The 57,671-nt window shown below is 71.4% G+C and carries 49 protein-coding genes and 1 tRNA gene (2 of these 50 cut by a window edge); 31 read left to right on the top strand and 19 right to left on the bottom strand.

Going from position 1 to position 57,671, the window contains the following annotated elements; genetic code table 11:
- The 7 genes from O1W71_RS07140 to O1W71_RS07170 form a co-directional block, all read right to left on the bottom strand.
- Positions 1 to 672, bottom strand: the 5' portion of a protein-coding gene (locus tag O1W71_RS07140) for a serine hydrolase domain-containing protein (protein WP_269267161.1). Its footprint begins 300 nt before the window's first position; 672 of the gene's 972 nt are visible here — the first part of the coding sequence; its start codon is at positions 670 to 672; the stop codon falls past the left edge of the window.
- Positions 673 to 720: 48 nt separating this feature from the next.
- Positions 721 to 2,160, bottom strand: a complete 1,440-nt coding sequence (locus O1W71_RS07145; protein WP_269267162.1) for an aldehyde dehydrogenase (NADP(+)) — start codon at positions 2,158 to 2,160, stop codon at positions 721 to 723.
- Positions 2,157 to 3,278 carry a mandelate racemase/muconate lactonizing enzyme family protein gene (locus O1W71_RS07150; RefSeq protein WP_269267163.1) on the bottom strand — a complete coding sequence of 374 codons (1,122 nt, stop codon included), beginning with the start codon at positions 3,276 to 3,278 and terminating at the stop codon, positions 2,157 to 2,159. The genes O1W71_RS07145 and O1W71_RS07150 overlap by 4 nt, the downstream gene beginning before the upstream one ends.
- Positions 3,275 to 4,174 (bottom strand): 5-dehydro-4-deoxyglucarate dehydratase, encoded by a 900-nt coding sequence (locus O1W71_RS07155; RefSeq protein ID WP_269267164.1) that lies wholly within the window; start codon positions 4,172 to 4,174, stop codon positions 3,275 to 3,277. The genes O1W71_RS07150 and O1W71_RS07155 overlap by 4 nt, the downstream gene beginning before the upstream one ends.
- Positions 4,171 to 5,106, bottom strand: a complete 936-nt coding sequence (locus tag O1W71_RS07160; protein WP_269267165.1) for an NAD-dependent epimerase/dehydratase family protein — start codon at positions 5,104 to 5,106, stop codon at positions 4,171 to 4,173. Before O1W71_RS07160 ends, O1W71_RS07155 begins: the two co-directional genes overlap by 4 nt.
- Positions 5,103 to 6,437, bottom strand: coding sequence for a Gfo/Idh/MocA family protein (locus O1W71_RS07165; protein WP_269267166.1), 1,335 nt, complete (start codon positions 6,435 to 6,437; stop codon positions 5,103 to 5,105). Before O1W71_RS07165 ends, O1W71_RS07160 begins: the two co-directional genes overlap by 4 nt.
- A gap of 121 nt (positions 6,438 to 6,558) precedes the next feature.
- Positions 6,559 to 7,551, bottom strand: coding sequence for a LacI family DNA-binding transcriptional regulator (locus O1W71_RS07170; RefSeq protein WP_114589134.1), 993 nt, complete (start codon positions 7,549 to 7,551; stop codon positions 6,559 to 6,561).
- Between the two features lie 62 nt (positions 7,552 to 7,613).
- On the opposite strand from O1W71_RS07170, the gene O1W71_RS07175 reads away from it, so the two are divergent.
- Positions 7,614 to 8,699 carry a M24 family metallopeptidase gene (locus O1W71_RS07175; protein ID WP_269267167.1) on the top strand — a complete coding sequence of 362 codons (1,086 nt, stop codon included), beginning with the start codon at positions 7,614 to 7,616 and terminating at the stop codon, positions 8,697 to 8,699.
- Between the two features lie 135 nt (positions 8,700 to 8,834).
- Here the strand turns inward: O1W71_RS07175 and O1W71_RS07180 are convergent, their stop codons facing one another.
- Both O1W71_RS07180 and O1W71_RS07185 read right to left on the bottom strand, forming a co-directional pair.
- A complete protein-coding gene (locus O1W71_RS07180; RefSeq protein ID WP_269267168.1) occupies positions 8,835 to 10,340 on the bottom strand; it encodes an HNH endonuclease signature motif containing protein in 1,506 nt (501 codons plus the stop codon).
- Between the two features lie 216 nt (positions 10,341 to 10,556).
- On the bottom strand, positions 10,557 to 12,515 hold the full coding sequence (locus tag O1W71_RS07185) for a DUF6807 family protein (RefSeq protein WP_269267169.1): 1,959 nt from the start codon (positions 12,513 to 12,515) through the stop codon (positions 10,557 to 10,559).
- A 200-nt stretch (positions 12,516 to 12,715) separates the two neighbouring features.
- Here O1W71_RS07185 and O1W71_RS07190 point away from each other — a divergent pair, with 200 nt between their 5' ends.
- From O1W71_RS07190 to O1W71_RS07255, 14 genes are all read left to right on the top strand, one after another.
- Positions 12,716 to 13,459: a hypothetical protein gene (locus tag O1W71_RS07190; RefSeq protein ID WP_269267170.1), complete on the top strand. Its 744-nt coding sequence runs from the start codon at positions 12,716 to 12,718 to the stop codon at positions 13,457 to 13,459.
- 50 nt (positions 13,460 to 13,509) lie between these two features.
- Entirely contained in the window at positions 13,510 to 15,276 is a 1,767-nt protein-coding gene (locus O1W71_RS07195; RefSeq protein WP_269267171.1) for an ABC transporter ATP-binding protein, read from the top strand.
- 37 nt (positions 15,277 to 15,313) lie between these two features.
- A complete protein-coding gene (locus O1W71_RS07200; protein WP_269267172.1) occupies positions 15,314 to 16,267 on the top strand; it encodes a hypothetical protein in 954 nt (317 codons plus the stop codon).
- Between the two features lie 183 nt (positions 16,268 to 16,450).
- Positions 16,451 to 17,749, top strand: coding sequence for an ABC transporter substrate-binding protein (locus O1W71_RS07205; protein ID WP_269267173.1), 1,299 nt, complete (start codon positions 16,451 to 16,453; stop codon positions 17,747 to 17,749).
- A gap of 71 nt (positions 17,750 to 17,820) precedes the next feature.
- The gene (locus tag O1W71_RS07210) at positions 17,821 to 18,813 is read left to right on the top strand and encodes a carbohydrate ABC transporter permease (protein ID WP_269267174.1); all 993 of its coding nucleotides are present in this window, start codon (positions 17,821 to 17,823) and stop codon (positions 18,811 to 18,813) included.
- Entirely contained in the window at positions 18,810 to 19,736 is a 927-nt protein-coding gene (locus tag O1W71_RS07215; protein ID WP_269267175.1) for a carbohydrate ABC transporter permease, read from the top strand. The genes O1W71_RS07210 and O1W71_RS07215 overlap by 4 nt, the downstream gene beginning before the upstream one ends.
- A gap of 2 nt (positions 19,737 to 19,738) precedes the next feature.
- On the top strand, positions 19,739 to 20,407 hold the full coding sequence (locus tag O1W71_RS07220; protein WP_269267176.1) for a hypothetical protein: 669 nt from the start codon (positions 19,739 to 19,741) through the stop codon (positions 20,405 to 20,407).
- Between the two features lie 40 nt (positions 20,408 to 20,447).
- Positions 20,448 to 21,728 carry an ABC transporter substrate-binding protein gene (locus tag O1W71_RS07225; RefSeq protein ID WP_269267177.1) on the top strand — a complete coding sequence of 427 codons (1,281 nt, stop codon included), beginning with the start codon at positions 20,448 to 20,450 and terminating at the stop codon, positions 21,726 to 21,728.
- A gap of 66 nt (positions 21,729 to 21,794) precedes the next feature.
- The gene (arfA, locus tag O1W71_RS07230; protein WP_269267178.1) at positions 21,795 to 23,318 is read left to right on the top strand and encodes an arabinosylfuranosidase ArfA; all 1,524 of its coding nucleotides are present in this window, start codon (positions 21,795 to 21,797) and stop codon (positions 23,316 to 23,318) included.
- A gap of 186 nt (positions 23,319 to 23,504) precedes the next feature.
- On the top strand, positions 23,505 to 24,629 hold the full coding sequence (locus tag O1W71_RS07235) for a Gfo/Idh/MocA family protein (protein WP_269267530.1): 1,125 nt from the start codon (positions 23,505 to 23,507) through the stop codon (positions 24,627 to 24,629).
- Positions 24,630 to 24,639: 10 nt separating this feature from the next.
- Entirely contained in the window at positions 24,640 to 25,842 is a 1,203-nt protein-coding gene (locus O1W71_RS07240; RefSeq protein WP_269267179.1) for a dihydrodipicolinate synthase family protein, read from the top strand.
- Positions 25,839 to 26,726, top strand: a complete 888-nt coding sequence (locus tag O1W71_RS07245) for a sugar phosphate isomerase/epimerase family protein (RefSeq protein ID WP_269267180.1) — start codon at positions 25,839 to 25,841, stop codon at positions 26,724 to 26,726. The genes O1W71_RS07240 and O1W71_RS07245 overlap by 4 nt, the downstream gene beginning before the upstream one ends.
- A 9-nt stretch (positions 26,727 to 26,735) precedes the next feature.
- On the top strand, positions 26,736 to 27,773 hold the full coding sequence (locus tag O1W71_RS07250) for a LacI family DNA-binding transcriptional regulator (RefSeq protein ID WP_269267181.1): 1,038 nt from the start codon (positions 26,736 to 26,738) through the stop codon (positions 27,771 to 27,773).
- A gap of 1 nt (position 27,774) precedes the next feature.
- Complete coding sequence (locus O1W71_RS07255; protein ID WP_269267182.1) at positions 27,775 to 28,908, top strand: glycerate kinase; 1,134 nt, start codon at positions 27,775 to 27,777, stop codon at positions 28,906 to 28,908.
- Between the two features lie 74 nt (positions 28,909 to 28,982).
- On the opposite strand, the gene O1W71_RS07260 is transcribed toward O1W71_RS07255, so the two are convergent.
- The 3 genes from O1W71_RS07260 to O1W71_RS07270 are packed head-to-tail and all read right to left on the bottom strand — an operon-like array spanning position 28,983 to position 33,624.
- Positions 28,983 to 30,632 (bottom strand): acyltransferase, encoded by a 1,650-nt coding sequence (locus tag O1W71_RS07260; protein WP_269267183.1) that lies wholly within the window; start codon positions 30,630 to 30,632, stop codon positions 28,983 to 28,985.
- Positions 30,629 to 31,744 (bottom strand): substrate-binding domain-containing protein, encoded by a 1,116-nt coding sequence (locus O1W71_RS07265; protein ID WP_269267185.1) that lies wholly within the window; start codon positions 31,742 to 31,744, stop codon positions 30,629 to 30,631. The genes O1W71_RS07260 and O1W71_RS07265 overlap by 4 nt, the downstream gene beginning before the upstream one ends.
- On the bottom strand, positions 31,741 to 33,624 hold the full coding sequence (locus O1W71_RS07270; RefSeq protein WP_269267186.1) for a heparinase II/III domain-containing protein: 1,884 nt from the start codon (positions 33,622 to 33,624) through the stop codon (positions 31,741 to 31,743). Before O1W71_RS07270 ends, O1W71_RS07265 begins: the two co-directional genes overlap by 4 nt.
- Before the next feature lie 166 nt (positions 33,625 to 33,790).
- On the opposite strand from O1W71_RS07270, the gene O1W71_RS07275 reads away from it, so the two are divergent.
- The 10 genes from O1W71_RS07275 (at position 33,791) to O1W71_RS07320 (ending at position 45,031) form a co-directional block, all read left to right on the top strand.
- Positions 33,791 to 37,054, top strand: a complete 3,264-nt coding sequence (locus tag O1W71_RS07275; RefSeq protein WP_269267187.1) for an extracellular solute-binding protein — start codon at positions 33,791 to 33,793, stop codon at positions 37,052 to 37,054.
- A gap of 92 nt (positions 37,055 to 37,146) precedes the next feature.
- Positions 37,147 to 38,082, top strand: a complete 936-nt coding sequence (locus O1W71_RS07280) for a carbohydrate ABC transporter permease (RefSeq protein ID WP_269267188.1) — start codon at positions 37,147 to 37,149, stop codon at positions 38,080 to 38,082.
- Positions 38,082 to 39,002 carry a carbohydrate ABC transporter permease gene (locus O1W71_RS07285; RefSeq protein WP_269267189.1) on the top strand — a complete coding sequence of 307 codons (921 nt, stop codon included), beginning with the start codon at positions 38,082 to 38,084 and terminating at the stop codon, positions 39,000 to 39,002. Before O1W71_RS07280 ends, O1W71_RS07285 begins: the two co-directional genes overlap by 1 nt.
- Before the next feature lie 4 nt (positions 39,003 to 39,006).
- Positions 39,007 to 39,678, top strand: a complete 672-nt coding sequence (locus O1W71_RS07290; RefSeq protein WP_269267190.1) for a DUF624 domain-containing protein — start codon at positions 39,007 to 39,009, stop codon at positions 39,676 to 39,678.
- A 21-nt stretch (positions 39,679 to 39,699) separates the two neighbouring features.
- Entirely contained in the window at positions 39,700 to 40,926 is a 1,227-nt protein-coding gene (locus O1W71_RS07295) for a glycoside hydrolase family 88 protein (protein WP_269267191.1), read from the top strand.
- Complete coding sequence (locus tag O1W71_RS07300) at positions 40,923 to 41,795, top strand: fumarylacetoacetate hydrolase family protein (RefSeq protein WP_269267193.1); 873 nt, start codon at positions 40,923 to 40,925, stop codon at positions 41,793 to 41,795. The genes O1W71_RS07295 and O1W71_RS07300 overlap by 4 nt, the downstream gene beginning before the upstream one ends.
- Positions 41,792 to 42,556, top strand: a complete 765-nt coding sequence (kduD, locus tag O1W71_RS07305; protein ID WP_269267195.1) for a 2-dehydro-3-deoxy-D-gluconate 5-dehydrogenase KduD — start codon at positions 41,792 to 41,794, stop codon at positions 42,554 to 42,556. Before O1W71_RS07300 ends, kduD begins: the two co-directional genes overlap by 4 nt.
- Positions 42,557 to 42,621: 65 nt before the next feature.
- Positions 42,622 to 43,467 (top strand): 5-dehydro-4-deoxy-D-glucuronate isomerase, encoded by an 846-nt coding sequence (kduI, locus tag O1W71_RS07310; protein ID WP_269267197.1) that lies wholly within the window; start codon positions 42,622 to 42,624, stop codon positions 43,465 to 43,467.
- Positions 43,468 to 43,475: 8 nt separating this feature from the next.
- Positions 43,476 to 44,414: a sugar kinase gene (locus O1W71_RS07315; protein ID WP_269267199.1), complete on the top strand. Its 939-nt coding sequence runs from the start codon at positions 43,476 to 43,478 to the stop codon at positions 44,412 to 44,414.
- Entirely contained in the window at positions 44,411 to 45,031 is a 621-nt protein-coding gene (locus tag O1W71_RS07320; RefSeq protein ID WP_269267200.1) for a bifunctional 4-hydroxy-2-oxoglutarate aldolase/2-dehydro-3-deoxy-phosphogluconate aldolase, read from the top strand. The genes O1W71_RS07315 and O1W71_RS07320 overlap by 4 nt, the downstream gene beginning before the upstream one ends.
- Before the next feature lie 93 nt (positions 45,032 to 45,124).
- Here O1W71_RS07320 and O1W71_RS07325 read toward each other — a convergent pair whose 3' ends face one another.
- Positions 45,125 to 45,439, bottom strand: coding sequence for a zinc-binding dehydrogenase (locus O1W71_RS07325; RefSeq protein WP_269267202.1), 315 nt, complete (start codon positions 45,437 to 45,439; stop codon positions 45,125 to 45,127).
- A gap of 9 nt (positions 45,440 to 45,448) precedes the next feature.
- On the opposite strand from O1W71_RS07325, the gene O1W71_RS07330 reads away from it, so the two are divergent.
- Complete coding sequence (locus O1W71_RS07330) at positions 45,449 to 45,577, top strand: hypothetical protein (RefSeq protein ID WP_269267203.1); 129 nt, start codon at positions 45,449 to 45,451, stop codon at positions 45,575 to 45,577.
- A gap of 122 nt (positions 45,578 to 45,699) precedes the next feature.
- On the opposite strand, the gene pgm is transcribed toward O1W71_RS07330, so the two are convergent.
- Positions 45,700 to 47,340: a phosphoglucomutase (alpha-D-glucose-1,6-bisphosphate-dependent) gene (pgm, locus tag O1W71_RS07335; RefSeq protein WP_269267204.1), complete on the bottom strand. Its 1,641-nt coding sequence runs from the start codon at positions 47,338 to 47,340 to the stop codon at positions 45,700 to 45,702.
- 52 nt (positions 47,341 to 47,392) lie between these two features.
- Positions 47,393 to 48,319, bottom strand: coding sequence for a LysR family transcriptional regulator (locus tag O1W71_RS07340; RefSeq protein WP_269267205.1), 927 nt, complete (start codon positions 48,317 to 48,319; stop codon positions 47,393 to 47,395).
- A 73-nt stretch (positions 48,320 to 48,392) separates the two neighbouring features.
- Between O1W71_RS07340 and O1W71_RS07345 the strand changes: the two genes are divergently transcribed.
- Positions 48,393 to 49,289 (top strand): EamA family transporter, encoded by an 897-nt coding sequence (locus tag O1W71_RS07345; RefSeq protein WP_269267206.1) that lies wholly within the window; start codon positions 48,393 to 48,395, stop codon positions 49,287 to 49,289.
- Positions 49,286 to 50,248 (top strand): prephenate dehydratase, encoded by a 963-nt coding sequence (gene pheA / locus O1W71_RS07350; RefSeq protein ID WP_112616472.1) that lies wholly within the window; start codon positions 49,286 to 49,288, stop codon positions 50,246 to 50,248. The genes O1W71_RS07345 and pheA overlap by 4 nt, the downstream gene beginning before the upstream one ends.
- Before the next feature lie 93 nt (positions 50,249 to 50,341).
- Here the strand turns inward: pheA and O1W71_RS07355 are convergent, their stop codons facing one another.
- The 3 genes from O1W71_RS07355 to O1W71_RS07365 all read right to left on the bottom strand — a co-directional run bounded on the left by O1W71_RS07355 (position 50,342) and on the right by O1W71_RS07365 (position 54,082).
- The gene (locus tag O1W71_RS07355) at positions 50,342 to 51,388 is read right to left on the bottom strand and encodes an LLM class flavin-dependent oxidoreductase (RefSeq protein ID WP_269267208.1); all 1,047 of its coding nucleotides are present in this window, start codon (positions 51,386 to 51,388) and stop codon (positions 50,342 to 50,344) included.
- 76 nt (positions 51,389 to 51,464) lie between these two features.
- Entirely contained in the window at positions 51,465 to 52,829 is a 1,365-nt protein-coding gene (locus tag O1W71_RS07360; protein WP_269267209.1) for a cryptochrome/photolyase family protein, read from the bottom strand.
- Positions 52,830 to 52,891: 62 nt separating this feature from the next.
- Positions 52,892 to 54,082 carry a diacylglycerol/lipid kinase family protein gene (locus O1W71_RS07365; protein WP_331282648.1) on the bottom strand — a complete coding sequence of 397 codons (1,191 nt, stop codon included), beginning with the start codon at positions 54,080 to 54,082 and terminating at the stop codon, positions 52,892 to 52,894.
- A 114-nt stretch (positions 54,083 to 54,196) separates the two neighbouring features.
- On the opposite strand from O1W71_RS07365, the gene serS reads away from it, so the two are divergent.
- The 3 genes from serS to O1W71_RS07380 all read left to right on the top strand — a co-directional run bounded on the left by serS (position 54,197) and on the right by O1W71_RS07380 (position 56,536).
- Positions 54,197 to 55,462 carry a serine--tRNA ligase gene (gene serS / locus O1W71_RS07370; protein ID WP_269267210.1) on the top strand — a complete coding sequence of 422 codons (1,266 nt, stop codon included), beginning with the start codon at positions 54,197 to 54,199 and terminating at the stop codon, positions 55,460 to 55,462.
- Positions 55,459 to 56,400 (top strand): HAD family hydrolase, encoded by a 942-nt coding sequence (locus O1W71_RS07375; protein WP_269267211.1) that lies wholly within the window; start codon positions 55,459 to 55,461, stop codon positions 56,398 to 56,400. Before serS ends, O1W71_RS07375 begins: the two co-directional genes overlap by 4 nt.
- A 48-nt stretch (positions 56,401 to 56,448) precedes the next feature.
- Positions 56,449 to 56,536, top strand: a tRNA-Ser gene (locus O1W71_RS07380).
- Positions 56,537 to 56,573: 37 nt separating this feature from the next.
- Here O1W71_RS07380 and O1W71_RS07385 read toward each other — a convergent pair.
- Positions 56,574 to 57,671 carry the 3' portion of an acyltransferase family protein gene (locus tag O1W71_RS07385; RefSeq protein ID WP_269267212.1) on the bottom strand. Its footprint extends 1,344 nt past the window's final position, so only the last 1,098 of its 2,442 coding nucleotides appear in the window; its start codon lies beyond the right edge, outside the window — the gene reads right to left on this strand; its stop codon occupies positions 56,574 to 56,576.

Raw genomic sequence — 57,671 nt, forward strand, 5'->3', positions numbered from 1 at the left:
GGCGCCGGCGTGGATCCGCAGCAGTTCGGTCCCGAGCGCGAGCAGGTCGTGCGCCTTCCCGGCGAGGCCGGCCCCGGGGTTGCGCTGCGCGGCGAAGGCCGCCATGTCGGCGCCCGCGGCGGCGGCATCCGCGATGGGCGCCGTGCCGTCGAGGTCGACCGACAGGCCGCCGGCGCCGATGCCCGATGCCCAGTCGGCGATGTCGTCGTGCCAGGTGCGGCCGCTCACGCTCTCGACGAGTGCGGCGACGCCCTCGAAGGCGAGCGTGGAGTACCGCGAGGCCGTGCCGGCGACGAAGTCACGGCCGCGGGTGAGCAGCTCGGTACGGAGCGGGAGTCGGGTGTCGAGCGGCGGCTCGCTGATGCCGCTCGTGTGGCTCACGAGGTGCGAGAGCCGCACGATGTCGTCCCGGTCGCGGCCGAACTCGGGCAGGGCACGGGTCAGCGGAGTCTGCAGCGTGAGCTCGCCGCGCTGGATGGCGCGGGCAGCGGAGATGCCCAGCAGCGGCTTCGTGATCGAGAAGAGCGCGTACCGATCGTCGATATCCGCCGCGACGGCGTCGAGGGCGAGGACGCCGTTCGCATCGGCGACCCCGACGACCGCGGACGGCAGGCGGCCGTCCGCCACATGCCGGCGGGCCCAGTCGAACGCAGCGGTGAAGCTCGATGTCATCGCCCCAGCCTACGGGAAGCGTTTTCCGTTCGCGCCGGCATCCGGCCGTTACGGCAGCACGAGCACGCCGTTGCGTCGGTGCGGAGTTCTCTCCAGCGACTCGTCACGCAGTTCGCGCGGCAGCAGCGCGGCCGGCGCGTCCTGGAAGACGAGCGGCCGGAGAAATCGGCGGATGGCGGTGGCCCCGACGGAGGTGTGCAGCGAGGTCGTCGCAGGCCAGGGCCCGCCGTGGTGCTGCGACCAGGTCACCGCGACGCCGGTCGGCCAGCCCGCGAACAGCACGCGTCCGGCGCGCTCCTGCAGGAGCGCGAGGGTCGCGGCGACGTCGTCGCCCGGCTCGGAGTGCAGGGTGGCGGTGAGGCTGCCGGGCACGGCGGCGAGGGCCGCGTGCACGTCGCCCTCGTCGCCGTACTCGACGAGGAGGGTGACGGGGCCGAAGCACTCCTCGAGCAGGACCTCCGGACGGGCGGCGACCGCGGACGCGTCCGACACGAGGACGACGGGTCGCGCGCCGTCGCCCGGGACGCCTTCTGCCGCCACCCGCACCGACGCGTCGGCCCCGAGTGCGGCGATCCCCGCCGGGAAGGCCTCGGTGATGCGGTCGGTCAGCAGCGGGCCGCCGGTCGCGCCGTGGGCGGCGGCGGCGACGGACTCGACGAATCCGCTGCCGCGGGGAACGAAGACGACGCCGGGCTTGGTGCAGAACTGACCCGCCCCCAGGGTGAACGATGTCACGAGTCCGCGGGCGAGCTCGTCGCCGCGGGCCTCGGCCGCCGCGGGCGTCACGACCACGGGATTCACGCTGCCCAGCTCGCCGTAGAAAGGGATCGGGTCCGGTCGCCCGGAAGCGAGGTCGAACAGGGCGCGGCCGCCCGACACCGAGCCGGTGAAGCCCGCCGCCCGAACGAGGGGATGCTGCACGAGGGCGTTGCCCGCCTCGCGACCTTCGACGAGTGCGAAGGAGCCTTCCGGCGCTCCGGCGCCGTCGAGCGCGGCGACGGCGATCTCGGCCGTGCGGCGAGAGAGCTCCGGGTGCCCGGAATGCGCCTTGACGATCACCGGGTTGCCGGCGGCGAGAGCGGACGCCGTGTCGCCGCCGCACACCGAGAACGCGAAGGGGAAGTTCGAGGCGGAGAACACCGCGACGGGTCCGATGCCCACCAGCAGGCGACGCAGCTCGGGCCGGGGCGGCGTCGCCGCGGCATCGGCCTCGTCGATCGTGATCTCTCGGAACGAGCCCTCCGTCACGACGTCGGCGAAGAGCCGCAGCTGGCCCGTGGTGCGGGCGACCTCGCCGCGCAGGCGCGTCTCGCCGAGTCGCGTCTCGCGATCGGCGATCGCGACGAGCTCGTCAGCAGCGCCGTCGAGGGCGTCGGCGAGAGCGCGTAACCAGGTGGCGCGCGTCGCGGTATCCGAATCGCGCCAGATCGGGGCTGCGGCGGACGCCGCGGCGGCCAGCTCGTCGATGCGATCAGGGGTGGTGGTCATCGGTGTTCCTCGCGGTCGTCAGTGGTGAAGTGTCCGTCGGTGAAGCGCAGGCCCAGGCCGAGGTGGTCGGTCTCGCAGAGCCGTCCGTCGCGGATCACGATGGGGGAGGGGCCGCGGAGGGCGCCCAGCTCGGCGAAGCCGGCATCCTCCACGTCCTCGACCCAGGGTTCGGCCGCGCCGCCGGGGAGGGTCAGTGCGAGCTGGCCCGACAGCTCGGGCAGCAGATGCGGGTGCAGCTCGGCGCCGGCGTCCTCGGCGATCGCGGCGATGCGTTGCAGCGGCGTGATCCCCCCGACGCGCACGATGTTGGGCTGGACGATCTGCGCGGCGCCGCGTCGCAGCACCTCAGCGAAGCGGTACGCGGTGTGCAGGTTCTCGCCGACCGCGATCGGGATGCGCGCGCCGGCGCCGAGTCGACGCGCGAGCTCGGCGTGTCCGTCGAGGTCGTCGGCGCGCAGGGGCTCCTCGATCCAGTCGGGTCGGACCTCGGCGAGGACCTCGAGCGAACGCGTCGCGCGGGCCAGGTCCCAGCGCTGGTTCGCGTCGATCATCAGGCCCCGGTCCGCGCCCAGCACCGAGCGGACGGCGCGAAGGCGGTCGAGGTCCTCCGCGACGTCGGGCTTGCCGACCTTGACCTTGACGGCGGTGAACCCGCGCGTGACCCACCGCTCGACCTGAGCGACGAGCTCATCGAGTGAGTAGTGGAGGTTCACGCCGCTGCCGTACACGCGGGCGCTCTCGCGGCGCCGTCCGATCAGCGTCGAGACCGACGAGCCGGCCGCGCGAGCCGCGGCATCCCAGAGCGCCAGGTCGAGGCCCGCGAGGGCGATCGTCGTCACGCCACCACCGCCCGCCTCGTGCAGGTGCTCCCAGAGGCCCTGCCATGCGCCGCCCGGCTCGGCGGAACGTCCGACGGCGGCCGGTGCGATGTCGTGTCGCAGCAGGGCGAGCACAGCCTCCGCCCCGATCTGCGGGGTCCACGAGAAGCCCCACCCCTCGGCGCCGTCACTGCGCTGCACGTGCGTCGCGATGACGCCGACCGAGGTGACGTCGGCGGCCCACGGGCGGGTGAGCGGGACCCGGATCAGGCGCGCTGCGAGCGCAGCGATCGTCGTCACAGCAGGGCGCGCCCGGCATCGAGGATCGCCGCGAGGCGGCGTTCCTGGTCGGCGGTGGGGTCGATGAGCGGGGCGCGCACCCCGCCGACGGTCTGCCCGCTCAGGCGCAGGCCCGCCTTGATGAGCGAGACGCCGAACCCGGGCGTCTCGTCGCGGAGCGCGACAAGAGGTGTGTAGAACGCGTCGAGCAGTGCCAGGCGACGCTCCTCGTCGTGCTCGACGTAGGCCCGGTAGTACGCGTTCGCGACCTCGGGCGCCATGGCGAAGGCTGCGGACGAATACAGCGGCACGCCGATGCCGCGATATGCGGCCTGAGTGAGCTCGGCGGTGAGGAGCCCGTTGAAGAACGCGAAGTCGTCGCGGCCGGCGTCGGCGATCACGCGGACGATGAGCTGCGTCGTGCCGATGTCGCCGGTGCCGTCCTTGAATCCGACGATCCGCGGGTTGTCGGCGAGACGGCGCATCGACTCGGGCGTGAACTGCGCGTTGGCGCGGTGGTAGACGATCACCGGCAGGTCGGATGCCGCGGCGATCGCCTCGACGTAGGCGACGAGTCCCTCCTGCGGCCCCCCGACGAGGTAGGGCGGCAGGGCGAGCAGGGCATCGGCCCCGGCATCCGCGGCAGCGCGGGCGGTCTCGAGGGCGTGGCCGAGCGGGCCGCCGGCGCCGGCGACGACGGGGACGGCTCCCGCGACGCTCGAGACGGCGGTGCGGACGACCGCGGCCGCTTCGGCGGTCGAGAGCGCGTGGAACTCGCCCGTGCCGCACGCGGGGAAGACACCGCCGGCTCCTTCCTCGACACCGCGGCTCACGTGCGATGCGAGCAGCTCGTGGTCGACGGCGCCGGAGGCGTCGAACGGGGTGACGGGGAAGAAGAGGATGCCGTCGAAGTTCATACCGGCACGTCCTTTCGGGTGTCGGTGCGGGAGGGTTCTTCGGTCAGGGCGTCGCGCCACGAGTAGCGGGGCGCCCAGTCCAGCAAGCGACGCGCCTTCGCGTTCGAGAACGCGGGCGCCGTGCCGGTGAGGACGGCGGAAGCCTCCTCCGTCCCGGGGTGGAAGCGGGGGATGAGCTCGGCGAGCGGGCGGCGGGCGAGGGCGTCGTCGGCTCCGACGAAGAAGGTCTCGGCGTTCGGGATCGTGGGCAGAGCGGACAGGAGAGCGTCGGCGAAGGAGGCGACGTCGCGCGCGTCGACGTAGTTGAACAGCGCGGGAGCGGCGAGGCTCGGATCGTCGAGGCGCTCGCGAACGGTGTGGCCCTGCTGCGTGGGGGCTCCGCGCCACTCCTCGGGTGCGATCACGTAACACGGGCGGAAGGCGGCGAAGCGTACGGCGTCGCCGGTCTGTCGGTGCAGCATCCGCATTGTCTGCTCGATCACGAGCTTCGACAGGGCGTAGCTGTTCCACGGCCGTGGCGGCGTGTCCTCATCGAGCGGGAAGCGGTCGGGCACCCAGCCGCGCGGCGCCCCGTAGCCCAGCACGGTGGGGCTGGAAGCGGCGACGATCCGCGGGATCCCTGCGGTCACGGCACCGCCGAGCACTGAGACGGCCAGGGCCGCATTCGTGCGCATGATGACGTCTTCGGGGGCGCTGAAGGGGACGGCGATCGCGGCCAGGTGGATGACGGCGGTCGCCCGCTGCGCGCGGAGCGCCGCGGCGGTGGCCTCGGCGTCGAGCAGGTCGATGGCGAGTTGGTCGGCGCCCTGCAGCTCGGGGGCGTCCGAGACCGTCCGGTCGAAGGAGACCACCCGATGCCCCGCGGCGACGAGGCCGCCGACGAGGCTGCGACCGAGGCGGCCGGAGCCGCCGGTGACGACGACCCGGCTCATCGCCGGCCGTCGAGCAGTCGGATGCGGAGCTCGGAGGTGTGCACGGGAAGACCCGACGCCAGCGACAGGTTGCCCGCGATGCCCACCGCGATCGAGCGAACGCCGTCGGCCCAGCCGGCGGGTCGAGCCAGCGGGTCATCGCCGGGGCCGACGAAGACGTCGGCGAGCAACAGGTCGTCTCCGCCGCCGTGGCCGCCCTCGCCCGCCTCGATCGGGATCTCGACGGCGTCCTCCCAGTGGCGCTGGACGATCAGCCGTTCGCCCTGCGGGCGGAGGGAGGCGGGGCCGGCGGAGTCGACGGCTGAGGGGTCGAGCACCGGGTGCAGACCCTCGTCCTCGAGGACGGCGCCGCGCTCGACCACCTCGAGCTCGGCGCGGCCCTCGGTGCCGTTGACGGCGACGCGGTACCCCTCCCACGGGGCGTGGGCGTTCAGCGAATACGACATCGTCGCCCCGCCGGCGTAGTCGACGACGAGCGCGAGGTTGTCCTCGATGGTGATGCCCTCGCCGAACACGTCGCGATCGCGGAGGTAGCCGTCGTGGCTCTCCGCTTCGAGGTAGAGCGCGCGCAGGCGTTCGTCGTCGCGGAGGTCGAGCTCGAACGGGTCGTGGCGGCCGTCGTGCGTGCCGCGCTTCGGTCGCTCGCCGAGATCGCGGGCCCGAGCGTTCTCCGCCCCGTAGAACCGCAGGCCGCCCGAGGCGAACACGCGGCGCGGCTCGTCGCGGATCCACCAGTTGACGAGGTCGAAGTGATGACTCGCCTTGTGGACGAGGAGCCCGCCCGAGTGCTCCTTCTCGCGGTGCCAGCGGCGGAAGTAGTCGGCGCCGTGCTTCGTGTCGAGCATCCACGAGAAGTCGATCGAGGTCACCCGCCCGATGCGGCCGTCCTGGATCACCTGGCGGAGGGCGCTGTTGCGCGGCGAGTAGCGGTAGTTGAAGGTCAGCACGACCGATCGGCCGGTGCGCTCGACGGCATCCTCGATCGCCGCCGCGCTCGGCGCGTCGATCGTCAGGGGCTTCTCGACCACCACGTCCGCGCCGGCATCGAGCGAGCGCACGATGAGGGATGCGTGCAGATCGTCGCGCGCGGTGATGATGACGCGTTCGGCGCGAGAATCGCGGATCATCTGCTCGAGGTCGTCCGGCGACCACAGCGTCGGGGCGCGCAGACCGCGCTCGACCAGCTGATCACGGTAGTGCTCGGCGCGTACCGGGTTCGGCTCGCAGATCGCGACGAGCTCCGCCCGATCGGCGTGGGTCCCGGTGATGGCGTCGACGTACATCTGGGCGCGGTGTCCCGCGCCGACCAGGGCGTAACGCGTGTGGGTCATGGCTCTCCTTCGTGCCAAGAGCTGAGAGGCCGTCGATGTGGGAAAGCGCTCTCAGGAAACGTTTTCTCAGCGTAGCACGAGCGATCCTCCTGACGCGAGGCTCAGGCCGAAGGTGAGCGGCTCAGGCCGCGGGAGCGCCGGTGCTGCCGCGGACGATGACGTCGGGCGAGACCGTCACGGCGGGCTCGGGCGTGCGGCCCGTCAGCAGGTCGTGCAGCGCCGACCACGCTCGCGCGCCGAGCTCGCCCATCGGCACGGCGGCGGTCGTGAGTGCGGGGGAGGTGTACCGCGCGAAGGGGATGTCGTCGAACCCCGCGATCGAGAGTCGGCCGGGGACCGGAATGCCGCGTTCGGTCGCCGCGCTCAGCAGCCCCATCGCCGACAGATCGTTGAATGCCAGCACCCCCGTCGCCCCTGAAGCGAGAACATCGTCGAGAGCGCCGGCGCCGCTGGCGAAGTCGACCCCGGCGGGGATCTCGGCGATCTCGCAGTCCGCCAGCTCGCGTCGCGCGTCTTCGAGTGCAGACAGTCGCTGCCCGCTCGAGGCGCTGCGCGCCGCGCCGGCGAGGTACGCGAATCGGCGGTGTCCCTGCGCGTAGAGGTGGTCGATGATGGCGCGCAGAGGCGTGCGATAGTCGGCCGCCACGCTCGGAGCGTCGCCCGTGCGGTTGACCAGGACCACGGGGGCGACGTCGGCGACGACGTCGGCGAGCTGGTCGTCGCTCATGCGTGGCGCGCACAGGATCAGTCCGTCCGAGCGCCGCCGCGACTCCAGCGCGAGCAGGCGCTCCTCGTCGACGTTCTCGTCGGAGTCTGCGATGAGCACGTGGTAGCCGTCGGCGACCGCGGCCCGGCTGAGGCCGCGCAGCATCCCCTGGAAGGTGGGGTTCGCCAGGTCGGGCACGACGACCGAGATGGTCTGAGTGCGGCCGAGCACGAGGCTGCGCGCGAGCGGATTCGCCGAGTAGCCGAGCTGCGCTGCCGAAGCGCGCACCCGCTCGGCGAGAGCCGGATCGACGGTGGCGTTGCCGTTCATGACGCGCGAGACGGTGGCGAGTGAGACGCCGGCGTGCGCGGCGACGTCGGTGATCGTGGTCTGCTTCGCTCCGGCCATCGTTCCCCCGCCCTTCGTCCGGCCATACTATGCGAGGAAACGTTTTATGACAGGAGACGACGATGTCTGCGATCACGACCGCGACGACGGAGCGCGACGTCAAGCGCCGTCGCCTGGCATCCGTTCGTGAGGATGCCGGCGCCGATGCGCTCGTGCTCTCGTCGCATGAGGCGCTCTCGTGGTACCTCGGCGGCATTCGGACGCACGTCTCGTTCGCGGGTCCGCCCGTGCTGGCCGTCCGCGTCGCTGAGGGCGGCGACACTCTCTTCGTCTCGGCGAACGAGGCCGACCGGCTGATCGCGGAGGAGCTCGCGCCGGGCGACGCCGCACGCGTCGCCCGGGTCCCGTGGTACGAATCGGTCGTCGCGCACGCCCTGTCCGGTGGTTCCGGCGGGCCCTCCGAGGGGCGGGGTGATCTCGCCGTCGGCGAGTCGGAGGTCGGCCCCCAGCTGCGGGCGGCGCGCGCCGAGCTGGTGCCGGAGGAAGTCGATCGTTATCGGGCTCTCGGCCGTGCCGTGGCCGAGGTGTTGACGGATGTCGCCGCGGAACTGTCTCCCCTCACATCCGAGCGTGCCGCAGCTGCCCGGCTGGCTGCCGGGCTCGTGGCGCGCGGCATCGACCCGCTCGTGATGCTGGTGGCGGGAGAGCCGCGGCTGCCCCACCGGCATCCCCTCCCCACGGACTCTCCGCTCGGTGCGCGGGCGATGCTCGTCGTGTGCGGACGTCGGCACGGGCTCATCGCCAACGCGACCCGGTGGGTGGGTGCGGCCGGTGGCGACGATGAACGGATCCTCGCGGTGGAGGCGGCGTTCTTCGCGGCGACTCGGCCCGGCGCCCACCTGGACGAAGTGTTCGCTGCGGGGTGTCGCGGCTACGCCGATGCGGGGTTCGATCCGGACGAGTGGGAACGCCACCATCAGGGAGGCCCGACCGGATACGCGGGGCGCGACCCGCGGGCGACCGCCGAGACGCGCGACCTCGTGCGGTCGCCGCACGCGTTCGCCTGGAATCCGAGCGCGCCCGGCGCGAAGGTCGAAGACACCGTGATCGTCACGGACGCGGGCGTCGAGGTGCTCACGGTGGATTCACGGTGGCCTACGACCACGGTCGGCGGCATCGCCCGGCCCGTCGCGCGCCCGTTCTCCTGAAGCGCGCCGTGCCGACCTGTGCTCCGCTCGAACCTGAGCGTGGGTTCGCGCGTGCGCATGTGCGCGTGTGCGCGTGTGTCGTTCGGGCGGGCGCGGAGGGGCCTCCGCACGCGGTGCGGCAAGGGGATGAACGCGTCAGAACGGCGGCTCTGACGCGAGGAAGGTATGGAATCGCCGCTCTCGCCGCTGTGCCGGGGACAAAGCGCCGGGCGATCGTCCATCGTCCCGCCCACCCGGTGGTCGATCTGTCGTGACGGCGACGGTGAAGGCGACGAGTGGTGGTGGTGCGTCTTCGCGGTAGACGCGTCCGGTGGGTGAGGTCCACACCAGCTTCCCGCCGGGGAGTTGTCGGACATGCCATCGGGTGTGGTGTTTGACGTCGTGGTGTCTCTTGCAGAGGTTCGCGAGGTTACACACGTGCGTCGCGCCGCCGTCGGATGCGGCGATGGTGTGGTCGATCTCGCAGCGGATGGCGGGTTGGCGGCATCCGGGGAACCGACAGCGCCGGTCACGCGCCCGCAGCAGCCTGACCATGGCGGCGGTGGGGCGGTAGCTGTCGCACTCCAGGACGGTCCCGGTGACGGGGTGGGTCAGCAGCCGGTCCCACGAGGTCGCGTTGCCGGCGAGTTCTCGCGCGGTGGCCGCGTCGATGGGGGAGCGCCCCGCGAGATCAGCGGGCCCGTCATCCTGACCCATCAGGGTCAGCGCGGATACCGCGACCTGCACGTGTGCACGGATCGCCCCGAGGGTTCCGTCGCCGTCACCGGTCGCGGTCGGGTCGAGGGCGGGTGCGCCGGCGAGGAGCAGGTCGCTGAACACGTCGGCGCGGACCTGGTCGATGGTGCGCGCGTCGTCGACGAACGTCGACCCGTCGCAAACGGTCGTGATGGCGTCGGTTATGCCGCCGTTCGCGTCGGGTCGAGCGTCGTCGGGTGTGGCGCCGGCACCGGCCACATCGGCGTCGGCGCGGGCGTTGATGATCTCGCGGGCCTGCCGGGTGAGTCGGTCGACGATTCCGTCGGCGATGACGGTCGGCAGGGTGGCGATCAGGTCGGACATCCCGTCCGGCCCGGCCTGCACCCGCACACACCGCCCCGCCGCGGCCTCTTCATGCCGTTCGGTGAAACTCCGCGGGTGCATCCGCTCCGCCACCATCCGCAGCCCGTCCCGCACCCGATTCGGGGTCTCGCCCTCGCACTTCCCAATCGCGACCCGCTCGAACTCAGCCCGATCCGCCACCGGCACGATGCATCCGATCTCCTGGATCACCCGCACGTGCCCGCGCACGATTCGGCCCGCCTCCCACGCGGTCATCGTCTGCGGGTAGTTCTCGACCAGGTCTCGGGCTTCGTCGATGCGGCGTTGCAACGTCCGGTCGGTCGCCACGAACACCCCGGCCAGCTCCGCGGCGATACCACGCAATGCCAGCTCGCGCGCCTTGACCTTCTCCGACGCGCCGGACGCTTGCCTCTCGGCCAGAACCCCGGCCGCGGCGAGCACCCGAACCTCCCGGACCTGCACGGCCCGTGCGGCATCCGAAACCCGCTCAGCATCCGCAACGAGAGCGGCGAGCGCGTCGATGTCGCCGTCGCTGCCCATCCCGCCGCCTGCCCGGCTACCGAGCCCGTCATTCGAATGCATGTTCGAATACTGTCATGGGCCTCCGACATCGCGCCGCGACTTCCACAGCCCCCACTCCACGCCCCGCGCCGCACCGCCGTCGCGACTCGGGATGACGGAACCTCGCCCCGACATCTTGTCGTCGATGCGGACCTGGCCCGCGGGTCCTCGGCGATACGCCAATCACCGCCGACGAGTTCGAGTGCCGCTGGAACGACGCGTGCTGACGCGTTCGGGTCAGGCGAGGAGCGCCGCGACCTCCGCGTCGGTCAGCCGGCCGTCGGCGACGAGGAGCCGATAGGCGCGCCGTACTGGAGCGCCCGGGGATGCCGCGACCGCGCGGTCCCAGGCCAGCGCGGCTCCGATGCCGGGATAGTCCGCGACCCGGACGAACCACGGATCGCCGGCAGACGGCTCGTCTGCCGCAGCGAGTGCGACGGTGGCCTCCGCAGCAGTGCCGTCGGTCGGGCCAGCGAAGGCCGCCGACCATGCGAGCCACGGCGCGACCGTTCCGTGCACCGCCGCCTCGCCACGGGCCGAGGGCGTGCGCACGTCGATGTCGACGCAGGCGGGGAGGCGCCACGCGAGCCCGCCGTAGCCGCCGCCCACGCGCCCGTTGCTGCCAGGACCCCCGAGTATCACGGTGCGGTCGGTCGCCGGGGACAGCTCGAACGACAGCTCGATGACGGCGGCGCGCTCGTCGCGATGGATCAGCCGCATCTCGCGGCGCTCGCGCACGACGACGCTGCCGTCGGGGCCGATCCAGCGCAGATCGAGAACCGCGCCGTCGGCGATCCGCTCGACGCCGGCGATCTCGATGCGCCCGTGATCGTCGCGCCAGATGTAGTCCTCGCCCGGGGTGTAGGTGCGACCACCCCAGAAGTTCGTGCCGTCGACATCCTGCAGGGCGACGCTGACACCGAGGTGCCAGTCGTGGTCGGCGGGATGGTGGTCGGTCACGGTCACGCCGCCGGGGGTGCGGAGCGGATGCAGGTACGGGCGCGGGCTCGACGACCGCGCGGTGCCAGCGCCGTCGACGAGCTCCGCCAGGGGCGAGCCGTCGCCCGGCAGGGTCAGCACGACGTCGCGAGCCGTGCGCCGAGCCCAGGGAAGGTGCAGCTCGGCGAAGGTCGCCTCGGCGTCGACGGCGCGGACCACGGCGTCTTCGATGCCGTCCACGATGAGCCGCCGGGCGGGGCCCTCGCCGCGCGCAGTGACGAACGCGGGGTCGATCTCGTGCGGCGCCGTGCGTCCCACGGCATCGATGACCGCGACGAACGCGCCCGAGGCTGACAGGGGCGACAGCAGCGCGACACCCGCGTCGCGATGATCGAGGAGGTTCTGGAGCAGGTCGTCACGCTCGAAGCGTTCGCTGCGCCCGTCGACCTCGACGATGTCCTCCGTGTAGAAGAAGCGTGCCGAGCGGCGGCGGCCATGCACCTCGACGTACGGGTCGACCTGCTCGTCGGCGCACAGCGTCAGCCCCGCGGTGACGCGGATGCCGCGCGTCGTCGACACGCGCAGCAGGCTCGTGTCGTCGCCCTCGATGGCGTTGGCGCGGTAGAGATCGGCGGTGACCTGCGTGATGTCGGCGACGGCTGTCGTGCCGGCGATCGCGAGGGCGGTGGCGGTCGCGTGGGCGAGCGGGTTCGTCGTGACTCCGTCGACGACGGCGACACCGTCGAGTTCGCGGCGCCCGGCCCAGCGGCTGCGCTCCCAGTACGCGCGGTCGCGCGCCCAGAGTCCCACGGCTCCGATCGCGCGGACCGGGCCCAGGTCGAAGCGGTCGTCGGCGAAGGCCCGCAGCGCCCGCGACCCGAGGCTCTGGAAGCCCACCTGCACCCGCGCGCCCGACCGCGCGGCGGCGTCCTCGAGCACGCGCAGGTCGGCGAGGGTCAGCACCGGCGGCTTCTCGAGGTACAGGTCGATACCGCGGTCCACGACGGTGCGCGCGAGCTCGAGGTGGGTATGCAGCGGTGTGGCGACGATGACGACATCGACGTCGTCGGTCGCGGCGAGCAGGGTCGGCAGGTCGGGGAAGACGCGCGTGTGTTCCGGCACGGTGCCCGGTGCCGGCGGGCGGGGGTCGGCGGCCGCGACGAGCCGCACGCGATCGCCCAGACGGCGGAGATTGTCGAGGTGCACGGTTCCGTAGCCGTGGACGCCGACGAGGGCGATGGTGGTGGTGCGTGGCATCCGATTCTCCTGACGTCGCTCCCATCATGCCAGCAAGCGCTTTCCCATGGGTCTCGCGACGCGCGCTGACGTCCTCGGGTGGGAGCGGTGAAGCGACACCCTACGGCAGGCGCCACTGGCCGTCGATGGGGAGCGCTGCCCGCGACGGGCCCGGGTGCTAGGCATTAGCGTCGAGGCGCATCGATCCGAGGAGAACCGCCATGGCATCACCCGCAGCCCGCACCCCGCGCACGCGACTGAACGCCGGGCTCGTCGTCGCGGCCCTCGGCCTGGCGGCGCTGACGGGCTGCACGCCGGCGGGTGGACCGAGCGGAGCGGCCTCGGGCGCTGCGCCTGAGACCACCGCGGCGTCGCCCTCGGCGTCGGCGTCGGCGCCCGCTGCGGCATCCGGTGCGCTCGACCGCACCGAGCTCGCCGACCTGTTCAGCGGCATCCAGTTCCGCCCCGCCCAGTACGACACGATCGCCGCGATGCTCGAGTCGATCTATCCCGGGTTGACGGTCTCGGACGCCGGGTGCCTCGCTCCCTTCGGCGCCGGGTGGGAATCGGCCGGCGATGCTGTCGAATGGGGCACGAGCAACGACCGATCGATGACGGCGGTCGTGGCCTCCGCGGCCGACGACGCAGCCGCCGAGGCGCTGGTGGCTCAGGCTGAGGACGCCATCGCGCGCTGCGCGGACGGGCAGGAGCTGTTCGCCATGCAGGGGGTGCCGGTCACGACCTCGGTCGAGCCGTTCGATCTCGCCGTCAGCGGCGCGGACGATGTCCAGGGGTGGCGGGTGACCGGCGACGTGGGCGGCTCTCCGTTCGCGCTCGTCGGCGCGACGGTCCGCACGGGTCAGAACGTCCTCGCCCTCGTGGGCTGGGATCCCGAGACGAGCGCGGACTACGTGCCGCAGGCGACGCAGCTCTTCGTCGACCGCATCGCGCAGGCGGCCGGCTGATCCGCGCCGAGGGGGTGTGCACGGTCGCGACGGGCGCCTAGCATGGTCGCGTGGCACGGAAACCGCTTTCCCATCCCGCGGACCTGATCGACGGCGCTCATCCGGCGCGATCCGTCCTGCGGCTGCTCGCCCGTCGCCCGGGGCGCATGAGCGTCGCCGTCGGCGCTTTCGCGCTGAAGGAGATCCCGATGTGGTTCCTCCCGGTGATCACCGCGGCGATCATCGACATCGTCGCGGGCGGGGGTGAGGTCTCGGCGGTCATCGGCTGGTTCCTGCTGGCCGCGGCCCTGCTGCTGCAGAACTACCCGAACCACATCCTCTACACGCGCAGCTTCATGACCGTCGTGCGCGACACCGGGGCCGACCTGCGCAACGCGCTCGCCGCGCGGCTGCAGAGCCTGTCGATCGGATACCACTCGCGGGTGAGCTCGTCGATCGTGCAGACCAAGGTGGTGCGCGATGTCGAGAACGTCGAGCTCATGCTGCAGCAGGTCACGCATCCGCTGCTGTCGGCGACGATGGTGATGATCGGCGCCCTCACCATGACCGCGATCGCGGTGCCCCAGTTCCTGCCGGTCTACGCGCTCGCTGTACCGATCGCGATCGGCATCCGGTACGGCATGCGCAACCGCTCGCGCGAGCGCAACGCGGTCTTCCGCCGCGAGGTCGAGGTGTTCTCGGCACGCGTGGGTGAGATGGCCTCGCTCATCCCGGTCACCCGCGCCCACGGCCTCGAGGAGACGGCCGTCACGCGCGTCTCGCGCGGCGCCGAGGGAGTGCGACGCGCGGGTCTTCACCTCGACATGCTCAACGGTCACGTCGCCTCGATCTCGTGGGTGGCGATGCAGCTGCTCGGCGTCGGATGCCTCGTGCTCGCCGCGATCTTCTCGCTCACCGGCATCCTGCCGATATCGCCCGGCGAGGTCGTGCTGCTCTCGACCTACTTCACGCTGCTCACGCAGGGGCTCACGCAGCTCCTCATGCTGATCCCGGTCGGAGCGCGCGGGCTCGAGTCGGTGCGCTCCATCGCCGAGGTGCTGCAGGAACCCGACCTCGAGCAGAACGAGGGCAAGCGCCGCGTGGATCGCGTCGTCGGCGACATCCGGCTCGAGCGCGCCAGCCATCGGTACGCGGGGGCGAGCGGCGACGCGCTGCACGAGATCGATCTGCACATCCCCGCGGGCCGCACCTATGCGTTCGTCGGCTCGTCCGGATCGGGCAAGTCCACGCTGCTGAACCTCGTCCTCGGGTTCGTTCGCGCGACGAGCGGGCGGCTGACGATCGACGGGGCCGACGTGCAGGAGCTCGACCTGCGGACGGTGCGCCGCGCGGTGTCGGTCGTGCCGCAGGAGTCGGTGCTCTTCGAGGGCACGATCCGCGAGAACGTCGCCTACGGGCTGCCCGACGTCTCCGACGAGCGCATCGAGCGGGCGCTGCGCGACGCCAACGCGTGGGAGTTCGTCAGCGACCAGCCGGCCGGGTGGGACACCGTGGTCGGCGAGCGGGGCGCGCGCCTGTCGGGAGGGCAGCGGCAGCGGCTCGCGATCGCGCGGGCGCTGGTGCGCAATCCCCGCATCCTGCTGCTGGATGAGGCGACCTCGGCGCTCGATCCCGAGTCGGAGGAGCTCGTGAAGGACGCGCTCGCGCGGCTCATGGCCGGCCGCACGACCCTCGTGGTCGCTCACCGGCTGTCGACGATCCGCCGTGCCGACCGCATCATCGTGCTCGAGCGCGGGCGGATCGTCGAGCAGGGCTCGCACGACGAGCTGCTGGCGGCCGCCGGCCGCTACGCCCACCTCCACGCCACCCAGTCCTGACCCTCCCCCCTCCGACGGGTATAAGACAGGAGAACTCATGCTCAGGGAGATCTATCGCGACCCGGTGTACGACGGGGCGACCGATCCGGTGGTCGTCATCGAGCCGGGCGACGGCGGATGGTGGATGTTCTACACGCAGCGGCGGGCGACGCATCCCGACCCGGGGCCGGGCGTCTCCTGGGTGCACGGCTCGCGCATCGGGGTGGCGCGCTCGCGAGACGGCGTCGATTGGCAGTACGCGGGCACCCTCGAACCGGATGCCGGGGGGCTCGAACTGACCGCCGGGCAGCCTCCGGCCGACGTCGACCGCACCCACTGGGCCCCCGAGGTCGTCTTCGACGGCACCGGATGGCGGATGTATCTGACCGAGATCGACGGTGTGCCCGATCGCTGGCCGGGTCATGCCCGCACGATCGTCGCCTACCGCTCGACCGACCTCGTGTCGTGGCACCGGCTCGGACCGCTCGATCTCGCGAGCGACCGCGTCATCGACGCCGGTGTGGCCCGCGGTCCCGACGAGAAGTGGCGGCTCTGGTACAAGGATGAAGCCGCCGATTCCGTCACCCGCGTAGCGGTGTCGGACGACCTCGAGTCGTGGAGCGACGGCGGGGTCGCGATCGGCGGACGCCCGCACGAGGGGCCGAGCGTCTTCGAGCTCGGCGGCCGCTGGTGGATGATCGTCGACGAGTGGCGGGGGATGGGTGTCTTCGTCTCGGACGACACCGTCCAGTGGATGCGCCAAGGCGGTCCCGACGACATCGTCCTCGGCGCGGGGGCCGTGCCCGGCCAAGGGTTCGGGCACCACGGCGCCCCCGTTCGCGACGACGACTCCCTCTGGTACTACTTCTTCGCACAGCCGGCCACGACCCCGGATGCCGGTGGCGACGGGGCCGGGGCGGACGACGTCGAGGCCCGCCGGTGCGCCGTCTACCGAGTGCGGCTGCGTGTCGACGCGGGTCGGTTGGTGTGCGAGGCTGAGTCGACGCACTGAGACCGGTAACAGTCGCGAGATCACGGGTCGGAATCGGTTGACCCGACTTCCTTGCGAAACGTTTCATCGCGTAGTACCGTTGCCGGCAAGCGCTTTCCCGACCATCGGAGGCGCGCACCTGCACACACGGACAATGGACGTTCGCGCGCACCGAGACGACGACGTTCGGCAGAGAGGACAACGATGTTCAGCAGAAAGCGGGCACTGGCCACGGTCGCCATCGCGACAGGCGCCGCGCTCACCCTGGCGGGCTGCGCCGGCGGAGAGACCCCGGCCGCGGATGCCACATTCGACCCGGATGAGAAGGTCACCCTGAACCTGGCGTTCTGGGGGAACGACGTTCGCGCACAGCTCTACAACGAGGCGATCGCCGCGTTCAACGAGGAGTACCCGAACATCACGGTCAACGCGACGTTCCTGACCTTCCCGGAGTTCTGGGAGAAGCGCCAGACGGAGGCCGCGGGCGGCGGGCTGCCGGATGTGATGCAGTTCGACTACTCGTACCTGCGCCAGTACTCCGAGAACAACCTCCTGCTCGACCTCGACCCCTACCTCGGCGAGATCATCGAGACCGATGCTCTGCCGCAGAACATCCTCGACATCGGTGTCGTCGGCGACACGACTTACGGCATCGCGACCTCGACGAACGCGTGGGGCATGTTCACCAACCCGAAGCTGCTCGAGCAGGCGGGCGTGGAGGACTTCGCCGGCGGCTCGTGGGACGACTACTCCGAGTGGATGGCGAGCGTCACGGACGCGTCGGGCGGCGCCTACTGGGGTGGCACCGACTACACCGGACGCATCCAGAACTTCGAGCTGCAGCTGCGAGCCGAGGGGTCGCAGCTGTTCGACGAGGACGGCGAGCCCGGGTTCGACGAGGAGCGGCTGACGCAGTTCTGGGAGGACGGCGCCGAGCTCCGCGAGAGCGGAGCCGTGATCGGCCAGCAGCGCCTCGAAGAGGCCCTGCCGCTCTCGGGCTTCGACGCCGCGCTGACGGCGAGCGAGCTCACCTGGGACAATTTCGGCGGCGGCTACCTGGGTAACCTGGGCGAGGGCTACACCGAGCTCGGTCTCGTCGCGCCGCCCGTGACGAAGGAGGGCGCAAAGGACCTCTACCTCAAGCCCTCGATGCTCCACACGATCTCGGCGAAGACCGAGCACCCCGCGGCCGCGGCGACGCTCGTCAACTTCCTCGTGAACTCGCCGCAGTCGGGTGAGATCTTCGGCACCAACCGTGGCCTTCCCGCCTCGCAGACCGCCCTCGACGCGGCCGACCTCGACCCGCTGAGCCAGCAGGTGAAGGAGTACGAGGAGTCGATCGCCGACCGCCTCGGCGACGCCCCGCCGGTCCCGATCGTCGGCTACGGCACGATCGAGGAGGAGTTCCGCAAGCTCGGTACCGAGCTCGCCTTCGGCACCATCACCGTGGATGAGGCCGTCGAACGCTTCTTCTCGCAGATGGACATCACCCTCAACGGATGACCCGATCCCGCGGGCCGGCGCCCGGCGCCGGCCCGCGGGCCCCACATCCTCCCCGCATCCTCAGGAGCATCGTGACCACTACCGCCACACGGGTGATCGTCACCAAGGACTCGTCGCGTCGCGGCCTGGTCCGGAAGCAGCGGCCCGAACATCTCGATCGCCCCGGCGCTCGCAAGCGCGCCGTCCGCGAGAACATCGCGGGATACGGCTTCCTCCTGCCGTGGCTCGTCGGATTCTTCGGACTCACGCTCGTGCCGATGGCGTATTCGCTGTACCTGTCGTTCACGAGCTACAACATCTTCTCGCCGCCCAAGTGGGTCGGCATCGACAACTACATCCGACTCTTCACCAACGACCCGAGCTTCATGCAGTCGGCGCAGATCACCCTGATCTACGTGCTCGTGGGCACCCCGATCTCGCTCATCGCCGCACTTCTGATCGCGCTGCTGCTGAACTACCGCGACAAGGGCGCGGCCTTCTTCCGGTCGGCGTTCTACGCCCCGTCGCTCATCGGGGCGTCGGTCTCGGTCGCGATCGTGTGGCGCGCGATGTTCGCCACGGACGGTCCCGTCGACAACGGCCTGAGCGTGTTCGGCATCGAGCTCGGCGGCTGGATCGGCAACCCGGGCCTCATCCTGCCGATGATGATCCTGCTCGCGGTCTGGCAGTTCGGTGCCACGATGGTCATCTTCCTCGCCGGCCTCAAGCAGATCCCGAAGGAGTTGTACGAGGCGGCCGAGATGGACGGAGCCAACGCCCTCCGCCGCTTCCGCGCGGTCACGGTGCCGATGCTCTCGCCGGTGATCTTCTTCAACCTGCTGCTCGGGCTCATCGGGGCGTTCCAGGTCTTCGGATCGGCCTACATCATCTCCAACGGCACCGGCGGCCCCGCCGGCATGACGAACTTCATCACGGTGTACCTCTACAAGACCGGATTCGCCGACGGCCGCATGGGTTACGCCGCCGCGATCGCCTGGGTCCTCCTCGTCGTCGTCGCCATCATCGCCCTCATCCTCTTCCGCACCCAGAAGTCGTGGGTGCACTACTCGGGAGACAACCGATGACCACGTCACCCACCTCACCGCTGACAAGCGAGGCCATCTTCGCCGAGCAGCAGACCACGCCGATGCCGCCTGCGCGCCGCAGGGTGAAGCGCAAGACCTGGCAGACGATCGTCTGGTTCGCCGTGCTGATCGTCATCACGGCGGTCGTGCTCTACCCGCTGGTCTGGCTGCTGCTGTCGACGTTCAAGCCCAACAGCGAGTTCGGCCAGAACATGGGCCTGCTGCCGAACGCGCCGACGATCGAGAACTACATCAAGGTCGCCGAGGGCATCGCGGGCGTACCGATGTGGCGGTTCTTCGCCAACTCGCTGCTCATCGCCGGCGTCTCGGTGATCGGAACCGTGTTGTCGTCGGCTCTCGCGGCCTATGCCTTCGCCCGCCTGCAGTTCAAGGGACTCGGCATCCTGTTCGCCGCGATGATCGGCACGCTGCTGCTGCCGTTCCACGTCGTGATCATCCCGCAGTACATCATCTTCAACAATCTCGGGATGGTGGACACGTACTGGCCGCTGCTGCTGCCGAAGTTCCTCGCGACCGAGGCGTTCTTCGTCTTCCTCCTCGTGCAGTTCATCCGGCAGATGCCCCGTGACATGGACGAGGCAGCGAAGATCGACGGCGCGGGACACCTCCGCATCTTCTGGTCGATCATCCTGCCCCTGATCAAGCCGGCGCTCATCACGTGCGCGATCTTCAGCTTCATCTGGGCGTGGAACGACTTCCTCGGCCCACTCCTCTACCTGACGAGCCCCGAGAACTACCCGCTGCCGATCGCGCTGCGCCTCTACAACGACCAGACCTCGTCGAGTGACTACGGCGCGACGGTGACGGCATCCTTCATCGCCCTGGTCCCGATCCTGCTGTTCTTCATCGTCTTCCAGAAGTTCCTGGTCGACGGCGTCGCCACGCAGGGTCTGAAGGGCTAGCGATGTCGACCGACGAGCGACCCCGCACGCGGCGCGAGGAGCGCGCCGCGGTGCGGGCCGACCGCTCCGGCAGCGGCCCGGCCATCGAGGGGCGCCCGCAGCTGCGGCATCCCGGAGCGGCCGGCGCGTTCGCGCTGCTCGGTGAGGTGCTGCTGATCGGACTCCTCATCGGCGTCGTCTCGCTCGGCGTCGTGACGCTTCCGATCGCCCTCGCGGCGGGGGTGCGGCATCTGCGCCGCTACGTCGCCGCCGACGACTCGCGACTGTCGCTGTTCTGGGCGGATGTCCGCGCGGGGCTGCTGCCGGGCGCGGCCGTCGGGCTCGTGGCCCTGGTCGTGACGCTCGTCCTGCTGCTCGACATCGACCTGGCCCGGTCGGGGTTCCTCCCGGGTGGCGCCGTGATCGAAGCGGTCGGCTGGGCGGGGCTCGCCACGCTCGCCGTCGCCCTCCTCACCGCGGCCGGCTCCTGGAGCCCCGAGCTCGGGTGGCGCGGAGCGGTCCGAGCGATCCCGGATGCCGCGCGCGGCGACGTCGTCGGAAGCCTCTACCTCCTCGCCACGGCGGCCTTCGTCGTGATCGTGACGTGGGCGCTGCCGCCCCTCTTCGTCGCCGGCATCGGCTGCGCCGCGCTCGCGATCGTGGCGATCCCCGCGCGGCCCCGCCGCACCTGAGACCCGTCCCCCCGGGCCCGCTCCCGATGAAAGGACTCCCATGAAGGCCAACCGCCTGCTCGCCACCGTCGGCATCGTCGCCGTCGGTGCGCTGGCACTGACCGGATGCGGCGGCGCGCAGACGCCCCCCGCAGCCGCATTCGACCCCGACGAGAAGGTCACGCTGACCTATGCGTTCTGGGGCAACGACGACCGCGCGAAGCGCTATGACGAACTGATCGCGGCGTTCAACGAGGAATACCCGAACATCACCGTCAACGTCAGCTTCACCGACTTCCCGAGCTACTGGGAGAAGCGACAGACGGAGGCGGCGGGCGGGGGACTGCCGGATGTCTTCCAGTTCTCCGACAGCTACCTGCGTCAGTACGGCGAGTCGGGCAATCTGCTCGATCTCGCGGAGGTCGCCGACCAGATCGACATGACCACCTTCGACGACGGGCTCCTGGGCACCGGCGCGCTGGGCGGCACGCAGTACTCGCTGCCGACCGGGTACAGCCTGTGGGCGAACTTCGTCAACGACGACCTCGTCGCGCAGGCCGGGGTCGCGGCGCCCGAAGGCGGCACCGACTTCGCCGAGTTCGACGAATGGATGGCCGAGGTCACCGAGAAGACGGGAGGCGCCGTCTACGGGGGCACCGACTACACCCAGCGCATCCAGGCCTTCGAGCTGGTGCTCCGCGCAGACGGCGGCAACCTCTACACCGACGACGGCGAGCTCGGGTTCACCGAGGACCAGCTGCGCGAGTTCTGGGAGAGCGGCGCCGGCCTGCGCGACGGCGCGGCCGTGCCGCAGCAGCGGCTCGAAGAGCTGTCGCCCAAGTCGGGCTTCGGGGCCGCACTGACCGCCAGCGAGATGAGCTGGAGCAACTTCCTCGGCGGCTATCTCGCCGACTCGGGCGCCTCGTCGATCTCGATCGTCGCACCGCCGACGGCGAAGGAGGGCTCGAAGGACCTCTACCGCCAGGCCGGCCTGCAGGTCGCGATCTCGGCCAAGACCGAGCACCCGCAGGCGGCCGCCCTGTTCCTCGACTTCGTCGTGAACTCCGAGGCCGCCGGTCAGGTCTTCGGGACGACGCTCGGCTTCCCCGCGTCGACCTCGAAGCTCGCCGGCGCGACCCTCGAGGGCGCCGACAAGCAGGTCGCCGACTACATCGAGTCGGCCGCGGACCGCATCGGCGATGCGCCGCCGGTGCCGGTGGCCGGATACGGATCGCTCGAGCAGACGTTCTGGGAGCTCGGCAAGTCGCTCGGCCTCGGCACCACCTCGGTCGACCAGGCTGTCGACCAGTTCTTCTCCGAAGCCGAGGTCGTGCTCGGCTGAGGTAGACCGCCCCGTCGGGGATGCCGCGCGCGCAAGCGCGGCATCCCCGCTCACATAAGGAAAGACATGACGCCGACGAACGCCGCCATCGACCCCCGTTTCGAGATCTCCCGCATCGACCGCCGCATCTTCGGCGGTTTCGTCGAGCATCTCGGCCGCCACATCTACGACGGCATCCACGAACCCGGTCACCCGGCGGCCGACGCCGACGGCTTCCGAGCGGATGTCGTCGAGCTCGTCCGCGAGCTGGGGGTGTCGACCATCCGCTATCCCGGCGGCAATTTCGTCTCGGGGTATCGGTGGGAGGACGGGGTCGGGCCGCGTGAGGAGCGACCGCGACGTCTCGACCTCGCCTGGCACTCCACGGAGACCAACGAGGTCGGGCTTCACGAGTTCGCGCGGTGGCTCGAGCTCGTCGGCAGTGATCTCATGCTTGCCGTCAATCTCGGCACGCGGGGGACGCAGGAAGCGATCGACCTGCTGGAGTACGTCAACTCCGACGCCGACACGGCATGGACCCGTCAGCGCGTCGCGAACGGGCGGCCTGACCCGTTCGGTGTGCGCATGTGGTGTCTCGGCAATGAGATGGACGGCCCCTGGCAGCTGGGGCACCGCAACGCCGACGATTACGGCAAGCTCGCGTCGCGCACCGCGAAGGCCATGAGGATGCTCGACCCCGGCGTCGAGCTCGTCGTGTGCGGTTCGTCCGGGAGCGGGATGCCGACCTTCGGGTCGTGGGAGCGCACGGTGCTCGAGCACACGTTCGACGACGTCGACTTCATCTCGTGCCACTCCTACTATCAGGAGCGCTTCGGCAATGCGCAGGAGTTCCTCGCGTCGGGCGTCGACATGGCGCGCTTCATCGCCTCGGTGGTGGCGATCGCGGATGCGGTCGCCGCGACGAAGAAGAGCGACAAGCGCATCATGATCTCGTTCGACGAGTGGAACGTCTGGTACCTCCACAACGACGAGGGAGGCCAGGACGACAAGCCGCGCGAACCGGGCTGGCCCGTCGCGCCGCGTCTGCTGGAGGATCAGTACCACGCGCTGGATGCCGTGGTATTCGGGGATCTGCTCATCACGCTCCTCCAGCACAGCGACCGCGTGAGGTCGGCGTCGCTCGCGCAGCTCGTCAACGTGATCGCCCCGATCATGACCGAGCCCGGCGGCCCGGCATGGCGACAGACGACGTTCTTCCCGTTCTCGCTCACGTCGCGCCTCGCGGGGGAGCGCGCGATCTCGGTCGCCGTCGAGTCCGGGACGTTCGAGAGCGAGCGCTTCGGTGCGGTGCCGAACGTCAACGCCGTCGCCACCGTGGACGACGACGGCGCGACACTGTTCGTCGTGAACCGTTCGACGACCGACGCGGAGGACCTGCGCATCGACGTGTCGGCTCTCGCGGCCGATCCCGGTGCAGCGGTGTCGATCGTTGAATCGCACCTCCTCCACGACGACGACCGATATGCCGCGAACACGCTCGACGACCCCGACCGGGTCGGCGTGGTTCCGGTGCCCGGGATCGCGCTCGACGACGACGTTCTGTCGCTGTCTCTGCCCCCGATCTCGTGGGCGGCCATCCGCCTGGGCTGAGCCGCTCCGGCACCCCGCGAGCACAGGCTTGCGCCCGCGGGTGACAGCCATCTACAGTATGGGAAAGCGCTTACCATCCCACCGGTGAGCGGACGAAGCAAAGGAACGCCCGTGTCAGAGACGACCACCCTCAGCCCCGCGCCGGAGACGGCGACCGCCCCGCAGGTCCGCGAGATCGGCATCATCATGAACGGCGTCTCGGGCCGGATGGGCTACCGCCAGCATCTCGTCCGCTCGATCCTCGCGATCCGGGACCAGGGCGGCATCGAGCTTCCGGACGGGACCAAGGTCACGGTCAAGCCGCTCCTCGTCGGTCGCAGCGAGGCGAAGCTCGCCGACCTCGCCGCCAAGCACGGCATCGAGGACTACACGACCGACCTCGACGCCGCTCTCGCCGACCCGCGCTGGGAGATCTACGCCGACTTCCTCGTCACGAAGGCCCGCGCGTCGGCGCTGCGCAAGGCGATCGCCGCCGGCAAGACGATCTACACCGAGAAGCCCACCGCAGAGTCGGTCGACGAGGCGCTCGAGCTCGCGAAGCTCGCGGCCGAGGCGGGGGTGAAGACCGGTGTCGTGCACGACAAGCTCTACCTCCCGGGCCTGCAGAAGCTGAAGCGCCTCATCGACTCGGGCTTCTTCGGCCGCATCCTCTCGGTGCGCGGCGAGTTCGGCTACTGGGTGTTCGAGGGCGACTGGCAGCCCGCGCAGCGCCCGAGCTGGAACTACCGCGCCGAAGACGGCGGCGGCATCATCGTCGACATGTTCCCGCACTGGAACTACGTGCTCGAGAACCTCTTCGGCGACGTCAAGACCGTCTACGCCCAGGCCGCCGTGCACATCGCCGACCGCTGGGACGAGAAGGGCGAGCACTACACCGCCACGGCCGAGGATGCCGCCTACGGCGTCTTCGAGCTCGAGGGCGGTGTCGTCGCGCAGATCAACTCGTCGTGGACGGTGCGCGTCAACCGCGACGAGCTCGTCGAGTTCCACGTCGACGGCACGCACGGCTCCGCCGTCGTGGGTCTGTTCGGCGCGAAGATCCAGCCGCGCAACGCGACCCCGAAGCCGGTGTGGAACCCCGACCTCGAGGACACGCACGACTACGACGCCGACTGGCAGAACGTGCCCACCAACGACGTCTTCCTCAACGGCTTCCGTCAGCAGTGGGAGGAGTTCCTCACCTCGTACGTGACCGAGACTCCCTACGAGTTCGACCTCCTCGCCGGGGCCCGCGGAGTGCAGCTCGCCGAGGCGGGCCTGCAGTCGAGCCGCGAGGGCCGCAAGGTCGAGCTTCCGGCGCTGAGCATCTGAGCGCCGCACGATGACCGACCTCACCCTCCTCGGCGCCGACGGCGCCCTCACCTCCGTCCCGCTGAACGACGCGCCCGGCTTCGCCCGGCCGACGAGCGCGCTGCGCAGCCGGGTCGCGTACGCGGCGGCCCATGTCGTTCCCGTCGTCTCGGCCGACAACACCCCGGGCCAGCCGGCGCAGATCGACTGGGACGCGACCCTCGGCTTCCGCCGCGCCGTGTATTCCTGGGGTCTCGGCGTGGCCGACGCCATGGACACCGCGCAGCGGAACATGGGACTCGACGCCACCGCGACGCGCGAGCTCATCGCTCGCTCCGCCGAGGTCGCGCGCGAGGAGGGGGGCTCGGTCGTCGTCGGCGTCAACACCGATCACGTCGACGACGAGCACATCTCGCTCGATCAGGTCATCGACGCCTACAAGAGCCAGCTCGCGTTCACGGAGGACCAGGGTGCGGGTCCGGTGCTCATGGCGTCGCGGCACCTCGCCCGTGCGGCGTCGTCGGCCGACGACTACCGCCGGGTGTACCGCGAGGTGCTCGCCGCGGCATCCGGTCCGGTGGTCCTGCACTGGCTCGGCACCGCCTTCGACCCGATCCTCGCGGGCTACTTCGGCTCACCCGATTGGCGCGCGGCATCGGACGTCCTCGTCGAGATCATCGGCGAGAACGCCGACCGGGTCGCGGGCGTGAAGATGAGCCTGCTCGACGCCGCGTCCGAGGTGTCGGTGCGCGAGCGGCTGCCCGAGGGCGTGCGCATGTTCACCGGCGACGACTTCAACTACGTCGGCCTCATCGGCGGCGCAGACGTGCCCCAGGCGACCCAGCCCGAGCGCGACCCCGCCTCGCCGCGGCAGCACTCCGACGCGCTGCTCGGCGCCTTCGCGGCGATCACTCCGGTCGCCTCCGCCGCCATTCAGGCTCTGGACGCCGGGGATGCCGACCGGTATCTCGCGATCCTCGGACCGACGGAGGAGCTCAGCCGGCAGATCTTCGCGGCACCGACGTTCTACTACAAGACCGGCGTCGCGTTCCTGTCATGGCTCAACGGTCATCAGGCTGCGTTCCAGATGGTCGGCGGACTGCACTCGGCGCGCAGCCTGCCGCACCTCTCGCGGATCGTCGAGCTCGCGAACGCGTCGTACGCGCTCGAACAGCCGGAACTGGCCGCGGACCGCTGGCACGCGATGCTGCGCCTGAACGGAGTCCGGGCATGAGCGTCGTCGACCCGCGCCTGTCGATCAACCAGGCCACGATCAAGTACGCCGACCTCGCGACCGCGCTGCGGGTCACCGCGGATGCCGGGATCGAGGCGATCGGACTGTGGCGCGAGCCCGTGCAGGAGGTCGGTCTCGCCACCGCCGCCGCCATGCTGACGGACTCGGGCCTGCGGTTCACCACACACTGCCGGGCGGGCTTCTTCACGATGCCGGAGGGGCCCGCCCGGCGCTCCTCGATCGATGACAACCGGGTCGCGATCGATGAGGCCGTCGTGCTCGCCGCCGCCGGTGCGCCCGGCTCCACCGCGATCCTCGTGCTGGTCGCCGGCGGACTGCCCGAGGGGTCGCGCGACATCGTCGGCGCGCGGGAGCGGGTGCGCGATGCGATCGGCGAGCTCGCCCCCCACGCGAAGGCGGCGGGGGTGACGCTGGCGATCGAGCCGCTGCATCCGATGTTCGCCTCCGACCGCTGCGTCGTCTCCACGCTCGGCCAGGCCCTCGACATCGCGGCCGACTTCGAGCCCGAGGTCGTCGGGGCCACGGTCGACACGTTCCACATCTTCTGGGACCCCGACGTCCTGCCCGCCATCGAGCGGGCCGGGCGCGAGGGTCGCATCGCGACGTACCAGGTGTGCGACTGGCGAACGCCGCTGCCCGCGGACGTCCTGCTCAGCCGCCACTATCCGGGCGACGGGGTCATCGACTTCGCATCGCTGACCCGGGCCGTCGAGGCGACGGGGTACGACCGCGACATCGAGGTGGAGATCTTCAACGCCGACATCTGGGCCGCCGATCCCGCCGAGGTCGTGCGCCGCACCGCCGAGGCGTTCGGTGCGGCTGTGACGCCGCACCTCTCGGGCGCGCGCACCCCCACCGCATAGACTCGGCTCGTGGGACAGACGGGGATGTCGCCGCGTGGCTCGGCCACGCTGCACGATGTGGCGAGAGAAGCCGGGGTGTCGCTCGCGACCGCCTCGCGGGCGCTGAACGGCTCGACCCGCAAGGTCGCCGACGCCTATCGCGAACGCGTCGAGCAGGCCGCGGCCCGGCTCGGCTACACGGCCAACCTGTCGGCGCAGGCGACCGCGCGCGGCACGTCCGCGATCGTCGCGCTGCTGGTGGCCGACATCGCCGACCCGTACTTCGGGCAGCTCGCGGCAGGCGTCGCGCGCGGTGCCGACGAAGCCGGGCTCGTCGTCACGGTCGCCATCACCGAGCGCGATCCCGCGCGTGAGCTGCGGCTCGTCCGTGCGCTGCGCGGACAGCGTCCTCGCGGCATCATCCTCGCCGCCTCGCGCACGTCGCGCGAGATGTCCGACGAGCTGAGAACCGAGCTCGACCTCATCACCGCGAGCGGGGGAACCGTCGTCGCGTTGGGCCCGGGCGCCCCCGGCATCCGCAGCGTCGCCATCGACAACCGCGGCGGCGCCCGCGAGCTCGGGGCCGCGCTCGCCGCGCGCGGCTACCGCTCGGCCATCGTGCTCGCCGCCGCCGAGGGCGTCGTGACGAGCGACGACCGTCTCGCCGGCTTCGCCGACGGCTTCACGAGCGGCGGGGGAGCCGAGCCTCGCGTCTACCGCGGTGGTTTCAGCCGTGAGTCCGGTGCCGAGGCGATGTCAGCGGCACTCGCCAACGGCGTCGAGCCGGGAACCGTCGTGTTCGGCATCAGCGACGTCGTCGCCATCGGAGCCCTCACCGCGGTGCGTTCCGCGGGACGCGAGCCCGGCACCGACATCGCGCTCGCCGGCTTCGACGACATCCCGACCGGTCGCGACGTGACACCGCCCCTGACGACCGTGCGGGTGCCGCTCCCCGATGTCGGGTACAGCGCGCTCCGCGCCGCCGTCGACACGGAGGCTGACGGGGCCGCGGCTGCGCTGCCCCTCGAGGTGCTCGTGCGCGAGAGTACCCCGCCGCGGAGCGCGTGACGTGACGCGCGTCGTCGTCGCGATCGACAGCTTCAAGGGTTCCATCGCGGCCGCGGAGGCTGCGCGTGAGCTCGCCGCGGGGTGGGTCTCCGCCGACGCCGGCGCCGTTCTCGAACTGCGCCCGATGGCCGACGGCGGCGAGGGCACGCTCGACGCGTTCGCGGCGGCGATCCCCGAGGCGCGCCGGATGCCCGTCACCGTCACGGGCCCCGCGAGGACAGCCGTCGATGCGTCCTGGCTGCTGCTTCCCCCGACATCCGGCGACCGGTCGGCGGCGTCGGATCGCGGCTCGGTGGGCGTCGTCGAGCTGGCCTCGACCTCGGGGATCGAGCTGCTGGGCGACGAGCGACGCGGCCTCGACGCCGACACCACCGGCTTCGGCGAGGCGATCGCCGCCGCGCTCGACGCCGGAGTCGACCGCCTCGTGCTCGGCATCGGATCGAGCTCGTCGACCGACGGCGGAGCCGGGATGCTGCGCGCGCTGGGCGCCCGGTTCACGGATGCAGCCGGACGAGACGTCGCCCCCGGCGCGCGCGGCCTCGCCGACATCGCGCACGTCGACCTGTCGGAGCTCCGACCGCTTCCCCCGGGCGGCGTCGACGTGCTCAGTGACGTGTCGAACCCACTGCTCGGTGCGCGTGGCGCTGCCGCCGTGTTCGGACCGCAGAAGGGGCTCGACACGGCTCAGGTCGCCGCAGCCGACGCGGCGCTGAGCGGGCTCGCCGACCTCGTGCCGGATGGGGCGTCGCTTGCTGCCACGCCGGGGGCCGGAGCCGCCGGCGGCACCGGGTTCGGGTTGCTCGCGTGGGGCGCGCGCCTGAGCCCGGGCGCTCGCGAGGTCGCGGCGCTCGTCGGCCTCGCCGACGCCATCGCCCGAGCCGACCTCGTCATCACGGGCGAAGGCTCGTTCGACGGGCAGTCGGCGGCGGGCAAGGTCCCCGCGTTCGTCGCCGAGCTCGCCGCGGGCGCCGGGGTGCCGGTCGCCCTCGTCGCGGGGCGGATCGCCGCTGACGCCGACACCGCCGCGTTCGCGTCCTCCGTCTCGCTCACCGACCTCGCGGGATCCGCCGCGGCCTCACTCGCCGACCCCGCTCGCTGGCTCCGCGCCGCCGGCGCCGCGCTGGCCCGTATCTAGCCTGCCCGCGCGTTGACTCGCCCGAGTGAACGGCTTCGCCGCGGGCGCACGGCTTGCTCACGCAAGAAGGTCGTTCACTGGGCGCTTGGCCGTGCATTGAGTGACTGATGCGAGGCGGGCGCCGGTTCGGGGCGGTGGACGCCCCGTGGTCGATACCCCAGCGCGTCCGAGAGGTCGAGCAGGTCGGCGAGGTACCAGACGATCGCGAGCCACATCTCGGTGCCCTGGAGTCCCGGCTCTGCACCGGCGAGGTGGAAGCTCATGCCCGACCCCGCTCGCCATTCGTCGAGCACATGGTCGAGCAGGCGCGCCGCGAGGTTCTCGACCTCGGCGCGGCGGTATCCGGCTGCCCGCGTGAGCCAGAGGGGATGGGCGACGTCGAGCACGTTGCAGGCATCCAGCCGTGCCGGGTCGAACCAGCGGTCGTCACGGGCGTGGCGGAGCACCGTGTCGATGACGGCCTCCAGATGCGGGACGGGGATGCCGTGCTGCGCGAAGGTCCCGCGCGAAGCGCGGTAGAAGCCGTTGACGACGAGCAGCAGTCCGCGGTCGGCGGAGGCGCCGCCCCACATGCCGCTCGCGGCATCCGCATGCGTCAGGAGCCATCCGAAGAGCGCCTCGGCCACCCCCGGGGTGATGCGGTCGCCCCGGCGCCGGGCCCAGAGCAGAGCCGTCCCGATCGCGTCGACGTGATGTCCGGCGTTCCAAGGATCGGTGTCCCAGGGCAATGCATCGAGCCGTTCGATCACGGAATCGGCCGTGGCGTCGCGGATCAGTCCGATGGGGTGAGCGAACTCCGACCCCAACAGGTCGAGCGCGTAGCCGGTCGAGAGCACGTGATAGGCCGTGTCGCCGTCATCCCAGCCGGGAACGCCGACCGCGCCGAGCGGCGGCACCGCGCCCGTCTCCGGATCCTGCCAGCCGCGCAGCCGGGCGATGAGCTCGGACCGGTCGCTGTCCGGCGGCGTCGACCCCAACAGGAGGTCGGCGATCTCGACGGCATCGCCCTGCGCCCGCACCGTCGGCGCGGCGCCCGGCCGGTCGGCGTACAGCCCGGTATCCGGGTCGAGCGAACGCCGCAGCACCTCGCCGGCCTCGGCGCGAGCCCGGTCGGCGAAGTCGGTCAGACGCACCCGCAGACGGTTCGGCGCCGCGGCCTCGTCCCCGGGCGGTACGCGCCACCGCAGCAGACGAGCGGGGTTGCCGCCGACGATCGCGCCGGCGGGCACGTCCTTCGTCACGACGGCACCGGCTGCGAGCACCGCCGAGGCGCCCACGGTGACCCCGTCGAGGACGACGACGTGCGAGCCGATCCAGACGTCGTCGGCGATGCGGATGCCGCGGCTGGTCAGCGGCTGCCGGAAGACGGGCGTCCCGGGCTCCATCGAGTGGTTGAAGCCGAGCACCGAGCTGTGCGCGCCCATCCTGACGCCGTCACCGAAGACGACGTCGCCGCGGACCACGGTCGACGGATTCACGGAGCAGTCCGCGCCGATGCGCAGGGTGCCGGTGAGAAATGCGCCCGCGGCGATGTACGAGCGATCGCCCAGGTCGAGGGTGTCGGCGTCGAGCGCCGCAAGCTCCGAGACGAAGCAGTCATCGCCGAACGACCAGTCCGCGTGCTGGTTCGCCAGCGCCGCCTGATGCTCGCGCTGGCGGCGCCGGCTCTCCGCGGATGCCGTGGACCAGAAATCCCATGGCGAGTAGTCGTGACGGTCGATCACGCCGGGCCGTCCGCCCGCGGTGCGACGGTGGACTCGCGCACGACGAGGGTGGGGTTGAGCATCACGCGACGGGTGGGCCGGCCGGGGTCGGCCATCCGCGAGACGAGCAGCTCGACCGCCGTCTCGCCGACGCTGACGCGGGGCGGTGCGACGGCGGTGAGCGCGGGCGTGAACAGCTCCGCCACCTCGTCGTCGTAAGCGATGATCGACAGGTCGTCGGGCACGGAGATGCCGCGGTTGAGCGCGAGGTCGACGAACGCCATCGCCTCGGGATCGGAGTGCACCAGAAGGGCGGTGACACCGCTTCCGAGCGCCCGGTCGAGGGTCGTGTCGACCGCGGCGGAGAACTCCGCGCTCGCCCGGTCGGGCAGGGTCGTCTCGATGTGCTGGGCGGGCGTGAGCCCGAGCTCCTCGCACGCGGCCTGCCAGCCGGCGGCGATCTTGCGCGAGGTGGGGGAGTTGCGTGAGAGCACCAGCCCGACCTTGCGGTGACCGAGCGAGGCGAGGTGGCGCGCCGCGAGGACCGCGCCGAGCGCGTGGTCGGTCGTCACCGCCTCGACGGGGACCCCGGCGGGCTGGACGATCGCGTCGCGCTCGACGAGAACGCTCGGTGTGCCGCAGTCGGCGAGCCACTGAACGACGTCCTGCGAATGCGGGGTGTCGGTATTCGGCGCGACGATCAGGCCGCGGATGTCGCCGCTCGCGACGAGACGCTCGAGCACGGGACGCTCGTCCTGAAGCTCGTACGACGCTCCCCGGAGGTGGACCTTGAGTCCGTGGCGGCGTGCGGCGGCCTCCATGCCCCGCACGACCCCGGGCCAGTAGAAGTTCAGCGAGGGGACGAGCACGGCGATCGAGCCGGCGGCAGACTCGGGGCCGCTGCCCGCGACCGGCGGGTGCGTGTGCTGACCGGTGGCGGGGATGGCGCCCCCGTGCACGCGCTGCAGCAGCCCCTCCTGCTCCATCTGCGCGAGGTCGCGTCGCAGGGTCACCGTGGCGGCGCCCAGCTCGTCGGTCAGCTGCGAGATGCGCACGGCGCCCTCGCGCTCCATCGTCGCCAGGATGTGCGCGCGGCGCTCGGCCGCCAGCAGCGCCGGTGTGGGGTCGGTCATGGTCGCTCGTCCTCGTTCCGTTCCTGTTCTACCGTGACACGCAGCTCGGTACGACCACCGGCGCTGATCGCGAGGCGGCTCAGGCGGTCGCCCCAGACGTCGGTCAGCATCGGATCGTCGAGTTCGCGAACGACGAGGGTGTGCGGTGCCCCGGCGGGCCACGTGATGCGCACCGGGGTCGCTCCGTCCAGCGGTGTCACGCGAGCCCATCCGTCGCCCGTCGTCACCGAGCCCGCGAGGAGCAGGCGCACCTCGGTATCCGGTCCGGCGGCTTCCCAGCGGTCGTCGATCGTGACGTGTCCCGAGCGGTGAAGCGCAGCCCGGCGTCGCCACGAGCGTACCGAGCCGGCGGGGTAGGCGCCGCCGATCTCGAGATCCAGTGCCTCCATCTCATCCGTTCGGACGATGACCGGATCGGATGCCGCGAACGCCGCGCCGTGCGGCTGCGCCGAGCCCGAGATGCGGGGCACGCTGTGCCAGTCGCTCTGCATGGTCCAGATGTCGTATCGGCCGGGGCCGAAGGTCTGCGCCGTGTAGGTCGGCCGGCCGGCGTCGACGATCACCGGCACGCCGTCGGACGCGACGATGATCGAGCCGACGTCGTTGTGGTTGTGGTTCTCGTCGTTGTGACCGCCCTTGAGCACGACCGTGAGCCCGGCGGCGCTGCCCGCTCGTCCGCGTGCCAGCCAGACCTGTGTCGACGGGAGCCAGACGTCCGAGGGAAGCGGGCTCGGACCGGGAGTCTCGGCTCGCCAGGCGTCGTCGGACAGGGCGCGCAGCAGGCGACCGAGCCCGGCGTCCTCGGTGGCGGGCGCGTCGTCGGCGCGATGCGCGGCGGCATGTCGGCGGGCGTCGTCGTCGCCGACGGCGAGAGCCGCCCGGTGCAGGGCGTGCCACGGCTGGTCCGCCGGCGGACGGGCGGGGCCATCAGCGAGATTGACGTACCAGGGGCCGCCGAGATGCGAGCGATGCGGGAACGCGATCGTTTCGCGCAAGGAGTCCACCTCGGGCACGGGATCCCACGCGCCGTCGGTGGCGTAGGCGAGCAGATCGAGGGCCTCGAGCGCCCGGCACGCGCCGTTCCACCAGTACGCATAGCCTTCGTCGATCGCGCCGTCGGCGGGCAGAGCCGCGACGTAGCGGTCGAGGCCCTGCGCCACGAGGGCGACGAGCTCGTCGCGTTCGCGGCCGTCGTCGCAGAGCACGAGCGCGGCGACCAGCACGTTTCCGTGAATCCACGGATTCCAGTTGTGGACGTGACCGTCGAGTCCGAGCCAGTGCCAGTCGCGTCGCCGGAGGAACGGGTCGATGACGCGCGCTCGGGCTTCGTGACGTATGCGCTGCCGCAGTCCCGGGTACCGGTCGTCGAGTCGTCGCCCGAGCACGTGGTCGATCCACGCGAGCTGTCCGACGACTTCGCCCGCGCCGAGATCGAGGAACGGGTCGGTGACGGTCGCCAGCACCGACCCGTGCCGCGAGAAGGTGTCGTCGTGGGCGGGCCAGCACCACGTCGACTGCTCGCACAGCAGCCAGACGCCGTCCGCGACCTCATCGAGGTATCGGGGGTCGGGGTCCGACAGTGCTGCGACCACCGCCCGACTCAGCCGCCGCTGCCGCGCGAAGACCCGCTGCTCGTAGCCGTCGCGGTCGCCGTCGCGATGCACGCGCGCTGCCGCGCTCGCGCGGGGTTGCGGCCACGGAGCGTCGAGGTCGGCGCGTGCCCGGTCGATGAGCGGGCGCGCGGCGGATGTCGGGATCAGCCGGGCCCAATGTTCGGCGTCGGGCACGGGTAGGGCGTCGCCGGGCGGGCGGAGGCGAGCCGGGACGTCGCCGCAGACCGCCGCGAGCGGGCCGGCGAAGCCCTCGGTGTTCCACAGCACGGCTGCTCCTTCGGGTGACGGCGGCGTCACCAGTCGAGACGAATGAATCGATCAGTATCGATCATAAAGAAACGAAGCAGATCTTGCAATGATCGAATCGTGTTGCTAATCTCCGAATCGGTCGCGATCAACGATGACGACCATGAAGCCCTTCGAAGGAGAACCGGTGACTTCCGAGCACCCGAACCCGCCACACGGCGCGACCGAGCGTGACACCTGGGTCGCCCGCGCCGACGTTCTGCTCGATGCCGCGCTCCGTCACGCGACGCCCGGCGCGGGCCGCATCCACTTCCCGGGCGCCGAGGGCGGTTACGGCCACGCTGTCGATGGGCTCGAGGGCTTCGCGCGCACCTTCCTGCTCGCGGGATTCCGGATCGCGGGCGCACGAGGCGAGGGGGTAGACGAGCTCATCGCGCACTACTCGCGCGGAATCGTCTCGGGCGTCGACCCGAACGCACCCGACCGGTGGGTTCGGATGGAGGAGCACGCGCAGGCCAAGGTCGAGGCGGCATCCCTCGCCCTCGTCCTCGATCTGACCCGCCCCTGGATCTGGGATCGTCTCGACACCCTCACGCAGCAGCGCGTCGTCGACTACCTCGCTCCCGTCGTCGGCGACGACACCTATCCGCAGACCAACTGGGTCTGGTTCCGCATCGTCGTGCAGACCTTCCTGCGCTCGGTCGGCGGCCCCTGGTCGGCCGACGACATCGCCGCCGACCTCGTCCGTCACGACTCGTTCGTCCGCGAGGGCGGCTGGCTCTCCGACGGTGCCGAGCGCTCGTACGACCACTACGTGGGCTGGGCTCTGCACGTCTATCCGATCCTCTGGGCTCGCATGACGGGAGCCGCCGACCTCGCCGAGGGCCGGACGGACGCCGACGTCGCCCGACTCGACGCGTTCCTCCACGACGCCCTCGCGCTCGTCGGCGGCGACGGCTCGCCCCTCATCCAGGGCCGGAGCCTCATCTACCGCTTCGCCGCCGCCGCGCCGTTCTGGGCCGGCGCCATCGCGAACGTGCCCTCACACAGCCCCGGCCGCCTCCGTCACGCCGCCGACCGGATCGTGACGCACTTCGCCGAGCGCGGCGCCCCCGACGCCGACGGCCTGCTCACGATGGGCTGGCACGGCACCTGGCGCGGGCTCGCGCAGTCGTACTCCGGCCCCGGTTCTCCGTACTGGGCCGTCAAGGGCTTCCTCGGTCTGCTGCTGCCCGCCGACCACCCGGCCTGGACGGCCCCGGCGGAGCCGTTGCCGATCGAGGCGGGGGATGACCTGCGCGCGATCGCGTCGCCCGGCTGGATCGTGTCGGGCACGGTCGCCGACGGAATCGTCCGCATCATCAACCACGGCACCGACCACGCGTTCCCGGGCGACCGCACGACCGATTCACCGCTCTACGCGCGACTGGGCTACTCCACGGCCACCTCGCCGATCGTCGACGAGCGTGGCTGGCTCGAGCCGCTCGAGCAGTCCGTCGCACTCGTCGACGCGGACGGACGTGCGACGCACCGTACCGCCATGACCCTGCGCGACGTGCGCGTGCAGGATGACGCGGACGGGCGGGTCGGGATCGCGGCATCCCGCTGGGACGCGCACCTCGTCGACCCGGTCCCCAGCGCGCATCGTCACGGATCCGGGCTGATCGGACATGCCACGTCCGTGGGCACCGTCACGACCACCTCGATCGTCCGCGGATCGTCGGAGGTGCGCGTCATCGTCGTCGACGCACTCGCGCCCGGGCAGGATGCCGCATCGCTGCGACTCCGCCTCGGCGGCTGGCCGCTCTCGGGTGACGAGGTGGTCGGCGGTACCGACGACACCGGAGCGTGGGTGTCATCGCGGGGCCGCAGCAGCGGCGTCCGCGCCCTGGCCACCGGCGGCGTCGCGGGACTCGTGTCTCGTGCCCGTCATCGAGCACGCGGTGCGCGTCGGCGAGCCCGTCGTCGCCCTGCTCGATCTCGCCGGTGGCGAGCGCAGCGCACCGCACGCGGCCGTCGCCGTCGACGGCGCCTCGGTCACGGTCACCTGGCCCGACGGGGCCCGGACCGTGAGCCGTCTCATCGACTCCGAATCGCCTGCCCCGGCGCTTCGGCATCACGAGGTCCGACGTGGGACCTCGCACGCAATCGCAAAGGAGCAGCACGCATGAAGCGCAAATTCGCAGCCGCAGCAGGAATGGCGGTCGTCGCCACCCTGTCGCTCGCCGCCTGCGGCGGGGGATCCGAGCCCGCCCAGACCGCCGACGGCCCCGTCACCCTGACCCTGTCGGGGTGGAGCCTCGACACCACCCCCGAGTTCCAGGTGCTCGCCGACGCCTTCCACGAGAAGAACCCCGACGTCACGGTCGAGCTCAAGCAGTACGACGCGGCCGAGTACAACACGCTGGTCACCGCCGACCTCGCCGCGGGCGTCGGACCCGACATCATCACCCAGAAAGAGGTGAAGTTCGTCACGACGTTCCAGGAGGGCGGCCAGCTCATGGACGTCTCCGACGTCGAGCTGCCCGACGGCGTCGGCGGCGCCTCGTCGTACGAGGTCGACGGCACCGCCTACGGCGTGCCCTACCGCCAGGACCGCTGGGTGCTGTTCTACAACAAGGCGCTCTTCGACGCCGCGGGCCAGGAGTACCCCGACGGCTCGTGGACGTGGGAGGACTACGACGCGGCCGCCGAGGCGATCAACACCGCGGGAGTCGCGAAGGGCACCTACCAGCACCGCTGGCAGTCGACCGTGCAGGGCTTCGCCTCGGCACAGGAGGACACCGACGTGCTTTCGGGCGACTACGGCTACTTCGCCGACTACTACAACCGGGTGCTCGCGCTCCAGGGTGCCGGCGCGCAGGTCGACTTCAACACCTCGACGGCCAACCAGCTCACCTACCAGGGCGAGTTCGGCACGCAGAAGGCCGCCATGCTGCCGATGGGCACGTGGTACGTCGCGACCCTGATCTCGCAGCAGGCCTCCGGTGAGGCCAACGACTTCGAGTGGGGCATCGCCCCGATTCCGCAGCTCGACGCGTCGACGACCGGCATGGACAACACGCCCGTCACGTTCGGCGACCCGACCGGCTTCTCGATCAACGCCAACATCGACGGCGCCAAGGTGCAGGCGGCGAAGGACTTCCTCGCCTATGCCGCGAGCCTGGAGGCCGCCGAGGAGCTGTCGAAGATCGGCATCACCCCGGCCGCGTCGAACGACGCCGTCACCGAGGCGTACTTCGCCGTCGAGGGCGCTCCGACCGACGAGCTGTCGAAGTTCGCGTGGTCGACCGGCGACGTCCACCCCGAGAACCCGACGTCGAACAAGACGGCGGCGATCCAGAACATCCTCAACGACATGCACAGCGCGATCCTGTCGGGCTCGACCCCGGTCGAGCGTGCCATCACCGAGGCCGAGGACCGTGTCGCCAACGAGGTCGGTCTCGACTGATCCCGCGTGCCGTCGCTTCGCCGACGGCACCCCGCGGCCGGCGCGGCACCCCGCGCCGGCCGCATCCCCCGCCGTCCTCCCCAGGAGACACCATGACCACCACTGCCGCCTCACCGAAGGCGCGCCGCCCCGAGCCGGCGCAGCGCCGCAGGCGATCGAAGCTGACCCTGCGCAACACGCTGCTGGGGTGGAGCTTCATCCTGCCGAACTTCGTCGGTTTCGCCCTGCTGACCCTCGTGCCGGTCATCACCCTGTTCTACATGTCGCTGACGAACTGGAACATCTTCGGCACGGCGAACTGGGTGGGCCTCGCCAACTTCGAGCGGCTGCTCGGTGACGGCAGCTTCCGCATCTCGTTCGTCAACACTCTGTACTACGCCGCGCTGCACATCCCGCTGACGATCATCGCGTCGCTCGGTCTCGCGCTGCTGCTGAACAACAAGCTGCGCGGCGTCGCGTTCTTCCGCACCGCCGCGTTCTTCCCCTACATCACCTCGATCGTCGCGATCGCGGTCGTGTGGAACCTGCTCTTCAGCCCCGAGTACGGCCCGATCAACGAGATCCTCCGCGCCGTGGGCATCGCCAACCCGCCCGGCTGGCTCACCTCGTCGGAGTGGGCGATGCCCGCCGTCGTCATCGTCAGCACCTGGCGAGACATGGGCTACTACATGATCCTGTTCCTCGCGGGGCTCCAGACCGTGCCCCGCGAGCTCTACGAAGCCGCCCGCATGGACGGCGCGAACGCGTGGGAGCGCTTCGTGAACGTCACCCTGCCGTGCCTGCGGCCGACGATGTTCTTCGTCACCGTGATGCTCACGATCAACTCGTTCAAGATCTTCGACCTGATCCTCGTCATGACCGAGGGCGGGCCGGGTCAGTCGACGCTCGTGATCTCGCAGTTCATCTACCGCAAGGGGTTCGAGGAGAACCAGTTCGGCTACGCCTCCGCGGCCGCCGTGGCGCTCTTCTTCCTCTGCATCCTCGTGACCATCCTCCAGTTCATCTGGAACAAGCGGAGGAACGTCTGATGACGAATCTTCTCGTACCCCAGGACGACCGCCGGGCGCTGCGCAAGATCGCAGCCGACGGCCTGCCCGAGGGACACCGCCCCGACACCGTGTCGCCGCTGCGCCGCGTCGGACGCCTCGCCGGCTACGTCGCGCTCATCATCGCCGCGGCGGCACTGCTGCTGCCGTTCTTCTGGATGATCATGAGCTCGCTCAAGACGGCGAACGAGGTCTTCTCGGTGCCGATCCAGTGGATCCCCGAGGTGTTCGTCTGGCAGAACTACGTCGACATCTGGAACCAGTCGGGGATGCTGACCTGGATCCGCAACACGCTCGTGCTCGCGGTCGTCGTCACCTTCCTGCAGGTGCTGACCGGGTCGTTCGCGGCCTACGGCTTCGCCCGCATCCGCTTCCCCGGCCGCGACGTGCTGTTCCTCGCCTACATCGGCACGATCGCCGTGCCGTGGCAGTCGTACATGATCCCGCAGTTCATCCTGCTCTCCAACGTCAAGGTCTCGAACACGCTGTGGGCCATCATCCTCATCCAGGCGTTCGGCGCCTTCGGGGTGTTCCTCATGAAGCAGTTCTACGAGACCATCCCCGAGGAGCTCTCGGAGGCCGCGCGCCTCGACGGCCTGAGCGAGTACGGTATCTGGCGCCGCATCATGCTGCCCCTCTCGGTGCCCGCCCTCGCGAGCCTCACGCTGCTCACGTTCGTGAACACCTGGAACGACTACCTGGGGCCGCTCATCTACCTGCGCAACCCCGACCTGTGGACCATCCAGCTCGGACTCAAGAGCTTCGTGAGCAACCTCTACGACACCAACTACGCCCTGCTGTTCGCCGGACTCGTCATCTCGGTGGTGCCGATCGCGATCATCTTCCTCGTCGGGCAGAAGTACTTCGTCGAGGGCATCGCGACCAGCGGGATGAAGGGCTGAGGCCGTGAAGCGCATCTCGCACAACACCTACGCGACCGTCTTCGGCGTCGTCTACCTCGGGCTCATGACGAACCTGTTGCTGCTGGCATCGTGCCTGCCGCTCGTCGTGCTGCTGGTGATCACCGACCCCGCGCTGTCGTGGCCGATGCTCGCCGTCGTGGCACCGGTGTGCGCACCGGGCATCACGGCGGCGTTCGCGACCTTCCGCGCCCACGGCGAGGGTGAGAACCAGGTCGTCCGGACCTTCGTCCGCAGCTGGAAGCGCTCGTGGCGCAAGGCCATCGTGCTGGGCGGGATCGTCGTGGCGGCCCTCGTCGTCGTGCTGGTCGACGTCCGCTTCTTCGCACCGATGCAGGCGGGGGTCGCGGTCGTCCCCGTGCTCGGCGTGCTGACCGTGCTCCTGCTCGCATCGGGTCTCGTCGCGTTCGCTGCCCTCGCCGAAGAGCCCGACGCCTCGCTGCGCTCGATCGCCCGAGCGGCGGTGCTCCTGAGCGTGCGCCGGTGGTGGCTGAGCCTCGTCTCGCTCGCCGTCATCGCGCTGCAGGCGGGGCTGTTCGTCTCGATGCCGGCCATCGCGATCGGTCTCACCTCGGCGCCGGCGCTCTACCTCGCCTGGGCCAACGCCCGATACATCCTCCGTCCGGCGCTCGGTGATCCCGAGCCCCAGACCGTCTGAACCCCGAAGGAACCCCTCGACATGACATCCCTCCCCGGCACCGACCTCGGCGTACCCGCGGACGTGGCCCCCGCGCGCGACAGCGGCGCCCTCGAGGCGGCGATCGCCGACGCCCTGAGCACGCTCCGCCGCAACATCGAGACCTTCGGGCTGAGCTACCCCGACGACACGACGCACGATGACCGGTACCCGATCCGCCCCGCGGCGAACGGGTTCCCGGCCGGCGCCAACCGCGGCTGGACGACCAGCTTCTGGCCGGGGATGATGTGGATCGCGTGGGAGATCACCGGCGACGCCTTCTTCCGCGACGCCGGGCTGGCCCACGCCGCGGACTTCGCGCGACGGATCCGCGACGAGGACGACCTCGACACGCACGACCTGGGGTTCCTGTACAGCCTCGCCTCGGTCGCGCCCTACCGGCTGCTCGGCGACGAGGACGCGCGTGAGACGGCCCTGGCGGCCGCCGATCACCTCATGCGCCGCTTCCTCGAGCCCGCCGGCATCATCCAGGCATGGGGAGATCTCTCCGACCCCGCGCAGCGCGGACGCACGATCGTCGACAGCCTCATGAACATGCCGTTGCTCACCTGGGCGGGCGAGCAGACCGGGCAGGAGCGCTTCGCCGACGCGGTGCGGCGCCACACGACGCAGCTGCGCACGCACATCCTGCGCGACGACGACACGACCTTCCACACCTTCTACTGGGACCCCGAGACCGGTGAGCCCCTGCGGGGAGCGACCGAGCAGGGTGCATTCGACGACTCGTGCTGGGCGCGCGGTCAGGCGTGGGGAATCTACGGCTTCGCGATGAACCACCGCGCGACCGGCGACCCGGCGCTGCTCGACGCGTCGCGTCGCTGCGCCGAACGCTTCCTCTCGCACCTCCCGAGCGACCGCGTGCCCTTCTGGGACATGGTCTACACCGACGGCGCCGACGCTCCGCGCGACAGCTCGTCGGCCGCGATCGCGGTGTCGGGGCTGTTCGAACTCGCCGGCGTGCTCGACGAGGGGGCGGACGCCGATAGCGAGGCCGCCTCGCGCTATCGTGCGGCGGCTCACGAGATCCTCGCGTCGCTCATCGACAACTACACGCCCGAGAGCCCCGAAGCCGCCGACGCGGTGCTGCTGCACAGCGTCTACGACCTGCCGAAGTCCGTCGGCGTCGACGAGGGCACGCTGTGGGGCGACTACTTCTACCTCGAGGCTCTGGTTCGCGCGGCGCGCCCCGACTGGAAGCCGTACTGGTGAGGCTCGTCCGTTACCGCGCGGTCCGCGCGGCCGATGCCGAGGGGGCCGTCCGGTCGGGCGTCGTCGTGACGGTCGACGGCGTCGACCGCGTCGTCGACCTCGGACCCGCGGCGCTGACCGACCTGCTCGCGGCCGACCGCGACGCGCTCGACCGCGCCGCAGCGCGTGCGGATGTCGCCGACCTCGAGCTGTCGGCAGTGCGGCTCGAGGCGCCGGTGAGACCGGGCAAGATCCTGTGCCTCGGCTACAACTACCGCGGGCATGTGCCCGACGGCGTCGATCCGACCGCCGACGACCCCGCGTTCCCCGACGTCTTCGTGAAGACCCCCAACACCCTCGGCGGACCGGCCGACCCCGTCATGGTGCCCGCGGTCGCGGACGACGTCGACTACGAGGGCGAGATCGCCGTCGTCATCGGGCGGCGAGCCAAGGATGTCGATGAGGCGACGGCGCTCGCATACGTCGCCGGCTACACGATTCTCAACGACGTCTCCGACCGTTCGTGGCAGCGACGTCAGAGCCAGTGGGCGATGGGCAAGTGCTTCGACGGCTTCGCGCCGCTCGGGCCGTGGCTCGTCACGCCGGAGGAAGCGGGCGACCCCCAGGACATGCTCGTCGAGGTCATCCGCGACGGCGTCGTGACCGTCTCGCAGTCCACCGCCACCACGATCTTCTCGGTGGCGCGGGTCGTGTCGTATCTCAGCAGTGTCATGACCCTCGAACCCGGCGACGTCATCTCGACCGGCACGCCGCAGAAGCTGCCCGACGCGCAAGCTGCCCATCGTCCGCTGCGTCCCGGCGACGCCGTCACCGTGCGCATCGAGCGTCTCGGCGAACTGACCACGACCTTCATCGGAGGCCCCGCATGATCCTCGATTCCTTCCGCCTGGACGGGCGCGTCGCGCTCGTCACCGGTTCGACCCGCGGCCTCGGTCAGGGCGCCGCCGTCGCGCTCGCCGAGGCCGGCGCGGATGTCGCGCTGCTCGACCGCGGCGACGCGGCCGAGACGGCGGAGGCGATCACCGCGCTCGGTCGCCGCGCGCACCGCATCCGCCTCGATCTTGGTACCGCAACGCCGGAGCAGCTCGCCGAAGCGGTCGCCGAGACGGTCGCCGAACTCGGCGGCATCGACATCCTCGTCAACAACGCCGGAATCATCCGTCGTGCCCCGGCCGCCGACCACCCGGCCGCCGACTGGGACGACGTGCTCGCGGTCAACCTCGACGCCGTGTTCCATCTGTCGCAGGCCGCCGGGCGCCGCATGATCGCGCAGGGCTCGGGGCGCATCATCAACGTCGCCTCGATGCTGTCGTTCCAGGGTGGCATCCTCGTGCCCGGCTACGCGGCGTCGAAGCACGCGGTCGCCGGCCTCACCAAGGCGCTCGCGAACGAGTGGGCCGCGTCGGGGGTGACCGTCAACGCGGTCGCGCCCGGGTACATGGCGACCGACAACACCGCGCCGATCCGGGCCGACGCCGACCGCGAGGCATCGATCCTGGCCCGCATCCCCGCCGGCCGGTGGGGCACCCCCGGCGACCTGCAGGGTGCCTTCGTCTTCCTCGCCTCGGATGCCGCGGCCTACGTCACCGGCGCGATCGTGCCCGTCGACGGCGGCTGGCTCGTCCGCTGAGCCGGCCCCGGTCCTCCCCGTTCCATCACCGGCATCCCGCCGAACCGCCCCAGAAGGGAACCCCCATGCAGCAGCGTTACGCGACCAACCCCGCGCAGATCCCCGGCATGACCACCGCCGACCTGCGCGAGCAGTACCTCGTGCCCGAGGTGTTCGTGCCGGGTGAGATCACCGTCGTCTACACCCACCACGACCGCATCGTCCTCGGCGGCGCCGTGCCGGCCGGACGCGAGCTGGTGCTTCCGGGCTACCCCGAGATCCGCAGCGACTACTTCCTGGAGCACCGCGAGGTCGGCATCATCAACGTCGGTGGCACCGGCACGGTCACCGCCGACGGCGAGGTCTACACGCTCGTGACGGGCGCGTGCCTGTACCTCGGCCGCGGCATCCGCGACGTCGTCTTCGCCGACGCGGGAGCGTCGACCGACGGTGCGGGCGAGGGCGCGCAGTTCTACCTGTTCTCGGCACCGGCGCACACGGCCTACCCGGCGGCTCTGGTCTCGCCCGGCGAGGGCACGGTGCGCGAGCTCGGCGACCAGGCCACGAGCAACCGCCGCACGCTCAACCAGTACATCCACGAGAACGGCGTGCAGAGCTGCCAGATCGTCATGGGCGTGACGACGCTCCACGAGGGCTCGATGTGGAACACGATGCCCGCCCACACCCACGACCGTCGCACCGAGTGCTACCTGTACTTCGACGTGCCCGAGGACGCCCGCGTCATCCACCTGCTCGGTGAACGCGAGGAGACCCGTCACCTCGTCGTCGCCGACCGGCAGGCGATCATCTCGCCGAGCTGGTCGCTGCACTCCGGTGTGGGCACTGCGGCGTACTCGTTCATCTGGGCGATGGCGGGCGAGAACCAGGCGTTCGACGACATGGACGCCGCCCCCGTCACGACCCTGAAGTGAGCGGGGCCATGCGGGGGGAGCTGCGTGGGGCGCTGCTGACGGCGGGCGAGACCATGGCGATGGTCGCGCCCGCTGCGGCGGAGCGCCTCGAGCACGCCGAGGTGTTCCGCATCGACGCCGGGGGAGCGGAGTCGAACGTCGCCGCGCACGCGGCCGCGCTCGGTCAGCCCGCCGCGTGGTTCTCCCGCGTCGGCGACGATGCCCTCGGTCGACGGGTCCTGTCGCGGGTCGGTGCCCGCGGAGTCGACGTCTCGCGGGTCGTCATCGACGCCGATTACCCGACCGGCCTCTACCTGAAGGACCCCGGTCACGGCGTCACTTACTACCGGGCCGGGTCGGCGGCCGCGCAGCTCTCGGAAGCCGACGCCGACGCGCTTTCGTGGGACGGCGTCGCGGTGCTGCACGTCTCGGGGATCACGGCCGCGCTGGGCGGAACGGCCCCGGCGTTCCTGCGTCGGATCGTCGATCGGGCGCGCGCGGCGGGCGTGTCCGTGAGCGTCGACGTCAATCACCGGGCGCCGCTGTGGGCCGCGGCTGCGGCTGCCGACCCGCTGCTCGACCTGGCACGCCGCGCGGACATCGTCTTCGTCGGTCGCGACGAGGCCGAGACGCTGTGGGATGCCGCGACAGCGGACGCCGCCCGCGCCTTGCTGCCGGACGTCCCGCAGCTCGTCGTCAAGGACGGTGCCGTCGGTGCCACGCTGTTCACGCGCGACGGCGCGGTCTTCGAGCCTGCTCTCGTCGTCGACGTCGTCGAGCCCGTGGGGGCCGGCGACGCCTTCGCCGGGGGGTACCTCGCGGCGCTGCTCGCTGGCGCCCCGCCCTACGACCGGCTGCGGTCGGGGCACGAGCGTGCGGCGCTCACGATGGCCACGACGGGCGACTTCCCCGACCCCGCCCCGGCGCCCGATCAGAACGAACCACCCCTCGAGAGGACTGTCTCATGACCACCCTGCACACCGACGCGAACACGGCGCTCGACGACATCTTCGCCGGCGCCCCGCTCATGGCGATCCTGCGGGGGATGGGTCTCGAACGCTCCGTGCGTCTCGCGACCACCGCGTGGGACCTGGGTATCGACTCGGTCGAGGTGCCGTTGCAGACCGCGGAGGACGAACGCGCGCTGCGCGAGGTCGTGCGTCTCGGCGCTGAGCGCGGCAAGGCCGTCGGCGCCGGGACCGTCGTCACCGTCGACCAGGTCGCTCTCGCCGTCGACGCGGGCGCGGCCTACGTCGTCTCGCCGGGGCTCGATCCCGAGGTCGTGCGGGCGGCGCAGCGACACGGCATCCCGATCCTGCCCGGCGTCGCGACCCCGGGTGAGGTGCAGCGGGCGGTGGCACTCGGCCTCACGTGGCTCAAGGCGTTCCCCGCCCAGTGGCTCGGCGCGGACTGGTTCAAGCACATCCGCGGGCCGTTCCCGGGTGTGCGTTTCGTCGCGACCGGCGGGATGGATGCCGCGAACGCCGCGACTTTCCTCGACGCCGGCGTACGCGTGGTGGCCGTCGGCTCAGCGCTGGAAGACGAGTCGCAGCTGCCCCGCTTGGCTGAGCTCCTCGCCCGCTGACTCGCCCGAGCGTACGGCTTCGCCCCGAGCGCACGGCCTGCTCACGCTCGAAGGTCGTGCACTCGGCGCGCAGCCGTGCATGGGGGGTGACGATCAGGGCAGGACGATGACCTTGCCCGCGATGCCGCTCTCAGCGGCCTCGGCGTGCAGCGCGGGGAGCTCGGCGAGGGGGATGCGCCGCGTGACCTCGACGGTGAGCGCGCCCTCGTCGACGAGGCGGACCAGCTCGGCCAGGCGGTCGCTATCGCGGCGGACGAACACCGTCGCGGCGCGGACGCCGCGCGCCTCGTCGCTCGGCGTGGCCATGAACGCCGTCGTGCTGACGACCGCGCCGCCGTCGGCGACGGCCCCGACGTGGCACTGACGGGTGAGGGACGCGACGTGCTCGCCGCTGTGTTCCCCGGTCACATCGAGACCGTGCATCGGCTGCTGTTCGCGCCGCTGTCGGATGCGGACGCCGCCGACCTCGCGCGCATCCTCGGCAGCGTGACGACGCACCTGCGCTCGGCGCCGCCGCGTTCGGCATCCCGGCGTCGCCCGTCCTGACCGCGGTACGCGCCCGAGTGCACGGCTTCGCCGCGAGCGCACGGCCTGCTCACGCTCGAAGGTCGTGCAACCGGCGCTCAGCCGTGCATTGGGCGTGTGATGCGAGGATGCCGCGGGCCGGGTCAGGCGCCGAGCGCGGCCGAGACCACGGCGCGCGCTTCGGCCTGCACCTCGGCGAGGTGCTCGGGTCCGCGCAGGCTCTCGGCGTAGAGCTTGTAGACGTCCTCGGTGCCCGACGGGCGCGCGGCGAACCACGCGTGCTCGGTCTGCACCTTCAGGCCGCCGATCGCTGCACCGTTGCCCGGCGCGTGCGAGAGCTTTGCGGTGATCGGCTCGCCCGCGAGCTCCGTGGCGGTCACGGCCTCGCCCGACAGCCCGCCGAGCGCGGCCTTCTGCTCCGGCGTCGCCGCGGCGTCGACGCGCTGGTAGGCCGACGGCCCGAACTGGGCCTCGAGCTCGGCGTAGCGCTGCGACGGAGTCTTGCCCGTGACCGCGAGGATCTCGGCGGCGAGCAGGCACAGCAGGATGCCGTCCTTGTCGGTGGTCCACACGCTGCCGTCCTTGCGGAGGAACGAGGCCCCCGCCGACTCCTCGCCGCCGAAGGCGACGGAGCCGTCGAGCAGGCCCGGAACGAACCACTTGAAGCCCACGGGGACCTCGAGCAGCTCGCGACCGAGCGACTCGGCGACGCGGTCGATGATCATCGACGAGACGAGGGTCTTGCCGACTGCGGCATCCGCGGGCCAGCCCGGGCGGTTCGCGAAGAGGTAGTCGATCGCGACGGCGAGGTAGTGGTTCGGGTTCATCAGACCCGCGTCGGGCGTCACGATGCCGTGGCGGTCGGCGTCGGCGTCGTTGCCGGTGAGGATGTCGTACTCGTCGCGGCGCGCCACGAGCGCGGCCATCGCCGACGGCGACGACGGGTCCATGCGGATCTTCTCGTCCCAGTCGAGCGTCATGAACTTCCAGGTCGGGTCGACCTCGGGATTCACGACGGTCAGGTCGAGGCCGTAGACCTCGGCGATGAGCGCCCAGTACTCGACCGAGGCGCCGCCGAGCGGGTCGGCCCCGATGCGCACGCCCGACGCTCTGATCGCGTCAACGTCGATGATCGTGGCGAGGTCGCGCACGTATGCGTCGCGGAAGTCGTACTGGCCGCGCGCGTCGAGGTCGATGTCGGCGTGACGGGTGCGGTGCACGCCCTCGAGACCTGCGGCGATGAGCTCGTTCGCGCGGTCGGCGATCCACGAGGTCGCGTCGGTGTCGGCAGGTCCGCCGTGCGGGGGGTTGTACTTGAAGCCGCCGTCGCGCGGCGGGTTGTGCGAGGGCGTCACGACGATGCCGTCGGCGCGGCCCGCATCGCCGAGCGCGCGGCCCCGGTTGTAGGTCAGGATCGCGTGGCTGAGCGCGGGCGTCGGCACCCACGAGTCGCGGGAGTCGACCCGCACGTCGACGCCGTTCGCGACGAGCACCTCGATGGCGCTGCGCTCGGCCGGGAGCGAGAGCCCGTGCGTGTCGCGCCCGAGGAAGAGCGGGCCCTCGATGCCCTGAGCGCGCCGATAGTCGACGATCGCCTGGGTCGTGGCGAGGATGTGGTCTTCGTTGAAGCTCGTCGACAGCGACGAACCGCGGTGGCCGCTCGTTCCGAACGCGACGCGCTGCCCGGGGACCGCGGCATCCGGCTTCCGGTCGTAGTAGGCGGCGATCAGCTCATCGATGTCGATGAGGTCGGATGCTTCTGCGGGCGCTCCTGCACGGCTCATAGTGCTTAGTCTGCCCGTTTCCGGGCGCGGCGGTGACGGATTGACACGGCACTCACGGCCGATCGTGCGCGTTCGTCGCGGCGAGCAGCGCGGCGAGGACTGCTCTGAGCGCGGGGGAGTCGGCCTGCGAGCGCCGGTGCACCGCGGAGATATCGCGCGTCGACGCGGGAGCCTCGGTCGGCACCGCGACGAGATCGGGTCCGAGGTCGCCGCGTCCCAGGCGCGGCACGAGCGCGACGACCGCTCCGGTTCGGGCGAGCTCGATGTGGTTCTCGAACTCCATCGACTCGTACAGCACGCGGGGGGCGCCGCCGATGCCGTCGAACAGCCGCCGCAGCCACTGCCGGCAGATGGTCGTGTCGAAGGTGGCGACCCACTGCTCACGCGCGAGGTCGGCCGGGTGCAGGACGTTACGGCCGGCGAGCGGATGGTCGCGATGGAGGATGACGTCGGCGACATCCGTGAACAGCGGCGTGACGACCAGGTTCTCGGGGATCGCGAGGGCGACGCCGCCCCACTGGTGGACGATGCCGAGGTCGCGCTGGCCCGAGGCGACGAGCGCCACCGTCTCCCAGGGCTCGCTTTCGCGCACGGGCAGGCGCAGGTCGGGGTGGGCGGCGGCCAGACCCACGAGCACGGGAGCGAGCAGCCCGCGCACGACGGTCGAGAACGCGGCGAGGCGCAGCTCGCCGGTGACGCGGCCGTCTCCGTCCGCACCGACGCCGGCGTGCAGGTCGGCGCGCAGTCGCTCGAGGTCGGCGAGGATCGGGGTCGACCCGACCACGAGCTGCGTTCCGGCAGCCGTGAGGGCCACACCGCGGCCGACGCGTTCGAGCAGTGCGACACCGGTCTCGCGCTCGAGGCGCTTGATCTGCTGCGACACCGCCGAGGGTGTGAATCCCAGAGCGGATGCCGCGGCCGCGACGCTGCCTTCCCGTGCGACGGTTCGCAGCGAGTGGACGGCATCCAGATCGATCATGAAGTGATGCTACCGATTCGAGTGGAGAAAGCATCGCTTGTTGTTGATGGTCCTGGGCGGTGGACTGAGCCTCGTGACTCGACGCGACATGATCCTGGCGGCTGCGGTGGCGGCCCTGTGGGGGTTCAACTTCCTCGTCATCGACTGGGGCATGGCCGGCATCCCGCCCCTGCTGTTCGTGGCGATCCGGTTCGCCGCCGTCGCCGTCTTCGCGGTCGTGGTCCCGCGCCCTCGGGCCGGCTGGGGGTCGGTGATCGGGGTCGGGCTGTTCATGAGCCTCGGCCAGTTCGCGCTGCTGTACCTGTCGCTCGGGCTCGGGCTGCAGCCGGGTCTCGCCGCGCTGCTGATGCAGGCCCAGGCGGTGTTCACCGTCGTCATCGCGGCCGGAGTGTTGCGCGAGCGCCCCACACCGGGGCAGGTGATCGGCGTGGGCCTCGGGATCGCCGGGCTCGCGACCGTCGCCGCCGGCCGTGGGGGAGACGCTCCGGCGCTCGCCGTCGTGCTCGCGCTCGGCGCCGCCCTGTCGTGGGCCGTCGGCAACGTGATCGCCCGCCGCGCCGGCGTGGTCACCGGGCGCGGTCCGCTCGGGGCGCTCTCGCTCACCGTCTGGTCCGCCCTCGTCGTGCCGGTGCCCGCGCTCGTGCTGGCGCTGGTGTTCGAGGGCCCGGAAGCGATCGGCGCGGGTCTTGCCGGGTTCGGCATCCGCGCCCTCGTCTCGACGGTCTACACCGCGGGGCTCTGCACCCTCGTCGGCTACGCGATCTTCAACGGTCTGCTGGCGCGCAATCCGTCAGCCGCCGTCGTGCCGTGGGTGCTGCTGGCCCCCGTCGTGGCGATGGCGGCGGCCGCGGCATTGCTCGGACAGATCCCCGCCCCCGCCGAGATCGTCGGCGGAGCGGTGCTCGTGCTCGGCGTGCTCGTGACCAGCGTGCGCGTGCCGTGGGCGCGCCGGTCTAGGCTCGTTGCGTGACGCCCGAGCACGACGACCAGCCCGCCCGCCGCACCTACAGCTATCTCGGGCCGGCGGGGACCTTCACCGAGGCCGCCCTCGCCCAGGTGCCCGAGGCGCGGGACCAGATCTGGCGGTCGGTGCGCAACGTCGGCGAAGCGCTCGCGGATGTCGTGGACGGACGCTCGGATGCCGCGATGATCGCGATCGAGAACTCCGTCGACGGCGGAGTCTCGACGGCGCAGGACGCGCTGGCCACGATGCCGGGTCTGCGGATCGTCGGCGAGTACCTCGTGCCCGTGAACTTCGTGCTCGTGGCGCGGCCCGGCACCCGGATCGAGGACGTCTCGCTGATCGCCGCGCACCCGGTCGCCTACGCGCAGTGCCTGCAGTGGCTGCTCAAGACGCTCCCCGAGCACGCGCACCTGCCCGCCGCGAGCAACGTCGCCGCCGCGGTCGGCCTCATCGACGGGGTCAGCGACGCCGACGCGGCGATCGCGCCTCCCGGCATCCTCGAGCATCACGACCTCGAGCTGCTCGCATCCGACATCGGCGACAACGAGCACGCGGTCACCCGGTTCGTCCTCGTGAGCCGCACGGTCGCCCCGCCATCGCCGACGGGGGCCGACAAGACCTCGCTCATCGCGGAGCTGCCCGATGACCACCCGGGTGCGCTGCTCGAGCTGCTGGAGCAGTTTTCGACCCGCGGCATCAACCTCTCGCTGATCGAGTCGCGGCCGATCGGCGACGCGCTCGGACGGTACCGGTTCGTCATCGACGCCGACGGCCACGTCGCCGACGAGCGCATGGCCGACGCCCTCATGGGCGTGCGGCGCTTCAGTCCGAAGGTGCTGTTCCTCGGGTCTTACCCGCGCGCCGACCGGGCGATCGTCCGCTACCCGCAGCGGTACTCCGACGACGTCTTCGTCGAGGCGCGCGACTGGCTGCGTGCCCTGATCTCCGGCGAGCCCGAGGCCTGACCCGCCCCCTCCCCACGCGTCGAGTCGCCAGGAAGTGCGGATGCCGGGGGCGCCGGACCCGCGGTTTGTGGCGAGTCGACCGGTGGGGCCGGGTCAGGCGGCCAGGAGCTCGAGGGTGCGGATGCGGGCGGGAGCGGCATCCGGCTGCTCGCCGTCGTGCGCGGCCGACACCGGCGAGACCATGACCTCGTCGACGCCGTGCTGCGCGGCGAACGCGGCGAGGGCGGCCTGGGCCTCGGGGCCGGTGCCGACGAACCAACGCGAGCGCAGGGCGTCCAGCAGCGGTGCGGCGAGGTGGTCGGTCGCCTCGGCGGCGGCGGCCTCCTCGACGGTCTCGAGGGCGATGAGCGGACGGTTTCCCCGCAGGCGTGCCATCATGCGGGCCTGCGGCAGCATGAGGGCTTCGGCCTCCGCATCGCTGTCGGCGACGACGGCGTTCGCGGTGAGGAACGTCCGCGGCGCATCGAGGGTCTCGGACGGCCGGAACTGGTCGCGGTAGAGCCCGAGCGCACGGTCGAGGCCTTCACCCGAGAAGTGGTTCGCGAACACGTACGGCAGGCCGAGGGCGGCGGCGAGCTGCGCCGAGTAGTCGCTCGATCCGAGCAGCCAGACATCCGGCGTCGTCGTGGCGGCGGGCGTCGCGTGGACGTCGTACGTCCCGCCCGACGTGAACCGCACCGTCGCGCCGTCGCCGGTCACGAGGGCCAGAATGTCGCGGACGTTGTCGGGGAACCGGTCGACGTCGCTCGTCGTGCCCGACTGACGCAGCAGCTGCGTGATGACGGGATCGCTGCCGGGGGCCCTCCCGATGCCCAGGTCGACGCGTCCGGGGGCGATCGCCTCGAGCGCCGCGAACTGCTCGGCGACGACGAGGGGTGAGTGGTTGGGAAGCATGACGCCTCCGGAGCCGACCCGGATGCGGGAGGTGCGCGCTGCCGCGGCTGCGATGAGCACCGGCGGGGTCGTCGAGGCGACGGCCGGCATGTTGTGGTGCTCGGCGAACCAGTAGCGGCGGTAGCCGAGCTCGTCCGCCCGCTGCGCGACGGTCAGCGACGCCGCGATGGCCTGCGCGCTGGTCTGTCCCGTGCGCACGGGCACGAGGTCGAGCACGGACAGGGCGGGGCGGGATGCATCAGTCATATCGCCTCTGTCAACCGCGCGGCCGCCGTGGGCATTCCCGCGCCCGCCTCACCGCGCCCGCTTCACCGCACCCGCCTCACCGCGCCCGCTTCACCGCCTCGTACGCCTGCAGCGCCGCCTTACGGGTCGCCGCGAGGTCGACGATCGGCTCGCGGCCTGCGCTGTCGGGCGCCCATTGCCCGATGTACAGTCCTTTCGGGTCGAACTTCTCGGCCTGCCGCTCGGGGTTGAAGATGCGGAAATAGGGCGACGCGTCGGCCCCTGATCCCGCGACCCACTGCCAGTTGAAGGCGTTGCTGGCGCCGTCGGCGTCGACGAGGGTGTCCCAGAACCACTGCTCGCCGAGTCGCCAGTCGATGAGCAGGTTCTTCGTGAGGAAGGATGCCGTGACCATCCGCACCCGGTTGTGCATGTAGCCGGTGTGCCAGAGCTCGCGCATCCCGGCATCCACCATCGGCACGCCGGTCTCGCCCTTCTCCCACGCCGTCAGGTGCGCCGGGTCGAGGGCCGGCCAAGGGAAGGCGTCGAAGCCCTTGCGCCAGTTTTTCGTCGCGAGATCGGGGAAGTGGTAGAGCGTGTGCCAGGCGAACTCGCGCCAGCCGAGCTCGGAGAGGAAGCGCGAGGCGGAGGTCGCATGGGCGCCGGTGCCGCCGCCGGTTTCGACTCCTGCGTGCCAGACGGTGTGCGGGCTCAGCTCGCCCCATCGCAGGCGCGGCGAGAGCAGCGAGGTAGCTCCCGCGCTAGGTTCGTCGCGGGCCGCGTCGTAGGTGCCGAGGTCGTCGTCGAGGAACTCGCGCAGGCGTGCGCGCGCCGCCGCCTCGCCGGGCTGCCAGCGCTCGCGCAAACCGCCCGCCCAGTCGGGCCGGGTGGGCAGCAGCTCCCAATCGTCGAGGTCGTCGCCGGCGGGCGACGAGTGCAGGCCGGGGACCTCGTCCGGCCGGGGGAGTGGCTCACGCGGGGCGGGCAGGTTGCGTGCCGCGTTCCAGAACGGGGTGAACACCGAGAACGGAGTGCCGCTCCCGGTCTTCACCGTCCACGGCTCGAACAGCACGTTCGCCGCGAACGATTCGACCTCTACGCCGTCGGCGCGCAGACCGTCCTTCAGGTCGGTGTCGACAGCACGCTCGGCTCCGCCGTACCGGCGGTTCCAGTACACAGCTCCGGCACCGATGTCGTCGACGAGCGACCGGACGGCGGATGCCGCAGCTCCGCGGCGCAGCACGAGATGCGACCCGCGAGCGCGCAGATCGTCGGCGAGCGATGCGAGCGAGTGGTGCAGCCACCACCGTGCGGCGCCGCCGAGCGGGCGGATGCCCGCAGACTCCTCGTCGAGCACGTACAGGCCGACGACGGGCTCCCCGCGGTCGAGGGCGGCGCGCAGCGCGGGGTGGTCGGCCAGGCGCAGGTCGTCGCGGAACCAGACGATCGAAGGCGAGCTCATCCCGTCATCCTGTCGGGCCACTCCTGCGTCAGCGAGCGGTTGACAGCGCGGACGCGCGGGATTCAGTCGCCGGGCAGCTTATGCCCGGCCGGCACGGCGACGACGAGGCCGCGCGGGTCGATGCGCGTCTGCACGTGCTTCGCCTCGCCGAACTCGTCGCCGTCGAGCTGCACAGGGTGCGGCTCCTGCGGGGCGAGCGCAACGCCGCGGCCTCGCGAGTAGACGACCGCGTTGTCCTTCGTCCGCAGCGCGAGCACACGGCGTCCGGCCCGGAACTTCCGCAGGAAGCTGTTATCCCACGCGACGCGGCGCCACACGAGCAGCCAGCCCCAGAAGCCCTTCGGCTGCATGATGACGACATCGAGCTGGCCGTCGGTGATCGAAGCCTCGGGAATGAGGGCGATGCCGGCCTGCAGCGACCCGCAGTTCGCGAAGAGCACGCTTTGCACGCGAGCCGCGTGCATGCGGTGCCCGTCGAGCTGGTAGACGACGCGGAACGGCTTGGCGTTGACGATCGAGCGCGTCGCGCCGTCGACGTATGCGACCCAGCCCACCGACTTCTTCAGCTGCGGGTTGGTGTTGGCGATCATCGCCGCGTCGAGCCCCATGCCGCCCATGACGACGAACGCGTGCTTCTCGACCTCGCCGCTCTCGCGGGTGATCCGCGCCCAGCCGACGTCGATCGCGGTCCGGTCGCCGCTGAAAGCTGCTTCGATCATGGTCTCGGGCTCGGTGAGGGGCAGACCGAGGTTGCGGGCGAGCAGGTTCCCCGTGCCGCTGGGGACGATGGCGAGCGGGATGCCGCTGCCGCTCATCTCTCCCGACACGGCACGCACCGTACCGTCGCCGCCGGCCACGAGCACGACGTTGACGCCCGACTCGAGCGCCTGACGCGTGACGTCGTCGCCGAGGTCGTCGACCGTCGTCTCGTAGAAGAGGGGCTCCTCCCACCCGGCGGCCTCGGCGGCGCGGAGCACCTGCTCGCGCAGAGCGTCGCCGTCGACCTTGATGGGGTTGTAGACGAGGGCCGCCTTGGGATTGGGCTTCTCCGAGCCGCCCGACATCGGCTCCGTCTCGCCCTCGGGGCCGACGCGGCGTGCCTCGCCGGTCTCACCGTCGGACGTGTCGGGCGCGACGTCCTCGGGCTCGCGGATGACGTCGTCGGGAGCCGCCGCCTGTTCCGGGTCGGGGGTCTGGGAGGTGGGATCGTCGGAGCGCTCCCGCGAGGAGGTGTCGTCGGACTCGGTCGCCATGGCTACACCCTAGGGGTGGCGGACGGCGGGCGATTGCCCCTTGCGCCGGGCGGCCGCGGGGGTACGGGTGCGCTGATCCGGCTGCGCGGATGCGGGCGACCCTAGACTTGACGCGTGATCGACCTCGCATTGCTCCGTGAACAGCCCGACCTGGTGAAACTCTCGCAGGTGAAGCGCGGGAACTCGTCGGAGAGCGTGGATGCGGCCATCGCCGCCGATCGCGAGCGCCGCGAGGCCATCACGACGTTCGAGCGGCTCCGTGCCGAGCAGAACGCCCACGGCAAGAAGGTCGCGCAGGCGCCGAAGGACGAGAAGGCCGCGCTCGTCGCCGAGGCCAAGCAGCTCAGCGAACGGGTCAAGCAGGCCCAGCAGGCCGTCACCGCCGCCGAGGAGGCCGCCGACGCCGCGCTCGCCCGCATCGAGAACATCGTCATCGATGATGTGCCCGCGGGCGGCGAGGCCGACTTCGTCACGCTCCGCACGCACGGTGAGCCGCCGTCGTTCGACTTCGAGCCGCTCGACCACCTCGCCCTCGGCGAGAAGCTCGGCGCCATCGACATGGAGCGCGGCACGAAGGTCGCCGGCAGCCGCTTTTACTTCCTCAGCGGCATCGGCGCGCGCCTCGAGATCGCGCTCATGATGCTCGGCCTCGACCGTGCCCTCGCCGCCGGGTTCACGCCGCTGATCCCGCCGACGCTCGTGCGTCCCGAGGTCATGCGGGGCACCGGGTTCCTCGGTGAGCACGCCGCCGAGGTGTACCACCTCGAGGAGGACGACGCCTACCTCGTCGGCACGAGCGAGGTCCCCCTCGCCGGGTACCACATGGACGAGATCCTCGACCTCGAGCGCGGCGCCAAGCGCTACGCCGGATGGTCGACCTGTTACCGGCGCGAGGCCGGCTCGTACGGCAAGGACACGCGCGGCATCATCCGGGTGCACCAGTTCAACAAGCTGGAGATGTTCGTCTACACGACGCCCGCCGACGCGGCGGCCGAGCACCTGCGCCTCGTCGAGATGCAGGAGCGGTTGCTGCAGGACCTGGGGCTGTCGTACCGCGTCATCGACGTCGCTGCCGGCGACCTCGGCTCGAGCGCGGCGCGCAAGTACGACATCGAGGCGTGGGTGCCCACGCAGGGCGCGTACCGCGAGCTCACGTCGACCTCGAACTGCACGACGTACCAGGCGCGTCGCCTCGACATCCGTCACCGCCCCGACGGCGGCAAGACCGAGCCGGTGGCGACCCTCAACGGCACGCTCGCCACGACCCGGTGGATCGTCGCCCTTCTCGAGACCCATCAGCGGGAGGACGGCTCGGTCGTGATCCCCGAGGTGCTGCGGCCCTATCTCGGCGGCCTCGAGGTCGCGGAGCCGATCGCATGACCGGCGCCGACGGCGGGATGACCGAAGCGCCCGACGCGCTTCCCGACGAGGGCGGCATCGAGGTCGTCGCGCCGCGCGATGCGGCCGAGATCGTCGAGGACGTCGCCGAGGTCATGCCGGCGGTCGCCGGCGCCTCGCGCCTGATGATCGTGCTCGACATCGACGGCACCGTGCTGCTCGAGGACGAGACGCTCAGTCCCGGCGTGGTGGAGGCGGTCGCCGACGCGCACGCGGCCGGTCACGAGGTGATGCTCGCGACGGGACGCTCGTGGGAGGGGACGCACGGCATCCTCGGCTCGCTCGCGCTGAACCCCGACTACGTCGTGTGCTCGAACGGTGCCGTGATCCTCAAGCGGATCGACGACGACTTCGCCGACGTGCTCGCGTACGAGCGCTTCTTCATCGAGACGTTCGACCCGAGCGAGGTGCTCGGCCTGCTGCGTCAGCACCTGCCGCACGCCCGCTACATGGTCGAGCTGCCCGATGGGCGCCGCCTCTACACCGAGGAGCTTCACGACTGGAACCTGCACGACGCCGACAAGGTCGCCTTCGCCGAGCTGTCGGAGCAGGAGGTGTGCCGCGTCGTCGTGGTCTCTCCCGATGAGACCGACTCAGACTTCGTCGAGCTGGTCGACCGCATCGGCCTGAACAAGGTGTCGTACGCGGTGGGCTGGTCGGCCTGGCTCGACATCGCGCCGCAGGGCGTCGACAAGTCCACGGCGCTCGAGCGGGTGCGCACGTGGCTCGACATCGAGCCGGCCGACGTCCTCGTCATGGGCGACGGCCGCAACGACATCGGGATGTTCCGCTGGGCGCGCGAGCGCGGCGGGCGGGCGATCGCGATGGCGCAGGGCGCGACCGAACTGCTGGCCGAGGCATCCGAGACCACCGTGTCGGTTCAGGAGGGCGGCGTCGCGGCCATCCTCCGCTCGCTCTGACCGGGGCCGCGGGCGGCTAGGATCGAAGCTCAGCGGTTCACGCCGCTGGGAGGGTTGTCCGAGCGGCCGAAGGATCCAGTCTTGAAAACTGGTGGGCAGCAATGTCCCGTGGGTTCGAATCCCACACCCTCCGCCAAAATCGCTTCCGCACGCCCGGCTTCCGGCTCTGCGGGCTAGAGCAGCCCGCGAGCGGCGAGTTCGGCGCGCAGCGCGGGCACGATGTGCTCCGCGTACGCGACGGTCAGGTGCGTGCGGTCGTACCGCGTCGGGATGTCGCCCGCGAAAGCGGGGCAGACGAGCTCCCAGCAGGTGAAGGGCAGTGAGCTCACCGCGTGGTTGCCGGATGCGGCCGCCACCTGCTCGGCCGCCGACTCCATCTGGCCCCACGTGCTCGAGACGCCGGCCGCGCATCCGTACGGCGAGGCGGCGGGGGAGTAACAGCGCCCGAGATCGGCGCCCTCCGGCGGCGGCGCGAGGTGCACGATGCGGCCCGGCATCCCGTAGGTGTCGGCTTCGGCCTCCTGGGCGGCGAGCAGCGCATCGGCCGAGAGGTCGGCGCCGTCGGGGGTGTGGCCGAGCGTGTACGCGTTCGACATCACGACGAGGGTGGGCGCGTCGGCGAGGATCATCGCGCGGACATCGGCCTTGCGCTGCGGGCATGCCGTCATGACGCCGGCGCCGTCGTTCTGCACCGCGACGTCGGTGAAACGGCATCCGTAGAGGCCGACGGCCGTCACGCGGATGCCGCCGTCGCTGTCGTCGGCGAGCTTGCGGAACGCCGGGGCGTAGGCCATCGCGGTCGAATCGCCGACGAGATAGACGTGGACCGGGGCGTCGGAGCTGCCCGTGGAGCAGCCCGCGGCGGTCGGCGACACCTCGGGCGAGAAGCAGTCGCGAGCCGGGTTGCTCGCCGACGACCGGGTCATGACCTCGTCGAGCGAGGGATGCAGCTGGGGCCACTCGGTCGCGGTCGCGGCCGCGGCGAGCTCGGCCTGCAGGGCGGCGATCGGGTCGCCGGGGTCCGCGTTCGCCGCGTCGCTCGCGGCGTCGGCGGCGCCCGCGGGCGGGAAGGCGACGAGCGATGCCGTGAGGCCGCCGAAGACGTTCTGGACGACGAGCACGACGGCCAGGGCGGCGATGCCGAGCCCGGATGCCGCGAGCAGCGCCGGCGGGCCGAAGCGGGCGCGCCACGCGGCCCAGGGCGCGGAAGCGGGCACCGGCTCGGGCGCAGCGGCGGGGGCGGGTTCGGGGCTTGCGATGGCGCGCGGCGC

It is taken from the genome of Microbacterium sp. H37-C3 (assembly GCF_027157935.1).
Taxonomy (GTDB): Bacteria; Actinomycetota; Actinomycetes; order Actinomycetales; family Microbacteriaceae; genus Microbacterium; species Microbacterium plantarum.

Bases quoted from the DNA above. Each gene is read 5' to 3' on its own strand.
- O1W71_RS07145 (WP_269267162.1), bottom strand. From the start codon at position 2,160: ATGACCACCACCCCTGATCGCATCGACGAGCTGGCCGCCGCGGCGTCC.
- O1W71_RS07155 (WP_269267164.1), bottom strand. From the start codon at position 4,174: ATGAACTTCGACGGCATCCTCTTCTTCCCCGTCACCCCGTTCGACGCC.
- O1W71_RS07160 (WP_269267165.1), bottom strand. From the start codon at position 5,106: ATGAGCCGGGTCGTCGTCACCGGCGGCTCCGGCCGCCTCGGTCGCAGC.
- O1W71_RS07165 (WP_269267166.1), bottom strand. From the start codon at position 6,437: ATGACCCACACGCGTTACGCCCTGGTCGGCGCGGGACACCGCGCCCAG.
- O1W71_RS07170 (WP_114589134.1), bottom strand. From the start codon at position 7,551: ATGGCCGGAGCGAAGCAGACCACGATCACCGACGTCGCCGCGCACGCC.
- O1W71_RS07175 (WP_269267167.1), top strand. From the start codon at position 7,614: ATGTCTGCGATCACGACCGCGACGACGGAGCGCGACGTCAAGCGCCGT.
- O1W71_RS07180 (WP_269267168.1), bottom strand. From the start codon at position 10,340: ATGCATTCGAATGACGGGCTCGGTAGCCGGGCAGGCGGCGGGATGGGC.
- O1W71_RS07185 (WP_269267169.1), bottom strand. From the start codon at position 12,515: ATGCCACGCACCACCACCATCGCCCTCGTCGGCGTCCACGGCTACGGA.
- O1W71_RS07190 (WP_269267170.1), top strand. From the start codon at position 12,716: ATGGCATCACCCGCAGCCCGCACCCCGCGCACGCGACTGAACGCCGGG.
- O1W71_RS07200 (WP_269267172.1), top strand. From the start codon at position 15,314: ATGCTCAGGGAGATCTATCGCGACCCGGTGTACGACGGGGCGACCGAT.
- O1W71_RS07205 (WP_269267173.1), top strand. From the start codon at position 16,451: ATGTTCAGCAGAAAGCGGGCACTGGCCACGGTCGCCATCGCGACAGGC.
- O1W71_RS07215 (WP_269267175.1), top strand. From the start codon at position 18,810: ATGACCACGTCACCCACCTCACCGCTGACAAGCGAGGCCATCTTCGCC.
- O1W71_RS07220 (WP_269267176.1), top strand. From the start codon at position 19,739: ATGTCGACCGACGAGCGACCCCGCACGCGGCGCGAGGAGCGCGCCGCG.
- O1W71_RS07225 (WP_269267177.1), top strand. From the start codon at position 20,448: ATGAAGGCCAACCGCCTGCTCGCCACCGTCGGCATCGTCGCCGTCGGT.
- arfA (WP_269267178.1), top strand. From the start codon at position 21,795: ATGACGCCGACGAACGCCGCCATCGACCCCCGTTTCGAGATCTCCCGC.
- O1W71_RS07235 (WP_269267530.1), top strand. From the start codon at position 23,505: ATGAACGGCGTCTCGGGCCGGATGGGCTACCGCCAGCATCTCGTCCGC.
- O1W71_RS07240 (WP_269267179.1), top strand. From the start codon at position 24,640: ATGACCGACCTCACCCTCCTCGGCGCCGACGGCGCCCTCACCTCCGTC.
- O1W71_RS07245 (WP_269267180.1), top strand. From the start codon at position 25,839: ATGAGCGTCGTCGACCCGCGCCTGTCGATCAACCAGGCCACGATCAAG.
- O1W71_RS07265 (WP_269267185.1), bottom strand. From the start codon at position 31,744: ATGACCGACCCCACACCGGCGCTGCTGGCGGCCGAGCGCCGCGCGCAC.
- O1W71_RS07280 (WP_269267188.1), top strand. From the start codon at position 37,147: ATGACCACCACTGCCGCCTCACCGAAGGCGCGCCGCCCCGAGCCGGCG.
- O1W71_RS07285 (WP_269267189.1), top strand. From the start codon at position 38,082: ATGACGAATCTTCTCGTACCCCAGGACGACCGCCGGGCGCTGCGCAAG.
- O1W71_RS07295 (WP_269267191.1), top strand. From the start codon at position 39,700: ATGACATCCCTCCCCGGCACCGACCTCGGCGTACCCGCGGACGTGGCC.
- kduD (WP_269267195.1), top strand. From the start codon at position 41,792: ATGATCCTCGATTCCTTCCGCCTGGACGGGCGCGTCGCGCTCGTCACC.
- kduI (WP_269267197.1), top strand. From the start codon at position 42,622: ATGCAGCAGCGTTACGCGACCAACCCCGCGCAGATCCCCGGCATGACC.
- O1W71_RS07315 (WP_269267199.1), top strand. From the start codon at position 43,476: ATGCGGGGGGAGCTGCGTGGGGCGCTGCTGACGGCGGGCGAGACCATG.
- O1W71_RS07320 (WP_269267200.1), top strand. From the start codon at position 44,411: ATGACCACCCTGCACACCGACGCGAACACGGCGCTCGACGACATCTTC.
- pgm (WP_269267204.1), bottom strand. From the start codon at position 47,340: ATGAGCCGTGCAGGAGCGCCCGCAGAAGCATCCGACCTCATCGACATC.
- O1W71_RS07340 (WP_269267205.1), bottom strand. From the start codon at position 48,319: ATGATCGATCTGGATGCCGTCCACTCGCTGCGAACCGTCGCACGGGAA.
- O1W71_RS07355 (WP_269267208.1), bottom strand. From the start codon at position 51,388: ATGACTGATGCATCCCGCCCCGCCCTGTCCGTGCTCGACCTCGTGCCC.
- O1W71_RS07360 (WP_269267209.1), bottom strand. From the start codon at position 52,829: ATGAGCTCGCCTTCGATCGTCTGGTTCCGCGACGACCTGCGCCTGGCC.
- O1W71_RS07365 (WP_331282648.1), bottom strand. From the start codon at position 54,082: ATGGCGACCGAGTCCGACGACACCTCCTCGCGGGAGCGCTCCGACGAT.
- O1W71_RS07375 (WP_269267211.1), top strand. From the start codon at position 55,459: ATGACCGGCGCCGACGGCGGGATGACCGAAGCGCCCGACGCGCTTCCC.